We start from the raw sequence: 57671 nt of genomic DNA, 5'->3' as shown, positions 1-57671 counted from the left end.
CGGCAGCCACACCTCAACCATTGAGACTTACGGTAATAACAACACTAATTATGTGAGCCAAGGCCAATAATCGCAGCTATACACAAATAAGCGTACCTAGCGCTTGTATACCGCCCCCGTCGGGGCGGTTTTTTTATGTCTTAAATGCACCATCACCGTCAGTGTGCCGCCTTTGCCTTGAGTAGAAGAACGAGAACCGTTGCTACCCTTCACAATATCCACTTCCAGCCGCTCGTCATCGCTTAGTAACTTTACTGTGCCCTCTAAGGTATCGCCCTCAAAAGTGAATTCTGCGGGTACCGTGCCCTGGGTTTCAGGATGCTCAACGGTCTCGCCATTATGGGTAATGCGCCACTCGGCGGAAAACTCAGCGCCGGGGGAGCCGCTCATGGTGATGTGGATCTGGGTCATATCCTGCTCCTGTGCGGCTAGCCCTGTTAAGGGAAAGCCAAAGGTGAGTACGGCGGTAAACAGAGCGCCGTGTAAACGTAAAGCCTGCCAAGCCGTTGGTTGTTTCATGGTTAGCTACCTCATTAACCACAAGAGCCGCTCAACATGAGCGGCTCTTGCAGTGTAGCAGGCGTTCTAACTACCAGTTACCTAGTGTTACATAACTGCAAAGGCTTTCTCTGCGGCATCCAGAGTGAGCTGGATATCCTCAGGCGTATGGGCACTGGACATAAAGCCCGCTTCATAGGCAGAAGGCGCGAGATAAACGCCATGATCGAGCATAGCGCCGAAGAAACGGCGGAAGGCATCCGGGTTACAGGCAGTCGCCTGGGCAAAGTTATCGACCCGCGATTGAGAGGTAAAGAAAAGACCAAACATGCCGCCCGCTGATTGCGTCATCATCGGCACTCGCGCCGCATTGGCGCGCTCTTGCAGGCCGTTACACAGCGTTTGTACGCGCTGGCTCAAGGCATCGTGGAAGCCCGGTACCTGCAGCTTGGTGAGTAGCGCCACACCGGCGGCCATGGCCAGCGGGTTACCCGAAAGGGTGCCCGCCTGATATACCGGCCCCAGCGGAGAGATGTTTTGCATAATGTCGCGCTTGCCACCAAACGCGCCGACCGGCATACCACCACCGACGATCTTACCCAAACAGGTCAAATCCGGCGTGACACCGTAGTAAGCCTGGGCACCGCCCAACGCTACGCGGAAACCCGTCATCACCTCATCAAAAATCAGGATGCTGCCGTACTCGTTACAAACGTGGCGCAGGGTTTCCAAAAAGCCCGGCTGAGGTGGAATACAGTTCATATTGCCCGCCACCGGCTCCACGATAATGCAGGCAATTTGCTCACCGATCTCTGCAAAACACGCCTCTACGCCTTCCGGGTCGTTGTAGGAGAGCGTGATGGTGTGCTCGGCCAGCGAGGCCGGTACGCCCGGAGAGCTGGGCTCGCCGTGGGTCAAGGCACCGGAGCCCGCTTTTACCAGCAGGGAGTCCGAGTGGCCGTGGTAGTTACCTTCAAATTTTAACGATCTTATCGCGACCCGTGGTGCCCCGCGCCAGCCGAATCGCTGACATGGTGGCCTCGGTGCCCGAGCTGGTCATCCGCACCATTTCCATAGAAGGAATCATGTCGCAGATCAGGTCTGCCATGGTGGTTTCCACGGCGGTGGGGGTACCAAACGAGAGCCCGTTATCCAACCGCGCACGCACGGCTGCCAGTACGTCTTGATCGGCGTGACCGGTGATCATCGGCCCCCAGGAACCAATGTAATCAACGTAGCGGTTGCCCTCCACATCAAAGAGGTAGGCACCCTGCGCACGCTCCATGAAGACCGGCGGGCGGTGCAACCCTTTGAAGGCACGCACAGGAGAGTTTACGCCCCCAGGAATATGGCGACTCGCGAGGTCAAACAGTTCAGCAGATGTGGTCATGGCATCCTCAATGTAAATGGCTTACTACCAATGAGATCAAAAACGCACGGAGCGTGGCAAGCGATTCGGCAAGCACTGCCCACTCGGGGGTTGGTAGCCGTGAGACAAGCTCTCCCAGGTAAAGTGCTGCGCCTGTTCACACGCCGTTGGTAAGCGCTCACCTACCGCTAGGCGCGCTGCCAAGGCCGACGCGAGCGTACAGCCGGAACCATGAAACACTTCCGGCAGCCGCGGCCATTGCCACTGGCGAGTGGTGTCGGGCGAATGCAGTGTATGCACCACTTGCTGTGCCGTACCGGGTAATGGGTCATCCGTTGCCGTTACTAACACTGCTTGGCAACCCTGAGACAGTAGTGACACCGCACGGGCGGTATCATCATAAGGCTCATGGATCTCAGGCGTCAGTGCCGCTAACTCAAAGCGGTTCGGGGTTAAGATATCCACAAGCGGTAGCAGCCGATCACGATAAAGTGCTTGCAAAGCAGCTGTGGATAACATAGTGCCTCCCCCTGCTTTGAGAACCGGGTCAGCAACCACGGGTACCCCAGGAAAACGGCGAATAATTTGCTCCGCAGCGCGTAGCGTAGCTTCATCCGCCAGCAGGCCGAGCTTAATCGCAGCAATCTGCATATCACCGACGGCTTCGGCCATTTGCCGCATGGCGCCAGGGTCGGCGGGCATCCCCCTAGAGACGTTGTGGCAGTTCTGCACAGTCATCGCCGTGGGGATCGTCACCGCCCAACCGCCGCAGGCAGCAATGGCTTCGCTATCAGCGACCAGCCCGGCACCGCCCGTGGGGTCATGGCCCGCTAACACTAAAACGACGGGGGGAAGGGGTTGGCGCATCAAAAGGGCTTCACAACCGCCAGGAGAATAATCGCGACCAGCGCAATCACAGGGGCTTCATTGAACCAGCGAAAGAATACGTGGCTCTTGGTGCAGCGCGACTGGTCAAACTGCTTCAGGTAGATCAGGCAAACGTGGTGGTAGGCAATCAACAGCGCAACCAGCGTGAGCTTAACGTGCATCCAGCCCTGGCTAAACCACGCAGGCACCAAATAGAGCATCCAACCACCAAAAATCAGCACCAGGATCATCGATGGTGTCATGATGCCGCGATAGAGCTTACGCTCCATAGTTTTGAAGTAAGTGATCGCTTGCTCATCGCCTTTGTCGCGTGCCATGGCGTGGTACACATAAAGTCTTGGCAGGTAGAACAGTGCGGCAAACCAAGTAACAACGGCCATCAAGTGAATAGCCTTTACCCATTCGTACATGGTCTCTCCTTAGGCGGTGACGTATGGCTAGGAATCGGTCTCGCGGGCATCTGTTTGCCGAGCGTCAGTGTAGTGGTAATAACGCTCGATCGCGCCCCGGGTAATGATACCTGAAATTCGCTGCTGCTTTGGTCGATAGCCATGCACCACATAAAGCGCCCCAAGCGCGCTGTCTTGAAGCTTTAAAAACGCTTCCGATAGCGTGGCCTGCAAACCAATCGGGGCCATTTCCAGCCGCTGGCCGGGAATCTCCAACAGATCAATCAACTCATCCTCCGGCGGCGCTTCTCCATCAAGCGCCTCATCGTGCTCCAACAGCCAGCGGGCAAGCTCCGCCGCCTTCAGCGCCAGCACGGGCTTCTCTTCACTAGAGCGCTCGATCACTAGCCACATAGGGTTGGTTTCCAGCAAGCGGCGGGCTTGGTCTGGCTTAATCATCCGTTCGGTGCGCACCAATTGGCGCTCCATCACCGCCGGTACCGATACTCGGGAGAGCGCCTGCATCAGCGGCTGCTGCAGCGGATGTAACCCGTAGCGTACTGAGCTAATGAAGAAACCTTCACATCCCGTTAGCTGGCGCGACGTCAAGCAGGCCACCACCACGACCAGCATCCCCGGCAGCATGATATTGGGTGTATGCGTCAGTTCTAATAGCGCCATCAGCGCTGCAAGAGGCGCCTGAAGGACGGCCCCCATCATCGCCGCCATACCCAGCATGGCATAAATGCCCGGGTCCGCGGCTTTATCGGGCCATAGCCAGCCACCAAGCATCCCGCCTAGCGCCCCAGTGGCCGCCCCCGCCACCAGCACTGGGCCGATAATACCGATGGGCACCCCGCCAGCGACGGTAATCGCCGTCATCAGCACCTTGGCCACCATCAGCGCCAACAGCACCGTGATCGTCAGCTGATTATTCAGCGCCGCGGCGACGCTGTCGTAGCCGATCCCCTGAATCTCGGGAAACCGCCACGCCAACGCCCCAGTGGCCACACCCACCACTCCTAATCTCAACCACAACGGCAATTTTTGTAAGCGCTGGCTGCGAGAGATATGGATAAATACGCCTGCCATTAACCCAATCACCAAGCCAACAATGACGATCCAGGGCAGGTTCATCAGCGAGCCTAGCGCCACCTCAGGAATCCGAAAGGCAGGCTCGTTGCCATACATCACCTGAGCCACCAGTGCGCCCATGGTGGAGGCTAAAATCACCGGCATAAAGCTCATCAGGGTGTACTCCATCATCACCACTTCCATGGCGAAGATCACCCCAGCAATGGGCGTGTTTGAACGAGGCCGAAATGCCTGCTGCCGTCCCGCAGGCCACCAGCACCCGCAAACTGTTATTGGGCAGCCGCAGCTTTAGCCCTAACCCGCTGGAAGCCGCCGCGCCTAAATGAATCGCAGGGCCTTCGCGCCCGGCGGATAAGCCACCCAACACGGAGGCGAACCCCACCCACCATTGGTTCAGCCAGTTACGCAGCGGAAAGCGCCCCTGGTGATAGGTAAGACGCTCAATCACATGGCTGACCCCGAGCTTGCGCGCAGCGGAGCGCGCCGATATAGCAACAGGCCAATCAACGTGACGGCGACGATCGGCAGAAGTGCTCTCAGCCACGGTGATAATCCTTCGAAGGCTTCCGGATCCCCCTCCGGCATATAGAGCACCGCCCCGGCTTCAAGCAGCAGGCGAAACGCCACCATCACTGCCCCAGTAATCACCCCAGACACCAACCCCAGCACACACAGCTGCGGTAAGGCATCCACGTTCGCCAACTGGCGGCGAAAGCTCTCTAGGGTGAAATCTGACCGAGATAAACGTGCCACAACGTCCGTCCTTGCGTTTGTTGTTCGTTTCATTGTCTCGCGTTGCACAGCGCTCTTAAGCGCTGGCTCTCTTGTGTATCATAGCTGGATACACTTCAACAGCCTGGCCACACTGATTAGGCTGTTAATTATTCAAGCGTTGGCTGTGCGAAGCACACAAGGAGTGGTTTGTGATTAACGTTGGCATTGTAGGCGGCACCGGTTACACCGGCGTCGAACTTCTCAGGTTGCTGGCCCAGCATCCCCAGGTAAGCGTGAAAGCCATCACCTCTCGCTCAGAAACGGGCGTGAAAGTGTGCGACATGTACCCCAATTTACGCGGCCACTACGACACGCTGGCGTTCAGCGAACCCGACGCCAAAGCGCTGGGCGCGATGGATGCGGTCTTTTTCGCCACGCCCCACGGCGTTGCCCACGCGCTTGCAGGCGAGCTGCTGGCTAACGGAACCCGGGTGATCGACCTCTCCGCTGACTTCCGCCTGCGGGATGCCGACGAGTGGAGCCGCTGGTACGACCAGCCCCACGGCGCGCCGGAACTGCTGGAAGAAGCCGTCTACGGCCTGCCTGAAATGCATCGCGAAAAGATCAAAACAGCGCGTTTGATTGCCGTTCCTGGCTGCTACCCCACCGCCGTTCAACCCGGCTACCTGCCGCTGTTAGAAGCGGGCTTAGTTGATCCGAGCCAGCTGATTGCCGACTGTAAATCCGGTGTGACCGGTGCTGGCCGCGGCGCTAAGGTCGCCTCGCTGCTCGCCGAGGCCAGCGAATCGATGAAAGCCTACGGCGCGGGCGGCCACCGCCATCTGCCGGAAATTCGTCAAGGCTTGAGCGACATGCAGCCCAACCCGGTGGGGTTGACCTTTGTGCCCCATCTAACGCCCATGATCCGTGGCATTCACGCCACGCTCTCAGCACGCTGACCGCCGAGCCAGGCGACCTCCAGGCACTGTTCGAGCAGCGCTACGCGAACGAGCCGTTCGTGGATGTGATGCCCGCCGGCAGCCACCCGGAAACCCGCAGCGTCAAAGGCAACAATACCTGCCGGATCGCGGTCCACCGCCCGAGTAACGGCAATACGGTCGTAGTGCTCTCGGTCATTGACAACCTGGTGAAGGGCGCCTCTGGTCAAGCCATTCAAAACCTTAATTTAATGTTTGGCTTTGACGAGCACATGGGGCTCAATGCCCCCGCGCTGATGCCCTAACGTTTGAGGAATTCCCAGCAATAGTTGACCAATTTGCTGGGAATTACCCATAATCACCCCCCAATGCGGATTATTCGTTCTTAAAGCTCGCGGGAGGTACCCATGAGCGGTGCAGAAGCTTTTGTTCCAACCCCTCTGTTACTGTCAGACAGCGCACGCAAGCGCATCAAAGCGTTAATGGCTGAAGAGAGTAACCCGGCGCTGAAACTGCGCGTGTATGTTACCGGTGGCGGCTGCTCAGGTTTTCAATACGGTTTTGACTTCGCGGATAACGTTGCCGAAGACGACACGCTGATTGAGTTTGGCGATGCCACGCTGGTCGTCGACCCGCTCTCGTATCAGTACTTGGTCGGCTCCACGGTCGATTATGAAGAGGGCTTAGCGGGCGCACGTTTTCGTGTCCAAAACCCAAATGCCACCACCACTTGCGGGTGCGGTGCCTCCTTTATGGTGTGACCAACGTTGGTGGCAACCCCTTCCCCATGACTTGACGCCTTGGCGGTTTCTCGCCAAGGTTGAAAGGTCAATAACGTTTGCTTGCCCGATTTATAAGAAAAAAAATTCTATAAACAGCGCAGCAAACCACATAAAACATGGGGAAACTAATGAAACACTTACTCACTACCTCTGCCATTGCGACCGCCATCACACTGGGCTTGGGCAGTACCACCGCGTTTGCACAAACGCCGTCTGTTAACGTGGCCACTGACCCAAGCTTTGTGCCTTTCGAGATGCTCGACCCCGAGACCGGTGAAATGATCGGTTTCGACATGGACATCATCAACGAAGTTGCTGAGCGCGCTGGCTTTGTGAAGTCAACCTCACCACCATGGATTTCTCTGGCATTATTCCCGCCGTACAAACCGGCAGCCAGGAGATCGCCATCGCGGGCACCACCATTACCGACGAGCGTTCCGAGGTCGTCGACTTCTCTGACCCCTACTACGATTCCGGTCTACAAATCATCGTGCGTGCCGATAACGAAGAGGTTTCTTCCATTGAAGACCTTGAAGGCCTGACGATTGCCACCAAAATCGGCTCCACCAGCTACGATTTTCTCCAGCAAGAGCTAGGTGAAGACGCCGATATCACGCCCTACCCCGGCACCGCTGATATGTACATGGGCACTGCTGGGGCGCAACGTTGACGCCGTTCTTTACGATGCGCCGAACGTTGCCTACTTCTCGCAAACCCGTGGCGAAGGCCGCACCAAAGTGGTCGGCCCGCTGTATGAGGGTCAGCAGTACGGCATCGTGTTCCACAAAGGCAGCGAGTGGGTAGAGCCGACCAACGAAGCGCTGGCCGCTATGCGTGAAGATGGCACCTACGATGAGATCTATACTAAGTGGTTCGGTGAAGCACCCAGCGCTGAGTAAGTAGCGCATAGACCATAACCAACGCTTAAAGCGACTCTCACCACAGGGCCGGGCGGCCATTTCCCCCGGCCCTGTGTCGTTGTTCCTCTTGCCTGGAGATAACGCGTGGACGTTAACTTTCAGTTTGATTGGTCGGCTGCCTTTAGCTCGATCCCCTACTTGTTACCCGGTATTCCCTGGACCCTACTGATTTCGTTCGGTGGTCTGGCGATTGGTTTTTTCATCGGCATTTTCTTTGGTCTTTTGCGCATTAGCCCAGTGCGCTGGTTACGCTGGCCAGCCATTGTGTACATCGAAGTGTTCCGTGGTACGCCCATTCTGGTGCAGGTACTGTTTATTTTTTATGGCTTGCCACAGCTCCTGGGCGGGCCTATCAACGCGTTGGTCGCCGGTATTGCCGCCATTGCCGTCAACTCCGGTGCCTATATCTCTGAGATCGTGCGCGGCGGTGTGCAGTCCATCGAGCGCGGCCAGCGGGAAGCATCGCTATCGCTTGGCCTCTCCCGAGTACAGGCCTTCCGCTATGTTATTTGGCCCCAGGCACTGCGCCGTATGATTCCACCGCTGGGCAACCAGGGCATTATCAGTATCAAAGATACCTCGCTTTTCTCGTCATCGGGGTCAGTGAGCTGGTACGTCAAGGGCAGATCTATATCGCCACCACCTTCACCGCGCTAGAGGTCTACTTCATGGTGGCGCTGATGTATCTCGCCATTACCTGGACCCTCTCACTGGTGCTGCGTCAACTCGAAAGCCGCGGCCTCGCCGGACAATAAGGAGCGCACAATGACCTCTACTCAAACGCCTATTGTGCGTATGCAAAAGCTCCACAAGCACTTTGGCAGCCTACACGTACTCAATGATATCGACATGGAGATCGTTCCGGGTGAAGTCGTCGTGGTCATCGGGGCCAGTGGTTCCGGTAAATCCACGCTCATCCGCTGTATCAACGGCTTGGAAGAGGTTCAGTCAGGCAGCCTGGATGTGGACGGCAATACGCTGCTACCCAACGGTAAAAGCAGTCAGGCGCTGCAAACCATCCGCACCGAAGTGGGCATGGTGTTTCAGCAGTTCAATCTGTTTCCCCACTTGATCGTGCTCGATATTGTCACTCTCGCACCGATGAAGGTCCGTGGCTGGAGCCGCCAGGACGCCGAAGAGACTGCCAAGCGGCTGCTGGAGCGTGTCGGCATTGCGGCTCAGGCCGGCAGGTACCCCAGCCAGCTCTCTGGCGGCCAGCAGCAGCGGGTGGCGCTGGCGCGTGCGTTGGCGATGGAGCCGCGCCTCATGCTGTTCGATGATCCAACCTCAGCCCTCGACCCCGAGATGATTGGTGAAGTGCTGGATGCCATGCGGGAGCTTGCTAAAGAGGGTATGACCATGGTGATCGTTACCCACGAAATGGGCTTTGCCCGTGAGGTGGCCGACCGCATCATCTTTATTCATAAAGGCGAAATTGCTGAACAAGGCTCCCCCGAGCAGCTGTTTGATGCCCCTCAACACGAGCGCACGCAGTCGTTCCTGGCACGGGTACTGAATCACTAATGTCGTGCTAACCATGCGCTCTTAAATAGCCAATATTGCGCTTAAAACCGTCCTATCTAATGGCTTGTCTTCATGACAGGCCATTTTTTTTGCCTGTGGATACTATTTTTTACACGCCCCTCGCTACTTCGCCCCGAATCGCACCATGAGCGCTTATCCGCATGACTTGAGTATGAGAAGCACGTTGTTCACAGTCGGGGGCCGGTCTCACGGATTCAGGTATATTTCAGAGTTCGTGCATAAAGATTATGACTTGGCTACGCTAGTGCGGCATGGAGTCGCTTACCATACAGGCAAAATTCCACTTCATATCCGCTCTGCAATTGAAGATTCATTTTCAAACGGCATCATAAATAATATTGTTTGTACGACAACTTTGATGCAAGGTGTTAATTTTCCGGCTTCAAACATAATTGTAAGGAATCCATATCTTTTTACTAGAAGAATGAAAGACAGAGAGAATGTTAAACTATCAAACTATGAGTTTTCAAACTTACGAGGTCGAGCAGGAAGGCTTCTTAAAGAGTTTATTGGGAGGACAATCGTACTCGATGAATCTTCATTTGAAATAGAGCAAGAGAGCGAAACTCTTTTTGAACACACTGAAAAAGAATTAATTACGGGCTATGGTGAGTACTACGAGAAATTTAGAGAAAATATAGATAATTCAATTGAAAATGACACTCTTGTAGAAGATGGCAAAGAGAAGTATCTCATTACATATATAAGGCAAACGATATATAGGCACAGGGAAGGAAGTCATGCTCGCCTGCAAGAGGTGGGGATAAATATAAGTAAAGATTACATACAAAAAAGTTTAGCTAATCTAGATTCTATGAGTGTTCCATCGAGTGTTATATTTAAGAATAGGTATTGGGATCCATATGATCTTGAAATCATATATCTGGGCCTCAGAAGGAACGTGTTTTGTAAGTTGCCGTCCAATATTTGGGATAGAAATACTCTTGAATCTTTGAAAAGCGCATCTATTACTTTCCCAAAAATCATGCCTTATTACTTTGATAAATATATTTCTAATCCAACGAATGATAATGATCAATTAGAGAGACATATCTGGAGTATCTGTAAGTATGCTACTGGCTGGGGGAGGGAAACTCTCCTACGAGATATATTAAGGGAACGTAACTTTACTGATGACGCTAGTAATCAAATAGATCAGGCAGTTAAAACAATTTCTTCTAAAGTTTGCTTTGGATTGCCTATGCTGCTTAAGCCATTGGCGGATATGTCTGAAGACGAGAATTCCATACTAAGCATTATTGAAAATGGAGCTTACAGTAAGATTACTAAATACCTTATCGCAAAAGGGGTTCCAAGAGACACTGCTATATATATAAAACAAACTGCTTTGGCTGATGTCGATCAAGAAGAGCTTGACTATCGTCAAATACAGGAAAAAATATCAGATTTAAGAGGGCATGTTTCGCTTTGGATATTTAGCCAAATTGAAAGTGCTGGCATGTAACGAGTACATCCAAATGACGCCTACTGCTCACCTGATTTAGGCACTATAGAAAAGACTGCCAAAAGGCAGTCTCTGGCCAAATGCTAACATCACTAAAACCAATGGTTTTAACCCGCAACCACACTACCCCTACCAACCTCCCTCACCACCGCCTCATTCAACCCCCCGCGCTTGGCTTACACTGCCGTGAGCCATTCGCGGGCGCGGGTGATGCCGGTGTACACCAGCTCGCGGGTCAGGATGGGGTTCAGCGTGGACGGGAGCAGTAGCGCGGTGTGTAAGAACTCCGAGCCTTGGGATTTGCGCACCGTCATCGCAAACACGGTTTCTACCGCGTGCAGGCGGGAAGGCAGCACCCAACGGATGGGTTTGTCGGGGTCGCCAGTGGGGAAGGCGACTCTTTATAGCTTCTGCTGTGGGTTGCGCGGGTCGGGCACGGCCAGGGTGATGCCGATATCGCCGTTCATCCGTTTCAGGCCGTAGTCGTTTTGGGTCACCAGTACCGGGCGGCCTTCATACCAGCCTTTCTCCAAGGTGTAGTCGCTGCCGAACAGCAGCTTTTCACTGCGTAATGTGCTGGCGATGCGCTGGTTCAAGCCTTCTACCCCCCAGGGGCCTTTGCGCAGCGCGCACAGCAGTTGGAAGTGGCTGTAGGCGCTGAGCACCTCGCTGGCCCAGGCGTCAAAAGCGGTTTGGTTTTTCTCGAACGACTCGTCCCGTGGGCGCTGAGCTTGCAGCACGTTTAAATAGTGGCGGTAGCCGGTGGGCGGGGCGATGGGCTGGCCTTGGTGGTCGGTGCGGCCTTCGCCGTTGCCTGCAAAGCCGCTGGGGCTGCCGTGAATCACCAGCTTATCCAGCGCGGCGTCGTCACTCATCACCAAATGGTGCACATCTGGGTAGCCGTGGCGCAGCACGGCGCTTACCGACTGCTGCTTTTCCCGTTCGCTTTGCGCATGGCCCGGCTGGTTAATGGCTTTGGCCAGCTGGCCGATGCCGCTGTGTTCATTAAAGCGGTGGCTAACCCGCAGCATGGTAATGGCTTGGTCGAGCGGTTGGCCTGCGGGGTCGATGAACTCGGCTGGCAGCGGCTGGCCGGTGGCCCGGGCTAGCCAGTCGGCGGTGGCCGGGGTGTAGTGGGCGGCATCGGCGCGGCGGCATAGGTCGCCGAGTACCGAGCCTGCCTCTACCGAGGCGAGCTGGTCTTTATCCCCCAGCAGAATGCACTGGGCGTGGGCGGGCAGGGCGCTGAGGGTCGCGGCCATCATTTCGATATCCACCATCGAGGCTTCGTCGATCACCAGCACATCCAGCGCCAGCGGGTTGGCGGCGCTGTGCCGGAAGTGGCGGGTGTCGGGGCGTGCGCCGAGCAGGCGGTGGAGGGTGGTGACTTCCGTGGGGATGGTGGCTTTTAGCTGTTTTGTGGCTGAATCATCGCCCGCTAAAGCGGCCTCCCACAAAGCTTTCTCCTTCAGAGCACCTTCTGACAAAGCTTCATCCTGCATGGCTTTATCACCTTCAGCGTCTTCCCTCTTGGCTCCTTGCAACAAAGTGGTTAGGTCAGTGAAGGGGAGTTTTGCGACCTGCCCGGCGATGGAGTCGTTCAAGCGGGCGGCGGCTTTGCCGGTGGGGGCGGCTAGGCGAATGCGCAGCGGCTGGCTAGGGTGCTGGGCCAGTTGCAGGGTTTGCAGCAGGGCTAGCAGGCGCACCACGGTGGTGGTTTTACCGGTGCCGGGGCCGCCGGTAATGATGCCGAAGCGGCTGCGGGCGGCCAGCGCGCAGGCGGTTTTTTGCCAGTCTAGGCCGTTGCTTTGTTTGAACAGTATGTTCAGGGCTTGGGGGAGTAACCCAGGGTGACTGGCGTCACCCGTCGCCCAATGAATTGGCCTCCCACCTTTGCTTTCTGAGCCTGTGCTTGCTGTGTGGCTAGTGGTTGGCTCGGTTGTCTGATGATTTAGCCTCCCACCTTGGCTTTCTGTGCCGGTGGCTTCTAGGCGTGCGGCGATGTGTTGGTGCAGGCTTTGCTCGTACTGCCAATAGCGGCGCAGGTAGAGCCGCGTGCTGGGGGTGCCGCTGGCTGAGTGAGTGGTCACTACGACCAGCGGTGTGTTGCCGGGGCCTTCGCTGGTGAGCAGCGGGTGGTGCAGGGCGGCTGGCCATTCGCTGAGCGTGAGCGTGGCCAGCACGTCGCTGGGTAGCGGCGGCGGGTCGGTGAGGTCGTCCCCTTCGGGCGGTAGCGAAAGGGCGAAATCCGGCGCGTTGAGCGTGGCGTTAATATCCAGGCATACGTGGCCGCGGCCTAGCTGGTGGCTGGCAAGTGCTGCTGCCAGTAGCAGCAGTGTGGGGGCGTCTGGGGCTTCACTGGCTAAAAAGCGCACCAGGGCGCGGTCTAGATCTCGCAGCCAGCCTCGCGCTACCCAGCGTTCGCAAAGGGCCAGCAGTTCCGGGGTGCTGCTGAGTGCCGGGTGGGCGCTGTCGGCATCGCCGAACATATCGAAGGTGTGGGTGTCGTGCTGGCGGCTCATGCCGTGGCCTCCTGCTGGGTGGCGTGTGGCTCGCCTGCAAACAGGCTATCCAAGGCTTCGATGAGTTCAACCGGGGCGGGTTCGCCCACCACGCCGCGCCCAGGGCTGCGGCTGCCGCGTAGAAATACCGTCATCGAACCGCCCAAATGCTGGTGCGGGTCGTAATCCGGCAGGCGTGCTTTTAAGAGCCGGTGCATGGCGAGTAAGTAGAGCGCGGCCTGTAGGTCGTAGCGTTTGGCGAGCAGCGCGTGGCGCAGGGCCTCGGGTTCGTAGGCGCTGTCGTTGGGGCCTAGGTAGTTCGATTTCCAGTCCAGCACGTAAAAGCGCCCCTGGTGCTCGAAGGCTAAGTCGATAAAGCCTTTCAGCATGCCGTTTAGGGTGTCGGCATCCAACGCGGGACGCTCTACCCCTTGCAGTAAGTGCTTGCTCACCAGCGCATCGATGGCTTGGGTATTCACCCGTTTGGCGGCGAACCAGAACTCTAGCTCTACTTGTAGCTTTCTAGCTCATTCAGCGCCACGCTTTGCGGGGTGGGCGCGGCCAGCGGTAACGGCGTGGTGAGCAGGGCGCTTAGCCAGCCCGCCAGCGGTTCTTGCCATGCCTGCCAACCGCGTAGCTGCACCCGCCGCCAAAGCATATCGTTGAGGGCGTCCATATCGTTCGCGGCGGTATCGAAGCCTTGCTTGCCCGCCCACTCCAGCAGCCCGTGCAGAAAGGTGCCGGGGCCGGGGCCACGTGGAAATTTATGTAAGTGAAACGCTTCTAGTTGAGATCGTTCTTGAGACAGTTCTTGCGGTTCATCCAGCACTTCAAAGGCGGTGGCTTCCTGGGCGGTGGTGGGTTCCAGCGGTGGCAGCACCGGGGCGGTGAGCGTGCCGGAAAGCCGCAGCGCGGAGTAGCTGGCAATCCACCAGTGCTCTTTGGCGGGGCGCGTGGGCGTGCGGGCGTGGCCTAGCGCGCTGCTTTGCTCCACGGTGGCAACGCGCTCTGCGGTGGGCGCGGGTGGCTGGTGAATCTGTATCTCGCTGCCTTCTACCAGTTCGTCGAGCGCTTTATTGAGCGCCTCCGGTGAAAGGGCATTGCCGCCTTTTAGCAGGTAACCCAGCGCGCTGTTCTCCAGGCCTTTCAGCGGGGCTAGACCCAGCCAAGTGGCGTGGCGGGCGCGGGTAAGCGCGACGTAGAGTTTGCGCAGGTCTTCCCCCAGCCGTTCGCGGTCGGCGGTGGCGAGTATCGCGTCATCGGCTTCTAGGCTGAGCTGTAGGTTGCCCTCGCTGTCGTGCCAGCGCAGCGGTACGTCCTCGGCTTTGACCGGGCGGTGGTTGGCGATGAAGGGCAGGAATACCAGCGGGTACTCCAGCCCTTTGGATTTGTGGATGGTGACCACTTTGACCAAATCCGCGTCGCTCTCCAGGCGCAGTTTGTGGCTGTCGCCGTGGCTTTCCGGGTCGGCAATGGCGTCAAACAGAAAGCGAATCAGCGCGTGTTCGCCGTCCAGTTCGGCGCTGGCCTGCTGCAGCAGTTCACCCAGGTGCAGCAGGTCGGTGAGCAAGCGCTCACCCTCTTCAAACTCCGCTAGCAGTCGGGCGGGAATATCAAAATCCACCATCATGCGGCGCACCAGCGGCAGCACGCCCTGGCGTTGCCACAGGCGGTGGTAGTGGCTGAACTGCTCTACCCGCTCTTCCCAGGCCAGCTCGTTTTGCTGCAGGTGGTCCAGCTCCGCCAAGCTTAGCCCCAGCACCGGGGTGGCCAGCGCGGCGCGCAGGTGCGCTTCGGCCTGGCGGGAGCTAGCCAGCGGCTCGGCGCAGGCGCGCAGCCAGCGCTCTACCTGGGCGGCCATAGGCGAGCTAAACACCTTATCGTGATCCGAAAGATACACGCTCTTCACCCCACGGCCGGCCAGCGCTAGGCGAATAGCGCGGGCTTCCTGCAGGCCGTTCACCAGCACCGCCATATCGGAAGGCTTGAGTGGGGTGAGCGCGTCGTCGGTTTGAAAGCCGCTCTCGCCTTTCTGCCCTGCGCTGAGCAGTTCTGCCATGAAAGAGGCGCAGCGTTCGGCCATCTCGGTTTGGTAGGCGGTTTTAGAGAGCGGCTCGTCTGCTGCCAGCGGCCAGAGCGTCATGGCGGGCAGCGGTTGGCCCTGGTGAACGAGCTGTTCATTTCGGCCTTTGGCGTCTACCGGCAGAAACGGCAGCGGGTTGTCGCCGCCTTCTTCGCGGAACAGAAACGCTCCGGCCGGGTGTTCATCGGCGTAGCGGAAGCAGTGGTTCACCGCTTCTACCATGGCGCGGCCGGAGCGGTAGTTGGTGCCCAGTGTGACGTGGCGGCCTGTGGTGTCTTCGCGGGCTTTTAAGTAGGTGAAGATATCCGCGCCGCGAAAGGCGTAAATGGCCTGCTTGGGGTCGCCGATCAGCAGCATGGCGGCGTCTCGGCGGGGCTTGGCGACCTCATACACCGCGTTGAAAATGCGGTACTGGATGGGGTCGGTGTCCTGAAACTCGTCGATCAGCGCCACGGGGAACTGGCGCAGTATCTGCGCGGCCAGCGCCTCTTTGTTGGGGCCTTGCAGGGCGCGGTCCAAGTGGGTGAGCAGGTCGTTGGGACCCATTTCGGCGCGGCGCTCTTGCTCCCGCTCCAGGCGCACTTTGCACCACTGCACGGCGTGAATCAGCAGGTCGTTGCGCGGCTCGGGCAGGGCGTTTAGCGCGGCGGGCAGCTCGGCCAGCGCTTCCCAGGCGGCGGGGCAAGGGGGCGCGCCCTCTTTCCATATCTCGGCCATGCCGTCTGGGGTGAGGCGTCTCCAGGCGGCATCGGTGAGTGCGGGGCGGGTGGCGTCGCTGTCGCACCACTCCCGCAGTGCGCCTAGCCAGTTGGCGCGGCTTTTGGCGTTGAAGCTTTGGCCTGTGAAGGCTTTGCGTTTGGCGACGTCTTCAAGTGCGGGCACTAGTTCATCCAGCCAGGCGGGCCAGGGGGCTTTTAGCTCGGTTAGGCGAGCGCTGCGCTCGGCTTGGGCGGCGCTTAGGGTTTGCTCGGGGGCGGGGCGGGGGCTGCCTAGGGCCTCCCTTTCGGCCAGCAGTTTGCGCACCTGCCCGTGGAGCTGGTCCGGCGACTGCCAGTAACCGGTAATGCTGCCCAGCGCCTCGGCGTCCAGCGGGTAGTAGAAGGTGCGCCAGTAGTCGCGCACTACCTCTTGCTCCAGCTCTTGCTGGTCGTTTTCCAAATTGAGCGAGAACAGGCTGCCGCTATCGAAGGCGTGCTCGCGCAGCATGCGGTAGCACCAGCTATGGATGGTAGAAACGGCGGCTTCGTCCATCCACTCGGCGGCCAGCTCTAAGCGGCGGGCGCAGGCGGGCCACGTGGCCTCGGGGTATTGGCTGCGCAGCGCTAGAAGCAGTGAGCCTTCACCCTGATGACGAAACACCGCCGCCGCTTCCACCAGCCGGTGGCGGATACGTTCACGCAGCTCTTGGGTGGCGGCGTTGGTAAACGTGACCACCAGAATTTCCGGCGGGGTGAGCGGGTGTACGAAGGCGGTGTTGTCTTCACTGTGTTGCCCGCCCAGCACCAAGCGTACATACAGCAGCGCAATGGTGAAGGTTTTCCCCGTGCCCGCGCTGGCTTCAATCAAACGGCTGCCGTGAAGCGGTAGCGTCAGCGGGTTCAGCGGGGTGGGCTGGCTCATTCTCATTCTCCGAACATCACGGCAGGCGGAAAGCAAAGCGCCTTTGGCGGGTAGCCAAAGGCACCGGCACTATATCGCGTTGCCAAGAGCTGGGCAAAAGAGCAAAGCAGCGTTAGAGGCTGGTTTGAAAGACGGGGTCGAATGCGTTGTAAACAGGGAGGGGCGCTCGGCTTCCATGGGCGTAAGCCATAGTAAAAAGGGGTTAGGCTGTGAGGTATCGACGCCAACTGGTAAACTAGCGGGCTAGCCGCTCTTGGCGATCTGTTGATGCTGGTGAAGGGATCTCATGCTGACCTCGCTTCTGGATAACGATTTTTACAAGATCACGATGCAGAATGCCGTGATTAAACGCTTCCCCTATGCCCATGCCCGCTGCGCGTTTATCGATCGCGGCGAGCATGCGTTTCCTGAGGGCTTTGGTGAGGCGCTGCGCGGTGAAGTGGATCGCATGGCGACGCTGCGCTTGTCCGATGAAGAGAAGCGCTACCTGCAAACCACCTGCCCTTACCTAGACCCCACCTATCTCGATTTTCTGGCGGGCTTTCGTTACGACCCCAGCGAAGTGACGATCGAGCAGCAGGGCAGCGAGCTCTCGGTGGTGATGGAAGGCCCCTGGTACCGCACCATTTTGTGGGAAGTGCCGCTGATGGCGCTGATTAGCGAGCTTTGGTACCAACTGCGCGGCGTGAGCGTGTCGGAAGATGACGAAGCGCTCATCGAGCAGCGCACGCGAGAGAAAATCGAACTGTACCGCCAGCACGGGCTGAAGATTGCCGAGTTCGGCACCCGTCGGCGTTTCTCGTTTGCGGTGCACGACCGAGTCGTCAAAGCGCTGCGCCACTACGGCGGCGAGGCGTTTAGCGGCACCAGCAACGTGCTGCTGGCCATGCGCCACGGGGTGAAGCCCATCGGCACCCACGCCCATGAGTGGTTTATGTTCCACGGCGCTCGCTTTGGTTTCAAAATGGCCAACAGTTTGGCGCTGGAGCACTGGGTGGACGTGTACCGGGGGGATTTGGGTATCGCGCTGACCGATACCTTTACTACCCGCGCCTTTTTCGAGAGCTTCGATAAGAAGTTCGCCAAGCTCTTCGACGGCGTGCGCCACGATAGCGGCGACCCGATTGAATTTGCCGATGCCACCATTGCCCACTACCAGCGCCTGGGCATTAACCCGCTGAGCAAAACCATCATCTTCTCCGATGCCCTCACGCCTGAAAAAGTGGAGCGCATCCGCGCCTTCTGCCAAGGACGGATTGGCATGGCCTTTGGCATTGGCACCAACTTCACCAACGATATTGGCGTAGCGCCCATGAACATGGTGATCAAAATGGTTGAGGCCCGCCCCGAAGGGCAGGGCTGGCTGCCAGTGGTGAAGCTGTCCGATGTGCCCACTAAGAATACCGGCGACCCGGAGATGATTGCGTTGGCCAAGCGCATTTTATCGCTGGGTGGAAAGGGGGATGAAAGCCCGCTGATCTGACGCTGCAGGCATCAGCCGCATGCTAAACTGCTTTTCATATCGCTGTTTTTTGTTCTGGAGGCCGCCGTGCAGGATGTCCATCGCCGTAAGCTACCCATCGGGATTCAGACGTTCTCGGATATCCGTGAGGGCGACTATTACTACGTCGATAAAACCCCGCATATCGAGCGCTTGGTTAACCAGAACAAATACTACTTTCTCTCGCGGCCGCGCCGCTTTGGTAAAAGCCTGTTGCTGGATACGCTGCGCTGCTTGTTCGAGGGCCGCCAGGCGCTGTTTGAAGGGCTCTATATTCACGATCAGTGGGACTGGCAACAGCGTTACCCGGTCATTCGTATCAGCTTTGCCGATGGCGTCATGCAGAGCCGTGAAGGGCTGGATGAACGTATCCGTGAGCAGCTTCGGGTTCAGCGTGAGCGGCTGGGCATTACTCAATACCATGAAGCCGATATTCCCGGCGAGTTTTCCGCCCTTATTCGCATTGCCCACCAGCAATACGGCCAACGGGTGGTTGTGCTGATCGATGAGTACGATAAGCCGATTCTGGATAATATTTTGGTGCCCGAACGCGCTCGGGAACTGCGCGAGGGGTTGAAGAACCTGTATAGCGTGCTGAAAGATGCCGACCCTCATTTGCACTTTGTGCTGCTCACAGGCGTATCAAAGTTCAGCAAGGTCAGCCTATTTTCGGGCTTGCACAATCTCAACGATATCACCTTAGACGCTCCTTTCAGCACGATTTGCGGCTATACCGACGAAGACATCGATAAGGTGTTCGCGCCTGAGCTACCCGGTTTGGATCGTGAGGCCATTCGTCAGTGGTACAACGGCTACCGGTGGGGTGGGCGCGAGGTGGTGTCTGTCTACAATCCCTTTGATGTGCTGCTACTGTTTCAAAAGCGCGAGTTTGCGCCGTACTGGTTTGAGTCTGCCACGCCGACGTTTCTGGTTGATATTCTCAAACAGCGGGGGGTATTTACGCCTTCGTTAGATCACTGGGAAACAGAGTATGAACTGCTCAGCCAGTTCGATGTGGATCAGATCAGTACCGAAGGTCTGCTGTTTCAAACCGGCTACCTGACCATCCAGCAGGTAGAGGAGCCGCTGCTGGGATACCGCCAGTACACGCTGGGCTTTCCTAACCGTGAAGTCGAAACCAGTCTCAACCACGCCTTGTTGCCATCGCTGGGGGTCGAAAATGCCCCGCGTGAACGCAGAACACTGTTTCGCCATTTAAGACAGCATGATCTTGTCGGGCTAGAAGCGCACCTAAAGGCGCTTTATGCCGGACTCCCTCACGACTGGTATCGCAACAACCCGATTGCTCGCTACGAAGGCCATTACGCCAGCGTGTTCTACAGCCACTTTGCGGCCCTGGGCCTGGATGTGACGGTGGAAGATGCCAGCCACCACGGCAAGGTGGATATGAGCGTGGATTTTGGTGGGCATATCTACCTGTTCGAGTTCAAAGTGGTGGAGCAACTGCCGGAAGGTCAGGCGCTGGCGCAAATCAAACACAAAGGGTATGCGGACAAGTACCGCGCCTCTGGCAAGCCCATACACCTGATCGGCGTCGAGTTCTCCAGTGCCAAACGCCAGATTGTGGCGTTCGATGTGGAAACGCTCGACGCTATGTAACACCCACGCTGGTTTACCCTTTGACCGCCTGGTGAAGCGGCGCGTAGAGCGCTTCTGTGAGCGTGGCAAAGGTGTGCCCGTTGGCTTGCTCGAAGAACAACCGCTCGAAGCGGGGCCACTGGTGGCTTAAATACGCGCTTTGGGCCACTTCACCGGTTTGGTAGCGGCCGCCTTCATAGGCGGTTTCGGCGGCGGCGTAGGCGCGGCTTTCTCGGCCTTTTTCTTGCGCCATATCTGGCGTGCCTTTGTTTCTTAGCCAAGCAAACGCGGCTTGCGGTGCGAGCGGTAGCGGGGTTTCTAGGCCCGCTTGCCACGCGGCTAGCTGGGTTTCCAAGTGCTGGCGGGCGGTCTCGGCATCCACCGGCGCTAACGTGACATGACCCGCTTTGGAGAGTAGTTGCGTCGTCATCGGGCCATCCAGGTTGCCCGCTAGGTGCGCGACCCAGGGGCGCAGCAGGTGGCTCCAGCGGTACTGGCCGCGCCCGCTGCCTTGGCTAATCAGGCTGCTACTCAGCAGCAGCAGACGGCAGCGGTGGCCTGCTTCATCCTGACGCAGTTCGCCCAGGGGCTCTTCCAATGTGAGGCCGTGGGCTTCGAAGTGAATCATGGTGTCGGGCAGGGTATGCGGCCACGCGTCTAACGCGTCTTCGTAGGCGTTGAAAAGCGCCTCCATGGGTTCGGCGAGTGCTGCGCGCATGCGTTCGCCGAACGCGCCCATGGCTAGCACGCCTTGGCCTTGAAAGCGCTCCAATGCTTCGTGCAATGCTTCCATACGCGGCTGGCCGTTATCCACCGCGTGGCGCTGGACGGCAATTAGCTGATCTTGGAGCTGCCAGTTTTGCAGGCCATCCAGGGCGAAGGGCTCGGCGTCCAGCTCGGCGATGGCTTCCTGCTCGAAATAGACCCCCAAGCGAGTATTAAAGAAGCTGCGCACCGGCTCGCGCAGAAAGCTGCCTAGCTGCCCAAGCGAGAGGCTGGTGGGGGCGTTTTCCGGGGCGGGCAGCGTGCGGCTAGTGGCGGGTGGCGTGCGCGGGGCGTGCACCTCGCGCCATTCGTGGGCGTAGGTGAACAGTCGGCTTGCTGGGCTGTTGAAGTAATCGCGGCTGAAAGGCTGCAGCGGATGCTCGGTGGTGAGTGTTTCCAGCAGCGGCGCGCCGTTTTCCGTTTGCCAGCCGGCTTCTAAGTGGTCGCGCAGTTGGCCCACCAGCACCGAGGGCGGCAGCGGCGTATTGTCGATCTGGCTGCGGCCAACCCAACTCACGTAGAGCTGGTCGCGGGCAGAGAGCAGCGCTTCCAGAAACAGGTATCGGTCGTCTTCCCGGCGGGAGCGGTCGCCGGGGCGGTAGTCGCTGCCCATCAGGTCGAAATCCAGCGGCGGCTGGGAGCGGGGGTACTCGCCGTCGTTCATGCCCAGCAGGCATACCCGCTTGAAGGGAATGGCGCGCATGGGCATCAGCGTGGCGAAGTTGACCGCCCCGGCCAAGAAGCGTTGGGAAAGGCTGTGCTCATCGATCTGCGCCAGCCAGTGCTCCCGCACCATGGAGAGCGGCAGCGGGTCGTTGAGTTCGGCTTCCCGGCTGCTTTCCAGCATCTGCTGCAAGCCGCTTTCTAGCTTGGTGAGCATGATGCTCTCTTGGGCATCGTCGGTAAGAAAGAAAGTTTCCAGCAGCCCCCGTAGCCGCGCAACCCAAGTAGCGGCATCGGTGGGTTGGCAGAAGCTCTCCCAGGTGGCTTCGAGCTTCTCCAGCAGCGTCGCCAGCGGCCCAGCTAAGCCCGCCTCCAGCCCGCCGATATCATCAAACGGCTCGATGCCTTGCCACGCGTGGCCGTCGCCCACGGTGTAGCCCAACAGCAACCGGCGCAGGCCGAATGCCCAGGTGTTTTGGCTCAGCCCGCCGGGCAGTTCCAGCCTTTGGCGCTGCTTGGCGTTTAGCCCCCAGCGGATGCCCGCGCCTTCCATCCAGCGCTCTAGCACCGGTAGGTCACGCTCTTCTAGGCCGAAGCGCTGGCGCAGGGCGGGGACATCCAGCAGGTCGAGTAAATCGCTCACCGACAGGCGCAGCTCCGGCAGCCGTAGCAGCTTTTCCAGGGCAATCATCAGCGGCAGGCGGTGACGGCTGGCTTGGTCGGCGAGCGTGTAGGGAATGTGCCGCGGGTCGTCGGTGGGCAGCTGGCCAAACACCGCTTCGATGTGCGGCGCGTAGCGGTCGATATCCGGAACCATGACGATGATGTCCCGTGGGCGCAAGTGCGGGTCGGCGCTGAAGGCGGCCAGCAGCTGGTCGTGGAGAATCTCCACTTCCCGCTGGGGGCCGTGGGCGATATGGAACACGATGGAGTCATCGGCAGCGGGCAGTGCGGGCCAGTGGCCTTGCGTTTCCGCCACGGGGCGCAGCTCGCGGATGTCGTCTTGCAGCTGGCTGAGTAGGCAGTGGCGATCCTCGCCACTGAACGGCTCGAACATATCGATGCGCAGTGCCTGCTGCTCGAATAGGGTTTGGTAGTTGCCTGCGTCGTCGTGCTCATCGAGCAGGCGCAGGTAGTCGCGGCCCTGCTTGCCCCAGGCGGCTAGCAGCGGCTGGGCGTGCAGGTGCAGAGCGTCATCGGCATCGCCGGTGCCCAGTACATCCAGCGCTTCGGGCATGCCGGTTTTACGCCGCTGGCGGTAGCGCTGGGCGCGTAGCAGGTCTTTGTGCTCGATGATATCCGCCCAGTAGAACTGGCAGGGGTTGTGAACGCACAGCACGATTTGGCAGCAGCGAGAGAGCGCCGCCAGCGCTTCCAGGGTTTGCTGGGGCAGCGATGAAATACCAAAGATAATCAGCCGCCGAGGCAGCCCCGGTGGGCAGTCTTGGCCCTCTAGGTGCTCGGTGGCCTTCAAAAAGCGCTGGTGAACCTGGGCGCGGCTGCTGTTCAATCCGGCATTGCCTTGGGTGGCGGCCACATCGTCACGCAGGATGCGCCAGAGCGCGGGCTGCCAGCGCTGGTGCTCTTCCAGCGGGCGGTGCTCGCCTCTGGCGGTAATTAGCACATCGTGGCCGTTGGCCCAGGCGTATAACCAGTCGGCGCGGTAGACCTGGTACTGGTCAAACAGATCCGCCAGCCGCTCGGCCAGTTGGTAGTGCTTGCGCTGGTCACGTTCGATTTCTAGAAACTGCGCCAGCGGCTCAAACACCGGCTGCCCGGCTAGGGTAGGAAGAAGGCGAAGCCGCCGCCATACCAAGCGCGACTTATCAAACGGCGAGGTTTCCGGCACGGCATCGGCGTTTTGCGAAACGTGAGTGAGCACCGTGCGGTAGGCCTGCCATAGAAACCGCGCGGGCAGCATCACCTCTAGCGCCGCCGCAATGCCCGCGCCGCCGTTCTTAGGGTCTTCCGCCAACGCCAGTTTCAGCCACTGCCCAATACCGTTGCTCTGCACCAGAATGGTTTCGTTCTCCAACGGCCCCAACGGCTGGCGGCGCATCCACTCCACCGCCAAACCGCGTAAATCTTCCAAGCGGTTAGCATGTACCACCATAAAACCGGGGGGGAGCGGAGTGGGGGAGAACAAAGCATTGGCAGGCATACGGCGGCGTTCCTTCACGGCAATCAGCGTCACGGGTAGCGGTGACGCTATGGTTCCATAGGTTAAGTACCTTGCGGGATGTAAGATATATCGCCAAGCTGTGGCCTTTGCCATGAATGGAGAGGAGTCCGTGATGACCGAGCCGACAAAAAATAATACCCGCCGCCACTCTGCCCCGGTGGTGGATGGCCCCGGTAAAGCGGCTAGCCGCGCCATGCTGCGCGCCGTGGGCTTCAACGATGACGATTTTCAAAAGCCTCAGGTAGGTATCGCGTCTACCTGGAGTATGGTGACGCCGTGTAATAGCCATATTGGTGAGCTGGCGGAGCTTGCCCGGGATGGGGCGATGCCGCCGGAGGCAAAGGCGTGGTGTTCAATACCATTACCATTTCTGATGGCATTGCCAACGGCACCGAAGGAATGAAGTACTCGCTGGTCTCGCGGGAAGTGATTGCCGACTCCATCGAAACCGTGGCGGGCTGCGAAGGCTTTGATGGCTTGGTGGCGATTGGCGGCTGCGATAAGAACATGCCGGGCTGCGTGATGGGGCTGGCACGGCTTGCCCCAGCGTGTTCGTTTACGGCGGCACCATCATGCCCGGCAAGGGCCACACCGATATTGTCTCGGTGTTCGAAGCGATGGGCGCCCACTCCCGTGGCGACATCGACCTGATCGAGCTGAAAAACATCGAAGAGACCGCCATTCCTGGCCCTGGCTCCTGTGGGGGCATGTACACCGCCAACACCATGGCTTCGGCCATTGAAGCACTGGGTATGAGCCTGCCGGGAAGCTCGGCGCAGAATGCCATCTCCCAAGAGAAACGCGATGACTGCAAAGCCGCTGGCGAAGCCGTGCTGGCGCTGCTGGCGCAAGACATCAAGCCCTCCGATATCATGACCCGCGAGGCGTTCGAGAACGCCGTGACCGTGGTGATTGCCCTGGGTGGCTCCACCAATGCGGTGCTGCACCTGATTGGCATGGCGCGCACCATCGGTGTCGAGCTGACCCTGGCAGACTTCACCGAGATCGGTAAGCGCGTGCCGGTGCTGGCCGACCTGCGCCCCAGCGGCCACTACATGATGAGCGAGCTGGTGGCGATTGGCGGCATTCAGCCGCTGATGAGAATCCTGCTGGATGCTGGGCTGCTTAACGGCAACTGCTTAACCGTGACCGGTAAAACGCTGGCGGAAAACCTCGCTAACGTCGAGCCGTACCCGATGGATCAGCAAATCATCGCGCCGCTGGGTAACCCGATCAAAGCCGAAAGCCACCTGCGTATTCTGTTTGGCAACTTAGCGCCGGAAGGGGCGGTGGCGAAAATCACCGGTAAAGAGGGCACGCGCTTTAGCGGCTCGGCGCGGGTGTTTGGCTCGGAAGAGGAAGCCCAGGCACGCATCAACGATGGTACCGTAGTGGCGGGCGATGTGGTGGTGATTCGCTACGAAGGCCCAAAAGGCGGCCCCGGCATGCGCGAAATGCTCACGCCTACCTCGGCCATTATGGGCCGTGGCTTGGGCAACGATGTGGCGCTGATTACCGATGGCCGCTTCTCCGGCGGCAGCCACGGGTTCGTGGTGGGGCATGTGTCGCCGGAAGCCTTCGACGGCGGCCCGCTGGCGCTGGTTGAAGATGGCGACCCCATCACCATTGATGCCGAAGCCGATACCATTGATGTGCATATCAGCGATGAAGAGATGATGCGCCGCCGTGCGGCTTGGCAACAGCCTGAGCCGCGCTATCGTAAAGGCGTGTTGGCGAAGTATGCCAAATTGGTCAGCTCGGCCAGTACCGGTGCGGTGACCGACCAAGAATAACCTGTGAAGAGTCACCGGCACGGTTAGGCTGTCACTAAGTCGTCAAGCGCAAGGCGTACCCTTAACGCCTTGCGCTTTTTAATGAGTAAACGGTGGGCACGATGGCGGTAGAGAATAAGATACGAGGACGAGCCAGCGAGGTGTTTTGGGCATTTTTAGCGCTGGGGCTGACCTCCTTTGGCGGTCCGGTGGCGCACCTGGGCTACTTTCGCACGGCGTTTGTCGAACGCCGCCAGTGGCTCAGCGAGCAGGCCTACGCGGATTTGGTCGCGCTGTGCCAGTTCTTGCCGGGGCCAGCCAGTAGCCAGGTAGGCTTTGCCTTGGGTTTGATGCGCGCTGGCCCCTGGGGGGCGGCAATGGCGTGGCTGGCGTTTACGCTACCCTCTGCCATCGTGCTGGTGCTGTTTGCATTGGGCGCGGCGGTGCTGGATGGCCCGGTGGCCAGCGGCATCATTCACGGCTTAAAAGTGGTGGCGGTGGCCATTGTGGCCCACGCGGTGTGGGGCATGGCGCGCAACCTCTGCCCGGATAAAACCCGCACGGGCATTGCCCTGGCAGCAGTGTTGGCGGTGGTGCTGGTCAGCGGGCCGTTGGGGCAGGTGGCGGCGATTGTGCTGGGCGGCGTGGCGGGGCTGCTGCTTTGTCGCCAAAGCGCTGCAGCATCATCTAGCGAATCGCTGCACTTCCCGGTGACACGCCGAGCGGGCACGCTAGCATTAGGTTTATTCGCCGCTTTGTTGGTGCTCTTACCGCTGTTAGCGGCGAGTGCCGGTTGGTTGAACGTCGTCGATGCGTTCTACCGTTCAGGCGCGCTGGTGTTTGGCGGTGGCCATGTGGTGCTGCCGCTGCTAGAAGCGGAAGTAGTGCAATCGGGTTGGGTCACGGCAGATGAATTCTTAGCGGGTTACGGCGCGGCACAAGCGGTGCCGGGGCCGCTGTTTACGTTTGCTGCATATTTAGGGGCGCTGCTGCCAGGGATACCCAGCGTGATTGGCGCGCTTTTGGCGCTGCTGGCGATTTTTGTGCCGGGGTTTTTGCTACTGGTCGGCGTGCTGCCGTTTTGGAATCAGTTCCGCCAGTGGAGCAGTGCACAAGCGCTGATGCGCGGTGCCAATGCGGCGGTGGTGGGTATTTTAGGCGCGGCGCTTTATCAGCCGGTGTGGACCAGTGCCATTCTTGGGCCTTACGAGTTCGTGCTGGCGTTGACGGGCTTTTTGCTGCTCACCGTGTGGAAACTGCCTGCATGGCTGGTGGTCATCGTGGTGGCGTTAGGCGGCGTAATGATTCCGCCCCAGTAACCGGGGCGGGGAAATACTCAAGCGGTGAGAGTTAGCGGGGAGGTGGCGTGGCTGCTATGGCGCCTCCAGCTCTAACGTGCGACGCAGGACATTAAGCTCGTTGATGTCCAGATGCTCTAGCCTTCCGGCGAGCAGGTCGCTGATCTTTTGAACGGGTAAGCCAGCCTGGCGGGCTATTTCGCGGCTTCCCAGATCTGATACGGCGATCAGGCGGGTAATAATACGCATGAGGCGCGTACGTTTTTCTAATTCCCTGACATCGAGGTCAGGGCTGCTTCGCGGAGGATCTAATGATTCTGCGTGAGCAGTTGAGTATGCCGTACTCATGTGACTCCATCAGTCGGAAATGACAAATACACAATGCCGCCAACTCACGCGGTTTTCAATGCCTAATTTGATGAAAATTTCACGCAGCGAGTAACACCCGCAAATGCCCGTGGCTCTGGTAAACTATGCGCCTTCCTATTTCTGAGTGAGCTGCGCACTGTGCGCGGCTTATGGACTGCTTTCTAGCTTAAATAGGCCGTTGGCCGAGGAGTTTTGCATGTCGAACAGCGCACCCAAGGTGGGCGTGATCATGGGGTCGAAGTCTGATTGGCCGGTCATGGAGCACGCGGTGGCGATGTTAGAGCGGTTGGGCGTTCCCTACGAAACCCGTGTGGTATCGGCGCATCGCACACCCGACCTGCTGTTCGAATATGCAAAAAGTGCCGCTGAGCGTGGCCTGCAGGTGATTGTGGCAGGCGCAGGCGGTGCCGCTCATTTGCCGGGGATGGTCGCGTCACCAACGGCGCTGCCGGTGCTGGGTGTGCCGGTGGAGTCTAAAGCGCTGAAGGGCTTGGATTCACTGCCTTCTATTGCCCAAATGCCGGGTGGCATTGCGGTAGGCACCCTGGCTATTGGCAAAGCCGGTGCCACCAACGCAGGCCTGCTGGCCGCACAAATTGTGGGCCTTCAGGACAGCACCGTGCGCGAAGCTGTTGAGGCGTTCCGCGCCGAGCAGACCCAGTTGGTGTTGGATAACCCCGACCCGCGCCCTGACGTAGACTCCTCGGCCCAATAGGTAGCCATCATGAGCGCACAGAGTGCAAAACATATGATTGCAAAAAACATTGGCGTCCTCGGTGCAGGCCAGCTCGGGCGTATGCTGGCGCTGGCAGGTTATCCGCTGGGCAACACGTTTACGTTTTTAGATACCACTGGTAATCCCAGCGCGGGTATTGGCGAGGTGATTGTCGACCCGGATAACCAGCATTTGGCGGCGTTTCTCGATAAGGTCGATGTAGTGACCTACGAATTCGAGCACCTCCCCGTTGAGCTGGTAAAGCAGATTGAGCAGCATAAGCCGGTTTACCCCGGCAGCCGCGCTATTGCGGTGTGCCAGAATCGGGTAGAAGAGAAGGCGCTGTTTGACCGCCTGAGCATTCCGACACCAGCCTACCGCGTGGTGGAAAGCGCCGAACAGCTCGCTGCCGCTGCCGCCGAACTAGGCTGCCCAGTGGTAGCAAAATCGGTTACCGAAGGCTATGACGGCAAGGGCCAGGCGGTACTGAAAGCGCCGGAGCAGGCGCAAGAGGCGTGGGATGCCATTGGCCATTCGCAGCTGATCGTTGAGGCGTTTGTCGATTTTGTACGCGAAGTCTCGATGATTGCCGTACGCGGCCGCGATGGGGACGTGGTGTTCTACCCCATGGCGGAAAACCAGCACGTGGGTGGCATTCTGCGCTACTCCGCGGGGCTCCGCTACCGGATTTGGACGCCAGCGTTCAACAAGCCGCCGATAACTACATTCGTGTGTTGCTGGACGAGCTGGATTACGTGGGCGTGTTGGCGCTGGAGCTGTTCCAAACCCGCGACGGCAGCCTGCTGGCCAACGAAATGGCCCCGCGGGTGCATAACTCCGGCCACTGGACGATGGACGGCGCAGTGACCAGCCAGTTCGAGAACCATCTGCGGGCTATTCAAGGCTTGCCGTTAGGCGCGACGAATCCCGTTGCACCTACCTGCATGGTGAATGTGATTGGCCTGGAAGGTGATAACGCCGCGCTGCTAGCCATTGCCGACACCCACTTGCATCGCTACGACAAAGCCGAGCGCCCAGGGCGTAAGCTGGCTCACGTTAACGTCGTGGCGTCGAGTCACGCCGAGCTGCTTGAAAAAGTGCGTGCTTGTCAGGCGTTGATACCCGATGCGCCCCCCGTTGAGTGGAGTTTTGAATCTACGTTATGAACAACGAAGCCGCCTGAAAAGGCGGCTTTTTAATTTCTGATGGTCACTACTTTTGTGACTTAAACGTGCTAAAACAGATGTATTAAAAAAAGCCTAACCAATAAGATTGGCGTTAAGCCGACTGAAGAACAGGGAGTTTGTATGTCGCCCCCCACACCCCTCGCCGCCACGGCGATGGCCTCCGGGCTGCGTAGTGGCTATCAACGTGACCACCATATAACCATGCAGCGTTTGCGTGGCGAAAAAGTGCGCCTACGTTGCGACAACCTATGGCAGCCGGTGCTGAGCAGCGTACTGGCGGGCGGGCTGTTGGGGGCGGCCCTGTGGCCAGTGGTGGATGCGACGCTACTGCTGGGTTGGTTTACGGTGCTGGTGGTGATTTCAGGGTTGAGGTTACTGCTGGCCCAGCGGTTTAAGCGCCTGCCTGCTCTACAGCCAGCAGCGCCAGCGCTGGCTGCGTTGGTTTGCTGTGGGGGCGATTGCTTCTGGCTGCGTGTGGGGCGCCTCCGGCGTGCTGCTGTTTAGCCACAATCACCCCGCCCAAATTGCCGCGCTCTCGATTGTGCTGGCCGGGATTGCGGCAGGGGGCGTGACCACGCTCTCTTCCGTGTGGTGGATCGCCATTGGCTTTGTGCTTCCCATTTTGCTGCCGCTTAAGCTCAGTTTCTGTTTCAGGGCTCGCCGCTTTCTATTTTAATCGGCCTGATGCTGGTGCTTTTTTTGGGTTTGATCATCGCCACTAGCCGCCGCTTTAGCCGTACTATTCACGACAATATTGCCCTGCGAGTGAACATGGCCGCCCGGGAGGCGCAACTGCGCGAAAGCGAAAACCGCTATCGCTCTATTTTTCAGCACTCGCCGCTAGGCGTACTGCACTTTGATGAGCAGGGGCAGATTACCGACTGCAATAGCAAACTGCTGGATATCCTGAGCGTGGAGCGCTCGAAGTTACTCGGCTACCGCATGCTGGACCGTTCCGCCGACCGAGGGGTTGCCCAGGCGGTGAGGGATGCGCTGGAGAAAGGCACGGGCTACTACGAAGGCACTTATCAACTGCCCAAATCCAGTGTGGGCACGCCCTTGCGGGCGTTCTTCAATGGGGTGCATAGCGCCAGCAACCAGATGGTGGGCGGTGTGGCGATTATTGAAGACTTCACCGAGCGAAAGCGCAGCGAGGCGATTATTTACCGCCAAGCTTATTACGATGCATTGACCGATTTACCCAACCGCAGGCTGTTTATCGAGCGATTAGAGGCGCTATGTAACGAGCAGGACAACGACCAGCGCGGTGGCTTGGTGATGTTTATGGATATGGACCGCTTTAAGCTGATTAACGACACCCTGGGCCACGCAGCAGGGGATGACTTATTAGTACAGGTAGCGCGCCGATTGGAGTCGTGTCTGCAAAACGATGATATGGCCGCCCGTCTGAGCGGCGATGAATTTGTGCTGCTCGCACTGTTTGATGTGACGGAGAGTGAGGCGTTAAACGCAGCGGCCGCCCGCTATATGGAAACAGTGCAGCAGGCGCTGGCAGGTGAATACCGCTTAGAGAGCCGCTGGGTAGAAGTAACGCCCAGTATGGGCTACACCTGTTTTGACGCGGCAGCCTTTGACCATACCGATGTGCTAAAACAGGCAGATATGGCGATGTATCAGGCCAAAACCGAGGGCCGGGCGCGGCTGCGCCGCTACCAGCCCTGGATGCGCGATGAAGTGAATAAACGGGTCGCTGAGCAGGCGCCTAACCTGCCAGTTGACCGCTAAGCAGTAACCACAGGGCGATCAACGCAAAGTGCCCCGGGTACCAGGCAAGCCATAGGCGGCGCGGCATCTCAAGCGCCACGGGGGGCACGCGCTGAGCGGCACCGGCGGCCAGCATTAGCACAATGACGCAGGTGGCGACGGTAAATGATTTAGCCATATCAGAAGCGTTCATTTGCCCGGCAATCCACAGCACGGGAAACGCCGCCAGCCCCGCCCAGAGGCGAGATTTCAGCACGTTACGAGTTTCGCTGAGCGCCTGCATGGCAAACATAAACAGCGGGATCAGCAGCAGGCCGTTATGGCCATACTCCACCCAGAAGCCAAGCAGGTACCACACGGTCACACCCACCGCGGCTCCCAGCATCAGCCAGCCCAAACCTAAGGTTTGTTGCTGGTAGTGCTGCCAGCCCTGGCGCACCAAAGCACCCAGTGCCAAGCCGCTGGCCAAGGTGAAGCAGACGTTTAAGATAAACGCATCAGAGGCACGGGGCATCAGCATATAGGGCAACTGTGCGGCGAGTCCGATAATCAAAATCCGCCGCGAGTAGCGCAGCGGATTACGCGTATTAAACAAGCCATGCCACGCCACCATGGCGGCAAATAGCGGAAACGCAATGCGTCCAATCGAAGAGCCTGCCCAACCTAAATCCCAATCCCCCGGCAGCACGTAGCGGGTCAGGTGGTCCACTGTCATGGTAAACAGCGCCAGCCACTGTCCCCAGGCGGTCCAGTGGGAAGAGGGGCGGAACACTTCTGCGGTGCTTGCCTGTGGCGTTGCGTGAGCCGCCGTCGATTCAGCCATGCTACCTCCTTGTATGTGGTTCAGTGATAGTAAAGACCCGGTTTGGCTAAGCAAGTTCGCTGGGAGGATGGGGGATTAGCCTGCGCTGAAAATCGGTTTACCCAGCGCCCAGACATGATCAATGGCCCAGCGTTCTTCGCTTAGCACGATAAAATCCGCATCCGAACCGGTCGTAAGGCGGCCTTTTTGTGGCAGCTTTAAGGCATTGGCGGCGGTGGTGGAGGCGCAATGCAGCGCGTGCTCCATGCTGATCTGGTGCTCATGGATACACTCACCTAGCACCTCGAACAGGCTGCTGAGTTTACCGGGTTTTAGGCCGATAAACCGATGCTGGTCATCAAATTCTGGCAGCGAAGCGTTGGCATCTGATGAGAGGCTGAGCTGGCTCGGCTCGATCCGCGCTTTCAGCGCCCGCGCTACTGCTTCAGAGGCGGGTACTTCGCCACCAGCCAGCAGCTCCGGCGTGGTGCTGGTGGTGAAATCGATGCGCCCACCTTCACGGGCAAAGCGCAGGCCATCTTCGAACAGCGCAGCGGTACGGTTGATATGGGTAGGGTAGAACTGGGCCAGCGGGATGGCGCTGTTTTTGGCGACCTGGCGCAGCGGCTCCAGGTGGGAGTCGGCGTCGCCAGTGTGAATGAACACGATGCCTGATTTGCCCGCCAGTAGCCCGGCGGTGCGGGCGTCGGAGGCTAGCCGAGTAAGCTCTTGGGTAGTGGGCTGGGAGCCGCGATGGTCGCTAATCGCCACTTCGCCCACGCCGAGAAATTCCGGAATATAGAGAATGTCGCTGGCCACCGAACCGGTCAGCGTCACCGGCGGTAGCTGATAAGAGCCAGTGTAGGCATAGGTGCTTAGCCCGCCTGCGGCTAGCTCCCGTGCCTTGCCAATCAGGTTGGCGGGGGTGCGGGTGAGGGCATCAGTGCCCAGTGCACCAATCAGCGTGGTCACACCCGAAGCGCAGGCATCGTCTAGGCTGAGTTCGGCGGTGCGGTTGCCAAAGCCGCCTTCACCGCCGCCGCCAATGTAGTGCACCAACGGGTCGACCAGGCCGGGAATCACGCGTCGGCCTTCCAGGTCTACGGTGTGTTTGATAAGCGTACCCAACTGGTACGTCTCGCTGGCATCCAGCACCGCCGCAATGCGCTGGTCGGCAATCAGCAGGTGGCACAACCCGCGAGGTTCAGGGGCAAAGAGCTGGGCGTTTTTTACAAGTGTCAGCATGGGCTTCCCAGGAGAGTAATGGGCAAACGATAAGCGCCGACCTGGGGTCGGCGCTGGTGTTGATATCGTTACGCTATTTAAACAGATCGCTTATAAGCGTACATCGTAGTTGAAGTAACGGTTCATGATTTCATCATAAGTGCCGTTCTCTTTGAGCGCACGCAGAGCCTCGTTAAAGCGCTCGGCGAGCGCTTCATCACGGGGACGAAACGCCATGCCCACGCCTTGGCCAAAGATCTCTTCGGGCTGCTTGATGAAGTCGCTGATGCGTTGGAAATCGCTTTCCGGGGTGTCGATCTCAATGGTGGCTTCGGCGATGGGGTAGTCCATGAAGGTGAGGTCTAGGCGGCCTCCCATCAGGTCGGTGACCACATCGTCCGCGCCGGTATAGCGGCGGATCTCCAACACATCGCCATAAAGCTGAGTGACGTAGTTGTCCTGCAACGTCGCCCGCTGCACGCCGACGGTTAAACCTTCCAGGCTGGCGCGGTCTTCGATATCGATCTCTTTATCGCGGGTGGTGATCCAGGCGCTGGGGGTGGTGTAGTAGGCCTCGGAGAACAGCACGCGCTGGGCGCGCTCGTCGGTGATCGCCATGGAAGACATGATGGCGTCGTAGTTGCGTGCCAATAGGCCTGGAATGATGCCGTCCCAGTCTTGCTCAACCCAGGTGCAGCTGACTTCTAAGTAGTCGCAGGCGGCGTTGCCCAGCTCGATTTCAAAACCGGTGAGCGTGCCGTCGGCCTCGCGGTACATAAACGGTTCGTAGGGAACATCGACCCCCAGACGGACCTCGTCGGTAATCCCGCGCCAGTGCGGCAGTGGATACCAATGAGAGTGAAACACCTGCCGCAAGAATAGCGGCCACGGACAGCGTTGCATAACGCATAGTCAGTCTCCTGAAGCGATTATTAGTAGGTATGTGGGTGTTGCGTAATGCCAAGCGCCTGAAAGGGCGGCTACAGCATGGGGTGCGCTAAGCGCAGGAGTGCCGTGCGTCTTTCACGCATGGCAACGTTCACGCGCAGGGGCGTGAGTTGGCATGGGCATGCCAAAAGGAGGGTAGGGCTATTCGTCGAACCATTCGCTCAGGTAGAAACGGGCAATGGTGCCTCGGGTACCTGGGCAGAGCGCATGAAGCGCGGGAGGTAAGATGCGGAGTGAGGGCATGATGGCGTCTCGCTTGCGTGCCTCCCCAGGTGGGGAGGCACACGTAAGCAGCTAGCGCTTACTCTTCCCCGAAGTAACGGGCGTAGATTTCATCGTAAGTGCCGTCTTCCTGAAGCTCAGCAAGGGCTTCATTGAACTGTTCGGCCAGCGCTTCGTCACGCTGACGGAAGGCGATACCGAAACCGTCGCCGAAGTACTCTTTAGGTTCGCTGATGCGCTCGCCTACAACCACGTACTCAGCTTCTTCGCTCTCTAGCAGCGTGGACTGGCCGATCGGGAAGTCGAGGAAGACGATATCCAGACGCTGTGCTTCCATATCCAGCACCATGTCGTCGGCGGTGGAGTAGCGGCTGATTTCAGCGACGCTGCTGAAGTTATCGGTAACGTAGTTATCCTGCAGAGTGCCACGCTGAACGCCGATGGTTTTGCCCGCCAGGGTCTCTTCATTGGCTTCGCTGATACCTAGGCTGCTGGGTGCGAACCAGGCAGACGGCATGGTGATGTAGGGGTCAGAAAACAGCACCTGCTGGCGGCGTTCGTCGTTGATGGTCATGGAGGACATGATCGCATCGTAGTTGCGTGACATCAGGCCAGGAATAATGCCGTCCCACTCCTGCTCGACCCACTCACAGGTAACACCGATGCGCTCGCACAGGGCGTTGCCCAGGTCGATATCGAAACCGGTCAGCTCACCTTCAGCGGTGCGGTACTCCATTGGCTCGTAGGGAACGTCAACGCCAATGCGCACGTTGTCGTAGTCGCGTGCTTGTGCAGAAGATGCTGCGGCAACGGCCAAACCCAGCAGGGAAACAGTCAGCAGTTTTTTCATTTTATACTCCAATAGAAACAGGTTCACCGAAGGTGATCCCCTTTAAGCTACCCCAGGTTGAGGTTGGCGAAAAGGGGGGACCTGCATATAAACCAACGTTTGTTTTACGCTGGACGTGTTGGATTTATTGTAGCTAGGAATTTTGTGGCCGCAGGTGGTCCAGCAATTTTTTCTCCAGGAAGCGGAAAAAATACAAAATCGCAAAGGTTAAGCAGAGATAGATGGCCGCGACAAACAGGAAGGCATCAAACGGCGCATAAAAGCGGGCATACACAAAGCGTGCCGCGCCGGTGAGATCCATTAGCGTGACCACGCTAGCAATCGCGCTGGCGTGCAGCATGAAGATGACTTCATTGCCGTAAGCGGGCAGCGCACGACGAAAGGCGCTGGGCAGAATAGTCCGCCGCATCATTAGGTTTTGCGACATGCCGTAGGCTCGCGCTGCTTCGATCTCGCCTTTAGACGTGGCTTTGATCGCCCCACGGAAGATCTCGGTGGTGTAGGCCGCCGTATTGAGCGTAAAGGCGATAAGCGCCGGGTAGAAGGCTTCTCTTAGCACTGGCCACAGGAAGGTTTCCTGGATACCGTCGATGAACGCAACGCCGTAGTAGATGATGTAGAGCTGGATCAGCAGCGGCGTGCCGCGAAACACGTAGGTATAGAGGTAGACCGGCAGGCTGATCCACTTATGCTTGGAGCTGCGCATAATGGCCAGCGGAACCGCAAGAATTAACCCGGCCACCAGCGATAGAAACACCAGCTGTGTGGTGGTCACCAAGCCTTCCCAGTAGTAGCCCCGGGTGGTGGGGGTGAAAATCAGGTTGTCTGCCAGCAGATCGTTAAACCATGCAGAGATATCTAACATGTCACTGCCCCCCAAAGCCGGTGTCGTAACGTTTTTGTAGCCGTGCAAAAATCAACTCAGAGACGCTGGCAATTAGAAGAAAAGCCACCGCCACAGGGATTAAAAACACAAAAGGCTCATGGGTAGCGCGGGAGGCTTCAGCGGCAACTCGCACCATATCGGTCAAGCCAATTACTGACACTAGCGCGGTGGTTTTGAGCAGTACCATCCAGTTGTTAGAGAGGCCAGGCAGCGCGTGGCGCATCATCTGGGGAAAGCGGATGCGTCGAAACACTAGCCCATCGCTCATACCATAAGCTTTGCCGGCTTCAATCTGACCGTTGTCCACTGCCATAAACGCGCCGCGGAAGGTTTCGCCCATATAGGCACCAAAGATAAAGCCAATGGTGAGTACACCGGCGGCAAAGGCGTTGAAATTAATATAAATATCAATTTCATAATTGTAATACAGCATGTCGCTGATGGCGTTGACGCCGATCTGGCCGCCAAAGAACAGCAGCATCATCAGGACTAAATCTGGCACTCCACGAATCACCGTGGTGTAAACAGTCGCAGTGCGGCGTAAAAACCAGTTACGCGACATCTTGGCGCTGGCGGTGAGTAGACCAAGAATAACCGCCAGTATCAGCGACAGAACGGCCAGTTGAATGGTAACGCCCGCCCCTTCGATCAGGCGGGGGCCGTAACCTTGCAAATCGAGCATGGTGTGGGTGCCTCGCGGATCAGTATTTGGGAGCCAGGAACTGCTTAGGCGCGGCGACTGTGGGTTACCGAGTACATCGTCGGGAGCCCCTTGCTCTTCTACCAAGCCCTGATGCAAGTAGATGACTTTACTGGAAACGTCGCGGGCAAAGCTCATTTCGTGGGTGACCACGACCATGGTGCGTCCCTCATCGGCCAGGTCACGCATGACCTTCAGCACGTCGCCCACCAGTTCCGGGTCGAGCGCTGAGGTCGGCTCGTCAAACAGCATCACTTCAGGGTTCATGGCCAGCGCCCGGGCAATCGCGCCGCGCTGCTGCTGGCCGCCGGACATTTGTGCCGGGTAGGCGTTGGCGCGAGCGCTAAGCCCTACGCGGTCCAGCAGTGCGTGGGCGTGCTCAATGGCCTCTTTTTTCGGCTTGCCGAGCACGTGAATCGGTGCTTCGATGATGTTTTCCAAAAGCGTCATGTGCGCCCATAGGTTGAAGCTCTGGAACACCATGGAGAGCTTGGCGCGCACTTGAACCACCTGTTTCCAGTCCGCTGGCTCGCGGCCGTGCTTGGTGGTTTTAAAGCGGATTTGCTCGCCGTGAACGTACAGTTCGCCGTCGTCCGGCTGTTCCAGCAGGTTCATGCAGCGCAAGAAGGTGCTTTTGCCTGACCCTGAGGCACCAATGAGGGTGATGACGTCACCTTTTTGGGCTTCCAGAGAGAGGCCTTTGAGGACTTCTGTATCGCCAAAGCGCTTTTTAATATTGCGCACTTCAAGGGGAGTAGGCGTAGCGGCCATAACTTAGGCTCCAGTACAGGGTTGCCGCAGCAGCAACAAATGAATTCGTCGTGCGTGTGTGCGGCTGGCGCGAAAAAAGGGGCGATTCTATCAGGACTGTGCCAAATGCGCGTACTTTATCAGGGCGACATTGGTCTTGGTATGTTGCTGTATGTCCCGATAGCCCCTTTACGTTGTTGTTATAAAAGCGTCTTTATGGATGCTAGTCGGTGCCGCTCATGGGCGGCAGGTCACGCGATGGCGTGACTGGGTACCACTAGCAGAGCTGCTCGTGCCCCGATTTCGACTTGGGCATTGGGAAATACCACGTGCAGCGGCGTCTCTTCCACCACGAAGTCGCCTGCTACCTCATCTTTAGCCAGGCAGGTGCCGGGTTCAAAGCGGCTGAAATTAGGCACATCGTCGGCAAAGCAGAGGCTAAAGTTTTCTGCTTGGCGCATGAGCTCGTGCTTCACTCGGAAAAATACCATCGACTCGACTGGCTGTTGGGGCGGCTCGTAGCCGGCGCCTAGCTTATTAAGCAGGGTTAACATTGGCGCCAGGGCGGCCATGTCGTTCTCGCCAAACGGGGCAACGCGGCCAAGCTCAAACGTAAACGCCTGGGCGTGGAGGTAGTGTTTGCTGTAGTGAGAGAAGGTCCAGCTGTGTTGATGCTGATGCAGCACCGCCTGCATATCGGCGGCCGCTAACCATGCCCACTGCTGCGCATTGGTGGCCGTTTCTGCATAGGGCTCTACCACAAAGCGCGTGTACAAACTGCCGCGTATGGCGGTGTGCAGGTCGTAGTGTAGTTTGGGTAACGCGTGGTGGCGGGCGTAAAACGCATCGACCGCTTCCATCAATTCCCGCGCCCGGTCCGGTTCCCTGCCCTGTTCGTCCAGCCCGCGTTTGAACAGCCTATTTAAATTAGGCGTGATGAAGCGCTGCTGAGCTTTCAACGCGGGTATGTTGCCCAAGATGACCAGAACCGGCGCGCCGAGCTGTTCGGTGCTTGCTTCGAGGGCGCTTAGCCATTCGCCAACAAGCTCCACAGGCGCTGTTTCATTACCGTGGATGGCGGCAGAAAAAATACATGCCTGCGCGCCAGGACGCAGAATGTTGGGCGTCAGTTCTAAAATACCCGGCCCGTGAAGGTGGTAAGTGCCGCTGGGAAAGCGGCCGATGCGCGGGGAAGGGCGTTCGCCGTCAAGCGTCCAGTCGAGCCATTGGCCTAGCATGAAAGTGTCCTTAAGCATGGGCATTCGCTTTTTTTATGCTTCTACCTTTAACCACGCTCGCGGCTGTTCACAAGGGGAAGCGTCGTTCGCGTGAAAATGGCCGGTAGGATGATGAAAGTTGCCGGTAAAAAAAAGCGCTCATGGCTCATCGCCACAAGCGCTTTGATCACTGGTGCTCTTTTTTCCATAGCGCTGTGAGGTTCATTTAGCCTGCCCGCTGTCGCTGCATCTCCTCCTGGTACTCTTTTGCCAGCGATGATTTCTGATTCTCCTGTAAGCCACGGCCCGCTAGCTGAAATACCTCTTGCTCCTCCTCATCAAGGTGGTGCGTTACCAAATGCTGAAGCTGTTTGGCATGGGTGATGGAGTAGCTGGCGCCGTAATCGGTGTCGTCTAGCAGTTCGATCAGCTCATCGATCTCGTGGTGCTCGGCCACGCTGTGGCGCGCTTTTTCTTGGGTAAGGTCGATATCCATCATGGGGACATACAGCGCGCGCTCTTCGGCGTTGGCGTGGTACTTCAGCTCGGCACGCACCTGCTGGTACAGGGTGTCGCGCTCTTCACTGTCACCATGGGTTTCTACCAAGCGTGCCAGCAGGTCTCGCTGAATATCGTGGTCTTTGCGCAGTGCTTCGAACATCGTCATGCCGGACTCCTTGGCGTTATACGTGAATGAAACTTATCGTAAAAACGATACAAGAAAATTAGTGCCGAAGTGGCAAAAGTGCAAGATCGGCACATCGATGAAATCGAAGCGCGGCGTCGAAACATTCGCTTTTATCTACGCTTAACTGCGCTATGTTTTAATGAGTTTTCACTGCCCGCCGTGGGCAACCTGTCTGATGCTTGAATGCATGTGCAAAGGAGTGAGTAATGACGAAGGTACTGGTTCTTTATTATTCCATGTATGGACATATCGATACCTTAGCAGCCGCTGTGGCGGAAGGTGCAAAGGGAGTTGATGGCGTAGAGGTGACGGTAAAACGCGTGCCCGAAACTATGCCGGAAGAAGCGTTCAAAAACGCGGGCGGCAAGCAGGATTTCACACGCCGGAAGCCACGCCCCAAGAGCTGGCGGATTACGATGCCATCATCTTCGGCACGCCCCCTCGCTTTGGCAACATGGCCGGCCAGATGCGTACTTTCCTCGACCAAACCGGTGGCTTATGGGCCAACGGCGCGCTGCGTGGCAAGGTGGCGAGCGTATTTACATCAACCGGTACCGGCGGCGGTGAGGAGATGGCCATTACGTCTACCTGGACCACGCTGGCCCACCACGGCATGGTCATCGTGCCGATTGGCTACGGCATTGAAGAGCAGTTTGATATTTGGAAAGTAAGCGGCGGTACGCCCTATGGTGCCGCGACGCTGGCCGGTGGCGATGGCTCCCGCCAGCCGGATGACCGCGAGCTGAAAATCGCCCGCTTCCAGGGTAAACACGTGGCTGAGATTGCCGCTAAGTTGGCGAGTTAATCGTTAGCTGCAAATTCTGGCTGAAAAAGAACAACGCCTCGCTGTTAATGCAGCGAGGCGTTGCTCGTTATGGGGCGTTGTTTTTATAGGGAGATTAGCCGCCAATCCGCTCGGCAATGGCTTTGCCCAAGCTTTCCGTGGTGCCCTCGCCGCCTACATCGCGGGTAAGCACTTGGCTATCGCCTTCGCTCAGCACCGCTTCAATGGCATCGACCATCGCATCGCCCTCTTCTTTATAGCCCAAGTGCTCCAGCATCATCGCCCCAGACCAGATTTGGCCGATGGGGTTGGCGATGCCTTTACCGGCGATATCCGGCGCGCTGCCGTGTACCGGCTCAAACAGGCTGGGGAATTTGCCTTCCGGGTTGATGTTGGCGGAGGGCGCAATGACGATGGTGCCGGTGCAGGCCGGGCCTAAGTCGGAAAGAATATCGCCAAACAGGTTGCTGCCTACCACCACGTCGAACCAGTCCGGGTGCAGCACAAAGTTGGCGGTCAAAATATCAATGTGGAACTTATCCACGGCGATCTCTGGGTACTGCTTGGCCATCTCGGCCACGCGTTCATCCCAGTAGGGCATGGTGATGGAGATGCCGTTGGACTTCGTGGCCGAGGTAAGCTGTTTACGCGGGCGGGTTTGCGCTAGATCTCAGGCGTACTTCAGCACGCGGTCAACGCCGGTACGGCTCATCACCGTTTCCTGAATGACGATTTCACGCTCGGTGCCTTCATACATTTTGCCACCGACGCTGGAGTACTCGCCCTCGGTGTTCTCACGCACTACGTAAAAGTCGATATCGCCGGGCTTGCGGCCCGCCAGCGGGCTTTTAATGCCAGGCATTAACCGGCAGGGGCGCAGGTTGATGTACTGGTCGAATTGACGACGGAATTGCAGCAGCGAACCCCATAGCGAAATATGGTCCGGTACTTTTTCTGGCCAGCCCACCGCTCCATAGAACAGCGCGTCAAAGCCTTTGAGCTGCTCAAACCAGTCGTCGGGCAGCATCTTGCCGTGTTCCAGGTAGTAGTCGCAGCTACCAAACTCAAACGTGGTGAATTCCAGGTCGATATTGAAGCGCTTGGCGTTGGCTTCTAGTGCGCGGATGCCTTCGGGCATCACTTCGGTACCGATACCGTCGCCAGCGATGACTGCAATACGATGGGCCATGGGGGCTCCTTGTTTTATTAGACGTCACAAAATAGCAGGGCGTGTTTCCGTAGTATGAGTGTAGCGCCTGTTGGCGACGTGATAATCAGGCTACTATGCAAGCTATTGTTGCCTTAAAGTGAAGAATCCCATGATGCTGGATGACCTCGCCTTTTTTCAGCAGTTGGCCCGGGCAGGGAGCTTAACCGCTACCGCCCGAGAGCTGGGGCTGTCACTCTCGGCCGTCAGCAAGCGCTTGAAGCAGCTAGAAGCCCGGCTTGGCGTGACGCTGGCGGCGCGTACTACTCGCCGCTTGACGCTGACCGCTGAGGGGGAGCGCTTCTCACTCAAGGTGGGCTGATTTTAGAAGAGCTGCAAACGCTGGAAAGCGCACTCAGCGATACCGCGAGCCAAGGGCTCACCGGACGGCTGCGGGTCAACGCGACCTTTGGCTTTGGCAGGCGGCATATTGCGCCGCTGCTCTCACACTTTTGCGCAGAACACCCGGCCATAGAGAGCTGGCTGGAACTGACGAATTTCCCGCTCAATTTAAGCGATCACGGTTTTGATGTGGGGATTCGCATTGGCGAGCCGCCGGATTCGCGCCTAGTCGCCAAGCGTATTTTGCCCAACCGGCGGGTGCTGTGCGCCCCGCCAAGCTATATGGCTAAGATGCCCGCCCTGAACCGTGCCGAGCGATCTTGCCCAACACAACTGCCTGGTGATTCGTGAAAATGATAGCGACTTCCCGCTTTGGCGGTTTGAGCATCGCCACTCGTCGCAGCGCCAAGCGGTGAAAGTTAGCGGGCAACTGGCCAGTAACGACGGCGAGGTGATTACTCGCTTAGCGCTGGATGGCCATGGCGTGATGCTGCGCTCCTGGTGGGATGTGAACGAGCATCTCGCCAGCGGCGCGCTGCACACGCTGCTGCCGGATTGGCAGGGCGTGCGCGCTGACTTTTACGCGGTGTTTGAGCACCGCCGCCATATACCGACGCGCATTAGTGCCTTCATTGATTTTTTACAGCGGGAAATGGCGGGCTGGGTGCCGCCTTGCCCAATGGCTGACGTGCGGGGTGCGCTAGCGGCCTGGGCAGGTTTGGTACTGCACCACGTCAATCAGTTCATCGGTGGGGAAGTCCAGCTCGGCGGCGCGCTGGCGCAGGCGCTGCTCCACGTCGCCTTCAAGGGTTGGCGTGCGGGCTAGAATCCATAGGTAGTCGCGGTTGGGGCCTGCCACCAGAGCCCATTGGTAGTCATCATCTAATTCAAGGACGTTATAGCCGCCGTAAAACGGGCCAAAGAAGCTGACCTTCAGCCGCCCAACGCTCTCATCATCAATAAAGTAGGCGCGCCCCTCGGCTTCATCCCAGGCTTGCTCTTCCAGGTTGTAGCCTCGGTTGATTACCTTAACGCCGCCATCGTCGCGCAGGCTGTAGGTAGCCGTGACGCAGTCCAACCCCTCTTCAAAGGAGTGATCCAAGCGGGCAATTTCGTACCACTCGCCCAAATAGCGCTCTAGCTCAAAACCAGTGACAGGTTCGGTGCCATCGGGAATACCGGTGCAGCCGATCAGCAGTGTGCCGGTAGCGGCAACCGCTGCCAGCGTGGCCATGCTCCTTGGCCGCCATGCGGATTTCATCATCTCGCTCCTTGGTGAACACTTGAACAATAAACGTTAAATCTATCAGTGTGGGGCACTGCGTGCCATGGTTCCCTGTTGGGTGCTACACGGCAAGCAGAGGAAATAGGCTATGGTATGTCTGTTACCGTATCCTCTTACAATGCTGATAACAAAGGAGTGACTATGTGGCATCAACAAGAGATTCACTTACCGGAAATGCCCAGGGGCTTTCACCTCATTACCGACGAGATCGCCAGAGCGCTGCCCTGCTTGGCGGATTGCCATCAGGGGCTGCTGCACTTGCAGCTCATGCACACTTCTGCCTCGTTAACGCTTAATGAGAATACCGACCCAGACGTTCGCCACGACATGGATGCTTTTATTCGCCGTTTGGTGCCGGAAGGGCTGAACTATTTTCGCCATACTTTGGAAGGCCCCGACGATATGCCAGGGCACGTTGCTTCTAGCCTGCTGGGAACTCAGCTTAGCCTAGCGGTGCGCGATGGCCGCTTAGCCCTTGGCACCTGGCAAGGGGTATGGTTAGGTGAGCATCGCGAGCATGGCGGTTCACGTCGCCTGCTGGCCACGCTGAATGGCTGTGCTGAATCTTAGCAATCGCCTTTTTCTGATGTCTTTTTGAAGGAAGTGCCCCACCATGCCCCAACGTTTTTTTCGCCTCTCCCGACAACGCTGGTTGAGGCTGTTTTTTGCTCTCAACCTTACGCTGGTGGCTGGGTTAATTGCTCATCAGGTATGGCTCTATGTCGCTGAGCCTGAGTTTGAGTCACTGCACACGGTGGAGGTTGCGGATATACGCGAGCGGCTAGAGGGGCGTGACGCCTATCGGTTTGCGGTGGTAGGCAATATCAATAACTCGGTGAACGTGTTTCAAGACGAGATTATTCCGCTGCTAAACCAAGGTGATATCGACTTTATGGTATCGGCAGGCAACGCGGTGAGCGGAGGCCAGCAGGAGAGCTATCAGGCGATCTACCATAGCCTGGAGCTGCTCAACATGCCGTACCTGCTGACCTACGGTGAAAAAGAGGATAGCGATTTCGGCAGCTATCTGTTTTACGACTACTTCGGCCGCACTTTTACTCGTTTGTGGCGGGCAATAGCCACTTTATCTTTCTAGATGGTACGGGCAAATCTCGACCTCTTGGCAGCTAGATTGGCTGGAGCGTGAGCTTGCCGCTTCGGAAGCGCCGCACCGCTTTTTGTTTGTGGGCTTGGCGCCGCACAACGTGATTCAGGATGCCCCGCTGTTTGAAGAAGATAACTATCTTAACGACCCACGGCTTGGCGATGGCATTATGCGCCTAGCCGAGCGCTACCGGGTTGATACGGTGTTCTCCGCAAACCTCTCTTTGTACGCCCAGCAAACCGTTAACGGTGTGAACTATGTCACCACGGGGGGCGCAGGTGGCCTGCTGCTGGATGCTGATGAGAGCTTTCATCACTATGTGGTGGTGGAAGTCGCGGGCGGCAGCGTGGGCATTTCGCCCGGGCGGCTAAACGTCGACCGTCCCGGCTGGTGGCGCATGCTGAGCAGCGTGGGATCGACAATTTATGCCTTCTTTTACGTCAGCTATCCGCGGTTTTTGCTAATTGTCGGGCTGTTAACCCTGCTTGCCATGCGCCTATACCGGCTGATTTTTGAAGAGCGCCACTACTATCCCGACTTCGATATCGACCCAACACCCTATCTGGAAAAAAGCCTACGGGTGGCGATGGTATCGAATAACTACTTTCCATTTGTCTCTGGGGTGTCGGTCTCTGTGGAGCGACTTCGCCAGGGGCTTAGCGACCTTAACCACCGTATTCAGCTGCTGGTGCCTCGCTACCGGGAGCCGTGGCAGGATGATGACACCATTCTACGGGTTCCTACGCTAATGGCGTTTGGTGAGAAACGTGAGTTTCGCTTAACAAATCCGTTTAGCGCGCGTTTTCGCCGCTGCCTGCGTGAGTTCAAACCCGACGTGATCCATGTTCATCACCCGTTCTGGCTGGGGTCGATGGGGCTATGGATGGGGCGCAGGCTTAAGGTGCCGGTCATCTATACCTACCACACCCGGTTGGAGCACTACGCTCATTTTGTGCCGCTACCGGGTGCGCTGTTTCGCAATCTGATTTCTCACTACCTGATCAAACACTTTTCTAATCGCTGCCAAGGGGTGATTGTGCCGACCTACTCGGCAGAGGAGTACCTGCGTATGATCGGTGTAAAAACCCCCTCGCTGGTACAGCCCACTGGGATTGATACGGCGCGCTTTGCCTATGCCAATGAGGAAGCGCTTACGTCGTTACGCGAGCAGTTGGCTATCGACCCCGCAGACACAGTGCTGGTGAGCGTATCCCGCATCAGCAAAGAGAAGAACATTGGCTTTATGTTGGAAGCGCTGGCGGAGCTAAAGCGCCAGGAGCAAACATCGCTGCGCCTGTTGCTGGTAGGCGATGGGCCGGACCGGCAGGCGATTCAGCAGCAGATTGAAACGTTGGGCTTGGAAGCGCAGGTGACGTTAGTAGGCGCCGTGCCACCAGAGGAGATGGCGCTCTACTATCACTTGGGGGATATGTTTGTGTTTGCTTCCACTTCGGAAACCCAGGGCATGGTGATTTTAGAGGCCATGGCCGCTGGGCTGCCGGTGGTCGCTGTTCGCTCCAGTGGAATTGATGATGTCGTACGAGACGGCTACAACGGTTTTAAAACGCCGCAGAACCGCCAGAAGTGGGGGCAGCGTGTGGTGGAACTGGCAGAGGATGAGGCACTACGCGATACTCTAGGCAGCCAAGCAAAAACCTTCTCCGCTGACTACGATATTGCCAAGTTTGCCGGTGCCGTAGCGCATTTTTATGCGGAGGTGCTGGCCAAGTATTACTCTAATCAGGACTACTCTAGTAAAACTCAAACAAGCGTGGAGCAAACGAACTAACGCCGATATTAGGCGTGATCGCGCTTGCCCTTGGCGGCGGTACGCGCGGTGGCCACGCGTTTGAGCAGCCAAAGCAGGCCCATTCCCGCCAATAAGCCTGCTACCGCGAGTGCCAGTTCTTGCCTTGATGCGGCAGTAAACAGCGCACCCAACTGGCTGCCTAGCAGGATGACCGCTGCCAGCCCTGGCACAATGCCGAGGGTGGAGCCAATCATGTAGTCGCGGAAATTAAGATGAAACGCCCCCGCAAGCATATTGGTCAGTGTGAACGGGGCGAGCGGCAGCAGGTTAATCACCGTCATGGTGCGGATGCCGCGTTTAGAAAGGTAGCCGGAGAGGCCGCGCAGGTGGCGGCCCCCGTAGCGCATCAGCGCGTCTCGCCCTAGCCAGTGGCCCACCCAGTAAGAGACCACCGAGGAACTCAGCGTACCCAAGGTGGCGTAGGCTAAGCCCCACACCGGCCCAAATAGCAGGCCAGTCAGCACCACTAACAGGCTAAGTGGGAACATCACTAACAGCGAGCTGATATAAACAGCAATAACCGCTGCGAACATCCAGGGTGCTTGCTGCCACTGGCTAATGGTGGTGGTGAGTTCTTTAAGATGCGCCTGGGTCAGCAGCCCTTGCTGCTGCAGGTAGCGCCACATCACACCTAGTATCACCAGCGCGATCAGTAAGCCTAGCCCTTTTAGCAACGTCCGTGACATTCCATCCCCACCGCCTGTTTGGCAAAAGAGCAATAGCATACGCCACTGCGGCGGTGGGGTGAACGAACGCGTTATTGTAGGCGCGCTTCAATGACAGGCCAGGCAGCGTCACCCTCGGTGGTCGTCACATCGGCCAGCATGGCTTCCACGCGCTCGGGGTGGTCGTTGATCCACTGCTGGGCCACCTCGGCAAGGTCACGCTCCTCTTGGCCAAAGGCTTGGATCATCCAGCTCTGCTCGTCGGCGGTTAAGCTTAAATGCTCAAAGAAGGTAACCAGCGCCGGGTGGGCATCGGCGTAGTCGCTGCGCAGTAGGGTGCGTACGTCGCTTTCGCCGTTGTTCTCACCGAACAGGTTTTCTGGGTCTTCCAGGTAGCGCATGGGCAGCTTAAGGTTCATCCAGTGGGGCGTCCAACCGACCCACACAATGGCCTCTTCTCTGGAAATCGCATCTTGAGCGGCGGAGAGCATGCCCACTTCGCTGGTATCCACTAAGCTCCAGTCGCCCAGTCCCCAAGTGTCGTTATCAATCGCGTTATGGAGAATCTCACTCGCCGCCGACCCTGCGCCAAAGCCATGAATTTGGCCGTTGAACTCATCACGGTGTTCATCTAAATCCGCGAAGCTTTGAATGCCGCGCTCATGCAGGTACGCCGGTACGGCCAGCGTCATCTGAGCGCCATCGACGTTGTTGGCGACATCGGTGAGCACGCCAGAGGCTTTGCGCGGTTCGAACATCTCTTTTTGTGCGGGTAGCCAAGCGCCTAAAAAGGCGTCGACGTCGCCACTTTCCATGCCTTGGTAGATCACCTGCAGGCCGATTTCGTGGGTTTGAGTGTCGGAGCCCAACGGGTTAAGGAGCTGCTCGGCAATTTCGGTTTTTACCGTAATACCGGGCCAAGCCGGGACGCCGAAATCGAGCGTGGCGTCATCGGCAAGGGCGGCTTGGGTGGTAACGCCTGCCAAACTTAGGGCAATCGTAGAAACGAGTGGACGGGTTAAACGCGTCATGGAAGGGGATCTCCTTGCTTAGGTTATTGTGATTACGCGGTGGTACGAGCGAGAACACGCAGGCGCGAAGCCAGCATATCGCGGTCTAGATAGGTGCCCTGAAGATGGCGAGCACCGCTATTGGGATCGAACTCCCGGCGGCCGTGAAGCACGCGACGATTATCGAACGCCACCATCTGGCCCGGTTTTAAGGTGAACTCCAACTGATGGGCGTCGCTGTGGAAGAGTTGCCACAGCGCTTTATAAGCGCTGTACCAAGCGGCCATTTTTTCAGCGGGCAGGTGGAGTGTGTCGCGTATCCAGTTATTAAGGCGTATCTCCACCAGCTCACCTTGGCTATCTAGGGTGATCACTGGGGCTTTGATGGCGATATCGTGGGTGTCGTCCTGAAAGCGAAAATCGATGGGCGTTTCGCTGAGAATAACGAGCGCTTCCGGGTCCTGTTCGCGCAGGGCATTGATCACTCGGGCACCATCAGCAAACAGCGACTCGCCACCGCTGGCGTCGTTTTGCAGGCAGTAGAGCAGTTGAATATCCGGCGGCTGCTGCCAGTTGGGCAAGTCGATATGCAGCGGTAGCCCGACAGCGGTATAGGCCGCGTTGTTGGGGGTGGGCTTGGAGCGAACATTAAAGCGCCCGCCGAAGTTGGTGGCGCGTTGCGGGCCACGCTCGGCAAGGCGGCTGACTTCCTCTTCCACCAGCGGCGCGTCGGTGACCAGCGCCAAGCCGTCGCGTAGCATGGCGGTCAGCCAAGTTTTCTCGCCTTCTGGGGTCAGAAAGTCGGCGTGGCGAACGCCTTCGGGGAAGAAGTCGTCGCGCCACGGCTGCGGGGCGGGCAGTGCAGAAAAGCGCGTCGCCTCAGGGCGGCGCTGGTAAAGCCAGCCGCTATGAAAGGCGCTCACATGACCATCCTGCCACTGTAAATAGAGGTGGCCATCTGCCAGGGTAACGCTGGGTGCCTGTTCGATATCGTCTAGCGGTAGGTAGAGGCGCTCGCGGGTTTGCGGATGGCGACACTGGGCGCAGGCGCAGTGGTCGCGCAGCCATAGCAGTGGCAGCGTTGTGTGAGTGCCGTCTTCCCAGGTCAGCGCAAGGCTGCTATCGGTGAGCGTGGCATCGCTGAGTGCCGGGCCGTGTTCATAAGGCGTGAGTTCACTCATTTGAGGGGGTGAACGCTTTTCCGTCGCTGCTAGTGCGCTGGTCATAAAGGCCTCGCTGTAGGTTGATGACATGTTGTTGAATGTTTCTATTAGGATGCGGAGTCCTCTGTGCAGTGACAAACGATTAATCTGGCCCCAAAGACCTTGTTTAATTTATAGGTAGCTTTTTCATGAGCCAATTACCCCCACTGTTATGGCTACAGGCCTTTGAATCAGCCGCCCGGACGTTGAGCTTTACCGCGGCGGGCCATGAGTTAGGTGTGACCCAAGCCGCCATCAGCCAGCGTATTCGGCTGCTGGAGGATCGCTTGGGCCAAAAACTGTTCGTTCGCCACGCGCGGAGCCTGACCCTGACGCCTGCCGGGCAGGCGTGGCTGCCCAGCATTCACGATGCGTTTTCACGGATTAGTGAAGGCACTTCAGAGGTGTTTGGTGTGACCAGCGAACAGCCGGTGACGCTACGGGCCACGCCGGTGATTCAGCAATCCTGGCTTGCGCCAAGGCTGGTGACGCTGCATCGGCAAAAGCCGCATATTCTGCTGCGCTTGGTGAGCGCTATTTGGCCTGACGACTTTGGCCCGGAAGGAGCAGATATTGAAATTCGCTATGGCCGCGGCGAGTGGGGAGGGGTAGAGATGCTGCCTCTGGGCGACGAGCAGCTGCTGCCAGTATGCTCACCGGCTCTGGCCCGTACCTTAACCACACCTGAGGATCTAGCAGGGCACACGCTGCTGCACGCGGTGGGCTTTGGCGTCGGTTGGCCCGGCTGGCTGCAGGCGGCGGGGATTGCCCATTTGGAGGCGGAGTGCCTGTCGCTGACCTGCGATAATCAGGTAATGACGTTGGCGCTCGCCAGCCAGAGCGGCGGGGTAGCGCTCACGCACCGTCGACTGTTGGAGCAGCGTGAGGATTTGGTGGCCCCCTTCGATATTGTTGTACCCAGCGACGAGCGCTTTTGGTTGGTGCGGCCCAGCAAGCGCCAAGTTAGCGATGAAGCCGCAGACGTGTGGGAATGGCTGGCGGGAGCACGCTAAGCGTTATTCGATTAGCTTTGGGTATCAATACAGTGTTTATGACTGTAAAGCATGAAATTTGCCCTTTTTCTTGCCATTTTGGTGCAACCGTGAAGAATGATGCGCCTTCTTTGTTTTAAAAAAGGCGTGTTTGGTATGGATTTTACTCTTCCTCCCCTGTTGACCGCGATGGTGGATCGCGGCAATGGGCTGTTATGGGGCAGCGCGCTGATTTACCTGCTCATCGGTGCTGGCCTCTATTTCACGGTCATGACCCGTGCTATTCAAATTCGTTATTTCGGACATATGTTCAAGCTGCTGCGCAGCTCTCGGGAATCCAGCGGCGGTATCTCGACGTTTCAGGCGCTTTCGACCAGCTTAGCGGCACGGGTTGGCACGGGGAATCTGGCGGGTGTTGCGGTAGCGATCTATTTCGGCGGCCCAGGCGCGATTTTTTGGATGTGGATGACTGCCATGGTGGGTATGGCCACCAGCTTTGTAGAATCCACGCTGGCCCAGGCGTACAAAACCGACCATGGCGATAACACCTTTCGCGGTGGCCCGGCGCGCTACATCGAACGCGGCCTGGGGCTGCGCTGGCTAGCGGTGCTGTTTTCGATCTGCCTGATTATTGCGTTTGGGCTGGCGTTCAACAGCGTACAGGCCAACTCCATCGCCCAGGCCATGGAGCAGGCATTTGCCATTCCCACCTGGGCCATGGGGTTTGTCTTGATGGCCATCGTCGCGCCGATTATTTTCGGCGGCTTAAAGTCGATTGCGAAAGTCGCTGAGCTAGTGGTGCCGCTGATGGCGCTGCTGTACCTGATCTTGGCGCTGGTCGTTGTCGCGCTTAATATCAGCGACCTGCCTGCTGCCATTATGACGATCGTGCAGAGCGCTTTTGGTATCGAGCAGGCGGCCGGCGGTGCGATGGGCTATGCCATTTCCCAAGCAATCATGAACGGTATTCAGCGCGGCTTGTTCTCTAACGGAGGCGGGCATGGGCTCTGCGCCTAAGGCCGCCGCTACCGCTAGCACCCGCCCGGATCACCCGGCGGCCCAGGGCTTCATTCAAATGCTGGGTGTTTTTCTGGATACCCTGGTGATCTGTACCGCGACGGCAGCAATCATCATTATGGCTGGGCCGGAGCTGCTGGCAGGTGAGAACAGCAACGGTATCCAGCTAACGCAGATGGCGCTCTCCAGCCACGTAGGAGACTGGGGCGGCATGTTTGTTGCCATCGCTATTTTGCTATTTGCCTTCACCTCGGTGATTGCTAACTACTCCTACGGCGAATCCAACATTGAGTATCTGGCGGGCCGCCGTGCGCCGGTGGCGGTGATGATTTACCGCTTTGCCGTGCTGGGCATGATCATGGTGGGTTCCTTAGCCAGCCTTGGCGCGATTTGGAATTTTGCGGATCTCTCCATGGGCATGATGGCGATCATCAATCTGGTGGCGATTCTGCTGCTATCGCCCATTGCCTTTGCGCTGTTCAAAGATTACGACACGCAGCTCAAGGCGGGTAAAGAGCCGGTCTTCGACCCTAGCCAGTTCCCGAAACTGGCCAAAAAGGTCGACCCCAAGGCGTGGCCCAAGCAGAAGTAACAGGCACGAGTTAAACGCGCTAAATGCCCCGCTCGACGATGCCAAAGTGCAGCGTGGAGCGGGGCTTTTGCGTGGCGCAGGATAATTCGATTTTGTCGAATGAAACTCGGAAAACGCTGCGCTTTTGCTTCGCCAAAAGCGCCGTAGAATAGCGCCTAACCTTCTCTCTGATTTTTAAGGAATTTTCATGACCACTCGTGCCCTGTTAGTGACCTCTTCTATCCTCGGCGACAATGGCCAGTCCAATGCGCTGGCGAGCCATTTTCAACAGCAAACCGCTGCACGTGATGGCGTTGCTGTTACCCACCGCGATGTCGTTGCCAACGCGCTGCCGCACCTTGCTATTGAAGAGCTGGGCGCTTGGCAGACCCCGGCTGAAGAGCGCACCGCTGAGCAACAGGCATTGGCTGCTCACTCTGATGAGCTGTTGGCGGAGCTGCGCGCTAACGACGTGCTGGTACTTGCGGTCCCAATGTACAACCTGGGCATTCCCTCCCAGCTGAAAGCGTTGTTTGACCGCGTGCTGCGCGCCGGTGAAACTTTCCGCTACACTGAAAACGGCCCGCAGGGGCTGATCGAAGGCAAACGAGCGATTATTCTGGCTGCTCGTGGCGGTCAATATGCGGGCACCGAGTTTGATAGCCAAACGCCGCACCTGAAAACCATGTTGGGCCTGATGGGCATTAGCGATGTGGAAGTGGTGTTTGCTGAAGGTTTGAACATGGGCGACGCTCACCGCGATGCCGCGATGAAAGAAGCCTTCCAAGCCATTGATCAGCTAGTCGAAGCGCTCTAAACCAACGCCATAAGCCAAACGAGGTTGTCATGCCACGCCCGGAACTGCTCGAACAGATTTACACCATTGTCGATCAAATTCCGGCGGGCCGGGTGACGACCTACGGGCGCATTGCCAAGATGACCGAGGGAGCCACCGCGCGCATGGTGGGTTCGGCCATGCGTCACCTGCCCGATGGCCACCAGTTGCCCTGGCACCGCGTTATCGCGGCGTCGCTAAAGCTGGCTGACCATGGTGGCGCGGCACGCCAGCACGAAAAGCTGCGCGCCGAGGGCGTAGCGTTCGATGCCAAAGGCAGAGTGCCGCGTCATCTTGTGTGGCCGGATGAGTAGCTTTGTGATGAATGGCGATTTGTAAGCGGTTAATAGTGAGTTGTAAATGGTAAAACGCCGCCCGGTTTTTGGGCGGCGTTTTTTATGCGCAGTCGTGTCGGGTGACTGGCCCTTAGTCTTCCTGCTTACCGCCGGACTTCCACGACCAGTCGCGCCAGCGCAGATTGAACAGATCTTTACGGCGGTCTTTGAGGTTGGTGACCGAGCCTTCGGCACGCACCACGGTCAGGCGCGTTAGGTCCAAATCAGAGAAGAAGATCATCTCCGTGTTGGGCGTCGTTTCGGCTAGCACTGCATCGTGGGGGAACGCGAAGTCGGATGGCGTGAACACCGCCGACTGCGCGTACTGAATGTCCAGGTTCTCGATGGACGGCAGGTTGCCGACACTACCGCATAGCACCACGTAGCACTCATTTTCGATGGCGCGTGCCTGGGCGCAGTGGCGCACCCGTAGGTAGCCGTTTTTGGTATCGGTCCAGAACGGTACGAAGAGAATATCCATATCCTGGTCAGCCAGCAGGCGGCCCAGCTCTGGGAACTCCACGTCATAACAGATCAGAATACCTACACGGCCTGCGTCGGTATCAAAGACCTGCAGATTATCGCCACCTTCGATTACCCAGTCACGACGCTCTTGTGGTGTGATATGCAGCTTTGACTGCTTCTCTACCTCACCATCCCGGTGGAACAGATAGGCCACATTGTAGAGGCGGTCATCTTCGCCCACCTCGATCATCGAGCCGCCGACGATATTGATGTTATAAGAGACCGCCATCCGCGACAGCTCGCTCGTGAAGCGATCAGTAAAGCCCGCCAGGAATCGAATAGCACCCAGTTGATCTTGCTGGGCGGCGCGATCCTGCAGACCCATCAGTGGCGCATTGAATAGCTCTGGGAAGACGGCGAAGTCGCTTTGGTAATCCGACAGCGCATCCACGAAGTACTCAATCTGTTGAAGTGCTGCTTCAACAGAAGCGAACTCACGCATTTGCCACTGCACCGCACCGACTCGCACCTGCGTTGGGCGAGTGTCCAGCACGTTCTCTGCTGGCTCGAACAGGATGTTGTTCCACTCCAGCAGCGTGGCATAGCCACGGGACTGCTCATCTTCCGGCAGGTACTTGCGCAGTAGGCGCTTGACCTGGAAATCATTCGCCAGTTGGAACGATAGAATCGGGTCGTAAATCTCTTTACGGGAGACTTTGTCGATGTACTGGGCCGGGGTTAGCTCGCTGGCGTGCTGGTGGTACTCGGGAATCCTCCCGCCCGCGAGAATGGCGCGCAGGTTAAGCGAGCGGCACAGCTCTTTGCGTGCTTCGTAAAGGCGGCGGCCCAGGCGGTAGCCACGGTAGTCCGGGTGGATCAGCACATCCAGCCCGTACATGGCATCGCCTTCCTGATCGTTCAGGATAATTTCACGATGGCCAATCAGGTCGTCGTACTTGTGCGGGTTGGAGAATTCGTCGTAATCCACCTGCACGGTGAGGGCGACGCCCACCAGTACGCCGTCGTCTTCAATGGCAATCTGGCCGTCGGGAAACTCCTGGATCAGCTTATCGATGGTGTGCTTAGGCCAAGCGCCACCAATATCGTGATACACCGCGTCCATCAGCGATTTCAGCTGCTCGTAGTCGTCGCTGGTAAGGTTACGCAGATTAAGGTGCAGTTCTTCTAGGGACATAGGTCAGGGGTTCCCATTCATTAAATGAAGTTGGCCTATTGTATCACTGCTGTACGCTTTGCGTTTTACGGGCGGCTGCCGCGCGTACCAACGGACGTGTCAGCGTTTGCGCCATGATCACCCCGGCAAGGATTAACAGCCCACCCATAAAGTGGAACCCCGATACCTGTTCACCCAGTAACGCCATGGCAATCAGCGCGCTAAATAGCGGCATCAGGTTGATAAAGATACTCGCCTGGTTAGCGCCGATTTGACGGACCGCTCGCATCCACAAGAACGTGGTAATAACGGAAGCAGGAATGCCTGCGTACAAGATCAGCCAGATGTTTTGTCCATCTACCGGCGTCATGGGGCCCATCAAGTAGGGTGGCAGCAGGAACAGCACGGCAAAGCAGACCTGGGCATAGAGCATCACCCATGGCGGCAGGTTCATCGACCAGCGCTTGAGCATCACGCCATAAAGCGCGTAGCAGGTAGCAGCAACGACCATCAGCGCATCGCCCTGGGCCACCTGTAATTGCAGCAGGGAAAGCGGGTTGCCGCGGCCAAGCAGCACAGTGACGCCAATAAAGGCGAGCACGCCGCCTACGACACCGCCTAATGTAGGTGGTTCCTTCAAAATTAGCGCGCTCAATAGCACCGTGAGCAGCGGCACCATTGCTGCAAGAATGCCCATATTGGTGGCGGTGGTAGTTTCAGCGGCGACATAAGCCAGCCCCTGCCATAGCCCCATCCCTAAAAGCCCTAGCAGAGCTAGCTTTGGCCAGTTACGCACGATCTCATCTTTGTGACGCAGTACGGCCGGCAGCACAAAGGGCGTCATGACTGCGAGGGCGAGCAGCCAGCGCAAAAACGCGATACTGCTGGGAGCGATGGCGCCTACCGAGAGCTGATTGATGGTCATATTGCCGGACCAAATCAGCACGGTGGCCAGCGGCGGTAAAAAGTAAATCAATGGCATAGCACATTCCCTTATCGTTAGCCGGTTAATGTGACGCGCTTTGCCTCTAGGGGCAAGGGGGAAAGTGGTCGATATAGCGACCATCGTCTGGATAAAAAGGCGATACAGTTGCGTGGTAAAAGTCTGTACGTAGCCAGTGCTATGTCATACGCTTGTTTGAATATGAGTGGCAAGCCATTGAACGCCCGCCGTACTAATAACAGTGAAGGAGCGCCGTGATGCACCAAGCGCCAGCTTATCCGCACCTATTTCGTCCATTAACCGTGGGGCATTTAACGCTGCCTAACCGCGTATTGATGGGGTCCATGCACACCAATTTAGAAGAAGCGCCGAATGGCTTTGAGCGCTTGGCAGCGTTCTATGCAGAGCGCGCGCGTGCAGGGGTCAGCTTGATTGTGACGGGTGGCATTGCGCCCAATGCCGAAGGGGCGGTATTTCAAGGTGCCAATGCGCTGACAGAGGAGTCTCAAGTGGCGGAGCACCGCCACGTTGTCGACGCGGTACATGCAGCCGGTGGGCACCTGTGCATGCAAATTTTGCACGCCGGACGCTACGCTTACTCACCAGAGCTGGTGGGCCCCTCGGCGCTGCAAGCCCCCATCAACCCGTTCACCCCCCGAGCGCTCTCCAGTGAAGAGGTAGAGCAGCAGATTGCCGACTATGTTCGCTGCGCTACGCTCGCCCAGCAGGCGGGCTACGACGGCGTTGAGGTGATGGGCTCGGAAGGCTATTTGATCAACCAGTTTATTTGCCGCCGCACCAACCAGCGTGACGACGACTGGGGCGGCGATTTTGAGCGGCGTATGCGTTTCCCTGTCGAGATCGTCAAGCGTATTCGCCAAGCCGTTGGCGAGCGCTTCCTGCTGATCTTCCGCCTCTCGATGATCGATCTGGTGGAAGAGGGCAGTTCTTGGGAAGAGGTAGTTCAACTGGGCCAGGCCATTGAAGCCGCTGGCGCGAACGTCATCAATACCGGCATTGGCTGGCACGAGGCGCGGGTGCCCACCATTGTCACCAGCGTGCCACGGGCGGCGTTTACTGAAGTCACCCGCCGCATTCGCGCGGCGCTGTCGATTCCGCTGATTACCACCAACCGCATCAATATGCCGGAGGTGGCCGAGCGGGTACTGGCAGACGGCCATGCGGATATGGTGTCGATGGCGCGTCCGTTTTTGGCTGACCCCGAGTGGGTGCGTAAAGCCGAGGCGGGCTTGGCGAAGGAGATCAATACCTGCATCGCCTGTAACCAGGCCTGCTTGGATCACACCTTTATGGGCAAGCTGACTTCCTGCTTGGTCAACCCCCGTGCCTGCCACGAAACCGAGATCACCCTGGCGCCTGCGCAAACACCTAAGCGGGTAGCGGTGGTAGGCGGCGGCCCAGCGGGGCTTGCCACAGCAGTAGCGGCGGGCCAGTCGTGGGCATGCCGTGGTGCTCTTTGAGCGGCGCAGCGAGCTGGGCGGGCAGTTCAATTACGCCCGTAAAATCCCCGGTAAAGAAGAGTTTAACGAAACACTACGCTACTTCCGCGTCATGCTCGAAAAGCATGCGGTGGACGTGCGCTTAAACACCGAAGCCACTGTAGATGCCCTGGCGAATTTTGAGGAGATCGTGATTGCCACGGGGGTGGTGCCCCGTGAACTGGCGCTACCCGGGGCAGACCACCCCAGCGTGCTGAGCTATGCAGACGCCATTGAACAGCCTGAACAAGTAGGCAAGCGTGTAGCGGTGATTGGGGCAGGCGGCATTGGTTTTGATGTTTCGGAGCTGCTTTCCCACGGGGGGCGCCCCGCCATGGAGGTGGCCGCATGGTGCGATGAGTGGGGTGTGGATTTAGCAGTGGGCGAACGGGGCGGCTTAAAAGCGCCGCAGCCGCCACGTTCACCGCGCAGCATTGTGATGCTGCAGCGAAAAAGCTCTAAGCCAGGCAAAAACCTGGGTAAAACCACGGGGTGGGTGCATCGCGCCTCGTTAAAGCAGCGTGGCGTAGAAACACTGACCGGCTGCGAGTATGTGCGCATCGACGATGCAGGCTTACACATCCGCCGCGAAGGGCAAGAGCAGGTGGTCGAGGTGGACACCATTGTGGTGTGCGCAGGCCAAGAGTCGGTACGCGACTTGATTTCGCCGCTGGCCCAAGCGGGTAGCCGTGTGCATGTGATTGGCGGCGCAGATGAAGCGGCCGAATTGGATGCCAAGCGCGCTATTGATCAAGGGACTCGGCTGGCGGCCTCGCTGTAACGCGTATAGGGGGCGTGACGTTAACGCTAAAATGGCGATAGACTGATGGATCACCCTAACTACTAAGCCACGTTAGGGATTTAAGGCGCGGGTGGCACCCAGCCTGCGCCGCACGACCGTCAGACAAAAGGATTATCGTCATGCCCTCGGAGTGTACCCCACGATTTTTAGCCAGTGACAACACCTCCGGTATCTGCCCGGAGGCGATGCAGTACTTACTCGAAGCCAATCAGGCCGATGATTTAGCCTACGGCAACGACCGCTGGACCGCCCGTGCCGCCGACCGTTTTCGTGAAATGTTCGACTACGATTGCGACGTATTTTTCGTGTTCAACGGCACTGCAGCCAACTCACTGGCGCTCTCCGCGATGGGGCGCAGCTACCATAGCGTGATTTGCCATGAGCTGGCGCATATTGAAACCGATGAGTGTGGTGGGCCGGAGTTTTGCTCCAACGGTGCCAAGCTGCTGACCTCGCCGGGAGCGAACGGCAAACTCACGCCGCAAGGGATTGAAGCGCTAGTGACCAAGCGCAGCGATATCCACTACCCGAAACCGAAGGTGGTATCGCTCACTCAAGCCACCGAAGTGGGCACTGTTTACTCCCGCGAAGAGCTGCTGGCCATTCGCGCCACGGCGGATAAACACGACCTGCGCTTACACATGGACGGAGCACGGTTTGCCAACGCTTGTGCCAGCTTGAACGCCTCGCCCGCAGAGTTGACCTGGCAGGTCGGTGTCGATGCGCTGTGTTTCTCAGGCACCAAAAATGGCTTGGCA

At 58.1% G+C, this 57671-nt stretch carries 38 protein-coding genes and 15 pseudogenes (2 of these 53 cut by a window edge); 27 read left to right on the top strand and 26 right to left on the bottom strand.

Annotated features, from left to right (window positions below):
• Nucleotides 1-70, top strand: partial view of a curlin subunit CsgB gene (locus B4967_RS13770; protein ID WP_243470594.1) — the final stretch only. Its footprint begins 569 nt before the window's first position; only the last 70 of its 639 coding nucleotides appear in the window; the start codon falls outside the window, past its left edge; its stop codon occupies nt 68-70.
• 26 nt (nt 71-96) lie between these two features.
• Here the strand turns inward: B4967_RS13770 and B4967_RS13765 are convergent, their stop codons facing one another.
• The 5 genes and pseudogenes from B4967_RS13765 to B4967_RS13745 form a co-directional block, all read right to left on the bottom strand.
• On the bottom strand, nt 97-519 hold the full coding sequence (locus B4967_RS13765) for a hypothetical protein (protein ID WP_083025787.1): 423 nt from the start codon (nt 517-519) through the stop codon (nt 97-99).
• A gap of 87 nt (nt 520-606) precedes the next feature.
• A pseudogene (gene hemL / locus B4967_RS13760) lies at nt 607-1888 on the bottom strand (glutamate-1-semialdehyde 2,1-aminomutase).
• A gap of 36 nt (nt 1889-1924) precedes the next feature.
• Nucleotides 1925-2734 carry a bifunctional hydroxymethylpyrimidine kinase/phosphomethylpyrimidine kinase gene (gene thiD, locus B4967_RS13755; protein ID WP_083025785.1) on the bottom strand — a complete coding sequence of 270 codons (810 nt, stop codon included), beginning with the start codon at nt 2732-2734 and terminating at the stop codon, nt 1925-1927.
• Nucleotides 2734-3165, bottom strand: coding sequence for a protoporphyrinogen oxidase HemJ (hemJ, locus tag B4967_RS13750; protein WP_083025783.1), 432 nt, complete (start codon nt 3163-3165; stop codon nt 2734-2736). Before hemJ ends, thiD begins: the two co-directional genes overlap by 1 nt.
• A gap of 27 nt (nt 3166-3192) precedes the next feature.
• A pseudogene (locus tag B4967_RS13745) lies at nt 3193-4992 on the bottom strand (chloride channel protein).
• Between the two features lie 170 nt (nt 4993-5162).
• On the opposite strand from B4967_RS13745, the pseudogene argC reads away from it, so the two are divergent.
• The 6 genes and pseudogenes from argC to B4967_RS13715 all read left to right on the top strand — a co-directional run bounded on the left by argC (nt 5163) and on the right by B4967_RS13715 (nt 10603).
• Nucleotides 5163-6196 (top strand): annotated as a pseudogene (gene argC, locus B4967_RS13740) (N-acetyl-gamma-glutamyl-phosphate reductase).
• A gap of 102 nt (nt 6197-6298) precedes the next feature.
• Nucleotides 6299-6652 carry an iron-sulfur cluster insertion protein ErpA gene (erpA, locus tag B4967_RS13735; protein WP_083025782.1) on the top strand — a complete coding sequence of 118 codons (354 nt, stop codon included), beginning with the start codon at nt 6299-6301 and terminating at the stop codon, nt 6650-6652.
• 149 nt (nt 6653-6801) lie between these two features.
• Nucleotides 6802-7572 (top strand): annotated as a pseudogene (locus B4967_RS13730) (transporter substrate-binding domain-containing protein).
• A gap of 105 nt (nt 7573-7677) precedes the next feature.
• A pseudogene (locus tag B4967_RS13725) lies at nt 7678-8348 on the top strand (amino acid ABC transporter permease).
• A gap of 10 nt (nt 8349-8358) precedes the next feature.
• A complete protein-coding gene (locus B4967_RS13720; RefSeq protein ID WP_083025780.1) occupies nt 8359-9117 on the top strand; it encodes an ATP-binding cassette domain-containing protein in 759 nt (252 codons plus the stop codon).
• A gap of 253 nt (nt 9118-9370) precedes the next feature.
• Nucleotides 9371-10603 carry a hypothetical protein gene (locus B4967_RS13715; RefSeq protein WP_139794511.1) on the top strand — a complete coding sequence of 411 codons (1233 nt, stop codon included), beginning with the start codon at nt 9371-9373 and terminating at the stop codon, nt 10601-10603.
• Between the two features lie 176 nt (nt 10604-10779).
• Here the strand turns inward: B4967_RS13715 and B4967_RS19710 are convergent, their stop codons facing one another.
• The 3 genes and pseudogenes from B4967_RS19710 to recB all read right to left on the bottom strand — a co-directional run bounded on the left by B4967_RS19710 (nt 10780) and on the right by recB (nt 16807).
• Nucleotides 10780-10959 carry an ATP-binding domain-containing protein gene (locus B4967_RS19710; protein ID WP_243470593.1) on the bottom strand — a complete coding sequence of 60 codons (180 nt, stop codon included), beginning with the start codon at nt 10957-10959 and terminating at the stop codon, nt 10780-10782.
• A 45-nt stretch (nt 10960-11004) separates the two neighbouring features.
• Entirely contained in the window at nt 11005-13125 is a 2121-nt protein-coding gene (locus B4967_RS13710; protein WP_243470592.1) for an AAA family ATPase, read from the bottom strand.
• Nucleotides 13122-16807, bottom strand: a pseudogene (gene recB, locus B4967_RS13705) (exodeoxyribonuclease V subunit beta). The gene B4967_RS13710 and the pseudogene recB overlap by 4 nt, the downstream one beginning before the upstream one ends.
• A 286-nt stretch (nt 16808-17093) precedes the next feature.
• On the opposite strand from recB, the gene pncB reads away from it, so the two are divergent.
• Together pncB and B4967_RS13695 are read left to right on the top strand one after the other, a co-directional pair.
• Nucleotides 17094-18290 (top strand): nicotinate phosphoribosyltransferase, encoded by a 1197-nt coding sequence (gene pncB, locus B4967_RS13700; RefSeq protein ID WP_083025777.1) that lies wholly within the window; start codon nt 17094-17096, stop codon nt 18288-18290.
• A 66-nt stretch (nt 18291-18356) separates the two neighbouring features.
• The gene (locus tag B4967_RS13695) at nt 18357-19928 is read left to right on the top strand and encodes an ATP-binding protein (RefSeq protein ID WP_083025774.1); all 1572 of its coding nucleotides are present in this window, start codon (nt 18357-18359) and stop codon (nt 19926-19928) included.
• Nucleotides 19929-19941: 13 nt separating this feature from the next.
• On the opposite strand, the gene recC is transcribed toward B4967_RS13695, so the two are convergent.
• Nucleotides 19942-23496 carry an exodeoxyribonuclease V subunit gamma gene (gene recC, locus B4967_RS13690; RefSeq protein ID WP_083025796.1) on the bottom strand — a complete coding sequence of 1185 codons (3555 nt, stop codon included), beginning with the start codon at nt 23494-23496 and terminating at the stop codon, nt 19942-19944.
• A 133-nt stretch (nt 23497-23629) separates the two neighbouring features.
• On the opposite strand from recC, the pseudogene ilvD reads away from it, so the two are divergent.
• A pseudogene (gene ilvD / locus B4967_RS13685) lies at nt 23630-25310 on the top strand (dihydroxy-acid dehydratase).
• Between the two features lie 101 nt (nt 25311-25411).
• Nucleotides 25412-26608 (top strand): chromate efflux transporter, encoded by a 1197-nt coding sequence (gene chrA, locus B4967_RS13680; protein WP_083025795.1) that lies wholly within the window; start codon nt 25412-25414, stop codon nt 26606-26608.
• 54 nt (nt 26609-26662) lie between these two features.
• Here chrA and B4967_RS20485 read toward each other — a convergent pair whose 3' ends face one another.
• Nucleotides 26663-26935: an XRE family transcriptional regulator gene (locus B4967_RS20485; RefSeq protein WP_062362957.1), complete on the bottom strand. Its 273-nt coding sequence runs from the start codon at nt 26933-26935 to the stop codon at nt 26663-26665.
• A gap of 217 nt (nt 26936-27152) precedes the next feature.
• Between B4967_RS20485 and purE the strand changes: the two genes are divergently transcribed.
• The 5 genes and pseudogenes from purE (at nt 27153) to B4967_RS21065 (ending at nt 30604) form a co-directional block, all read left to right on the top strand.
• Nucleotides 27153-27671 carry a 5-(carboxyamino)imidazole ribonucleotide mutase gene (gene purE / locus B4967_RS13670; RefSeq protein WP_083025772.1) on the top strand — a complete coding sequence of 173 codons (519 nt, stop codon included), beginning with the start codon at nt 27153-27155 and terminating at the stop codon, nt 27669-27671.
• Between the two features lie 33 nt (nt 27672-27704).
• Nucleotides 27705-28837 (top strand): annotated as a pseudogene (locus B4967_RS13665) (5-(carboxyamino)imidazole ribonucleotide synthase).
• Between the two features lie 141 nt (nt 28838-28978).
• Nucleotides 28979-29362: a hypothetical protein gene (locus B4967_RS21075; RefSeq protein ID WP_340638779.1), complete on the top strand. Its 384-nt coding sequence runs from the start codon at nt 28979-28981 to the stop codon at nt 29360-29362.
• Complete coding sequence (locus tag B4967_RS21070; RefSeq protein WP_340638778.1) at nt 29349-29534, top strand: hypothetical protein; 186 nt, start codon at nt 29349-29351, stop codon at nt 29532-29534. Before B4967_RS21075 ends, B4967_RS21070 begins: the two co-directional genes overlap by 14 nt.
• A 23-nt stretch (nt 29535-29557) precedes the next feature.
• Complete coding sequence (locus B4967_RS21065; RefSeq protein ID WP_340638777.1) at nt 29558-30604, top strand: diguanylate cyclase domain-containing protein; 1047 nt, start codon at nt 29558-29560, stop codon at nt 30602-30604.
• Here B4967_RS21065 and B4967_RS13655 read toward each other — a convergent pair.
• The 9 genes and pseudogenes from B4967_RS13655 to B4967_RS13615 form a co-directional block, all read right to left on the bottom strand.
• Nucleotides 30582-31406 (bottom strand): TraX family protein, encoded by an 825-nt coding sequence (locus B4967_RS13655; protein ID WP_083025771.1) that lies wholly within the window; start codon nt 31404-31406, stop codon nt 30582-30584. The two genes, B4967_RS21065 and B4967_RS13655, sit on opposite strands and share 23 nt — an antisense overlap.
• A gap of 75 nt (nt 31407-31481) precedes the next feature.
• Nucleotides 31482-32630, bottom strand: a complete 1149-nt coding sequence (gene iadA, locus B4967_RS13650; protein ID WP_083025769.1) for a beta-aspartyl-peptidase — start codon at nt 32628-32630, stop codon at nt 31482-31484.
• Nucleotides 32631-32720: 90 nt separating this feature from the next.
• Nucleotides 32721-33512: a transporter substrate-binding domain-containing protein gene (locus tag B4967_RS13645; protein WP_243470591.1), complete on the bottom strand. Its 792-nt coding sequence runs from the start codon at nt 33510-33512 to the stop codon at nt 32721-32723.
• Between the two features lie 346 nt (nt 33513-33858).
• Nucleotides 33859-34629 carry a transporter substrate-binding domain-containing protein gene (locus B4967_RS13640; RefSeq protein WP_083025767.1) on the bottom strand — a complete coding sequence of 257 codons (771 nt, stop codon included), beginning with the start codon at nt 34627-34629 and terminating at the stop codon, nt 33859-33861.
• Between the two features lie 133 nt (nt 34630-34762).
• The gene (locus tag B4967_RS13635; RefSeq protein ID WP_083025766.1) at nt 34763-35494 is read right to left on the bottom strand and encodes an ABC transporter permease; all 732 of its coding nucleotides are present in this window, start codon (nt 35492-35494) and stop codon (nt 34763-34765) included.
• 1 nt (nt 35495) lies between these two features.
• Nucleotides 35496-36197, bottom strand: a complete 702-nt coding sequence (locus B4967_RS13630) for an ABC transporter permease (protein WP_083025764.1) — start codon at nt 36195-36197, stop codon at nt 35496-35498.
• Between the two features lie 19 nt (nt 36198-36216).
• Nucleotides 36217-36986 (bottom strand): annotated as a pseudogene (locus B4967_RS13625) (ABC transporter ATP-binding protein).
• Between the two features lie 230 nt (nt 36987-37216).
• Complete coding sequence (locus B4967_RS13620; RefSeq protein WP_083025793.1) at nt 37217-38203, bottom strand: succinylglutamate desuccinylase; 987 nt, start codon at nt 38201-38203, stop codon at nt 37217-37219.
• Nucleotides 38204-38408: 205 nt separating this feature from the next.
• Nucleotides 38409-38849, bottom strand: a complete 441-nt coding sequence (locus B4967_RS13615) for a hemerythrin domain-containing protein (RefSeq protein ID WP_083025763.1) — start codon at nt 38847-38849, stop codon at nt 38409-38411.
• A gap of 227 nt (nt 38850-39076) precedes the next feature.
• On the opposite strand from B4967_RS13615, the pseudogene wrbA reads away from it, so the two are divergent.
• A pseudogene (gene wrbA, locus B4967_RS13610) lies at nt 39077-39675 on the top strand (NAD(P)H:quinone oxidoreductase).
• Nucleotides 39676-39769: 94 nt separating this feature from the next.
• Here wrbA and B4967_RS13605 read toward each other — a convergent pair.
• Nucleotides 39770-40843 (bottom strand): annotated as a pseudogene (locus B4967_RS13605) (tartrate dehydrogenase).
• 130 nt (nt 40844-40973) lie between these two features.
• Here B4967_RS13605 and B4967_RS13600 point away from each other — a divergent pair.
• Nucleotides 40974-41882: pseudogene (locus B4967_RS13600) on the top strand (LysR family transcriptional regulator); the annotation flags it as partial.
• 21 nt (nt 41883-41903) lie between these two features.
• Here B4967_RS13600 and B4967_RS13595 read toward each other — a convergent pair.
• On the bottom strand, nt 41904-42437 hold the full coding sequence (locus tag B4967_RS13595; protein ID WP_083025761.1) for a lipocalin family protein: 534 nt from the start codon (nt 42435-42437) through the stop codon (nt 41904-41906).
• A gap of 192 nt (nt 42438-42629) precedes the next feature.
• Between B4967_RS13595 and B4967_RS13590 the strand changes: the two genes are divergently transcribed.
• From B4967_RS13590 to B4967_RS13585, 3 genes are all read left to right on the top strand, one after another.
• Complete coding sequence (locus tag B4967_RS13590; RefSeq protein WP_083025759.1) at nt 42630-43058, top strand: secondary thiamine-phosphate synthase enzyme YjbQ; 429 nt, start codon at nt 42630-42632, stop codon at nt 43056-43058.
• Between the two features lie 43 nt (nt 43059-43101).
• The gene (locus B4967_RS19700; RefSeq protein ID WP_243470590.1) at nt 43102-43584 is read left to right on the top strand and encodes a hypothetical protein; all 483 of its coding nucleotides are present in this window, start codon (nt 43102-43104) and stop codon (nt 43582-43584) included.
• Nucleotides 43585-43693: 109 nt separating this feature from the next.
• Entirely contained in the window at nt 43694-45382 is a 1689-nt protein-coding gene (locus B4967_RS13585; protein WP_243470589.1) for a glycosyltransferase, read from the top strand.
• 8 nt (nt 45383-45390) lie between these two features.
• Here the strand turns inward: B4967_RS13585 and B4967_RS13580 are convergent, their stop codons facing one another.
• The 3 genes from B4967_RS13580 to B4967_RS13570 form a co-directional block, all read right to left on the bottom strand.
• On the bottom strand, nt 45391-46089 hold the full coding sequence (locus B4967_RS13580) for a TVP38/TMEM64 family protein (RefSeq protein ID WP_083025758.1): 699 nt from the start codon (nt 46087-46089) through the stop codon (nt 45391-45393).
• A 71-nt stretch (nt 46090-46160) separates the two neighbouring features.
• Complete coding sequence (locus tag B4967_RS13575; RefSeq protein ID WP_083025756.1) at nt 46161-47099, bottom strand: ABC transporter substrate-binding protein; 939 nt, start codon at nt 47097-47099, stop codon at nt 46161-46163.
• Nucleotides 47100-47131: 32 nt separating this feature from the next.
• Nucleotides 47132-48304: a TauD/TfdA family dioxygenase gene (locus B4967_RS13570; RefSeq protein WP_243470588.1), complete on the bottom strand. Its 1173-nt coding sequence runs from the start codon at nt 48302-48304 to the stop codon at nt 47132-47134.
• Between the two features lie 125 nt (nt 48305-48429).
• Here B4967_RS13570 and B4967_RS13565 point away from each other — a divergent pair, with 125 nt between their 5' ends.
• The 4 genes and pseudogenes from B4967_RS13565 to B4967_RS13550 all read left to right on the top strand — a co-directional run bounded on the left by B4967_RS13565 (nt 48430) and on the right by B4967_RS13550 (nt 52009).
• Nucleotides 48430-49293, top strand: a complete 864-nt coding sequence (locus B4967_RS13565; RefSeq protein WP_083025754.1) for a LysR substrate-binding domain-containing protein — start codon at nt 48430-48432, stop codon at nt 49291-49293.
• A 135-nt stretch (nt 49294-49428) separates the two neighbouring features.
• Nucleotides 49429-50881, top strand: a pseudogene (locus B4967_RS13560) (alanine/glycine:cation symporter family protein).
• A gap of 187 nt (nt 50882-51068) precedes the next feature.
• A complete protein-coding gene (locus B4967_RS13555; protein ID WP_083025752.1) occupies nt 51069-51677 on the top strand; it encodes an FMN-dependent NADH-azoreductase in 609 nt (202 codons plus the stop codon).
• A 29-nt stretch (nt 51678-51706) separates the two neighbouring features.
• The gene (locus tag B4967_RS13550; protein ID WP_083025750.1) at nt 51707-52009 is read left to right on the top strand and encodes an MGMT family protein; all 303 of its coding nucleotides are present in this window, start codon (nt 51707-51709) and stop codon (nt 52007-52009) included.
• Between the two features lie 112 nt (nt 52010-52121).
• Here the strand turns inward: B4967_RS13550 and B4967_RS13545 are convergent, their stop codons facing one another.
• A complete protein-coding gene (locus B4967_RS13545; RefSeq protein ID WP_083025748.1) occupies nt 52122-53690 on the bottom strand; it encodes a bifunctional GNAT family N-acetyltransferase/carbon-nitrogen hydrolase family protein in 1569 nt (522 codons plus the stop codon).
• A 43-nt stretch (nt 53691-53733) separates the two neighbouring features.
• On the bottom strand, nt 53734-54651 hold the full coding sequence (locus tag B4967_RS13540) for a DMT family transporter (RefSeq protein WP_083025747.1): 918 nt from the start codon (nt 54649-54651) through the stop codon (nt 53734-53736).
• 218 nt (nt 54652-54869) lie between these two features.
• On the opposite strand from B4967_RS13540, the pseudogene B4967_RS13535 reads away from it, so the two are divergent.
• Together B4967_RS13535 and B4967_RS13530 are read left to right on the top strand one after the other, a co-directional pair.
• Nucleotides 54870-56892 (top strand): annotated as a pseudogene (locus tag B4967_RS13535) (FAD-dependent oxidoreductase).
• Nucleotides 56893-57032: 140 nt separating this feature from the next.
• Nucleotides 57033-57671 (top strand): annotated as a pseudogene (locus tag B4967_RS13530) (threonine aldolase family protein); it runs 413 nt beyond the window's last position.

This window comes from Vreelandella lionensis (assembly GCF_002087295.1).
Lineage (GTDB): Bacteria > Pseudomonadota > Gammaproteobacteria > Pseudomonadales > Halomonadaceae > Vreelandella > Vreelandella lionensis.
This window is presented reverse-complemented; position numbering and strand designations above follow the sequence as displayed.

Bases quoted from the DNA above. Each gene is read 5' to 3' on its own strand.
- B4967_RS13765 (WP_083025787.1), bottom strand. From the start codon at position 519: ATGAAACAACCAACGGCTTGGCAGGCTTTACGTTTACACGGCGCTCTG.
- thiD (WP_083025785.1), bottom strand. From the start codon at position 2,734: ATGCGCCAACCCCTTCCCCCCGTCGTTTTAGTGTTAGCGGGCCATGAC.
- hemJ (WP_083025783.1), bottom strand. From the start codon at position 3,165: ATGTACGAATGGGTAAAGGCTATTCACTTGATGGCCGTTGTTACTTGG.
- erpA (WP_083025782.1), top strand. From the start codon at position 6,299: ATGAGCGGTGCAGAAGCTTTTGTTCCAACCCCTCTGTTACTGTCAGAC.
- B4967_RS13720 (WP_083025780.1), top strand. From the start codon at position 8,359: ATGACCTCTACTCAAACGCCTATTGTGCGTATGCAAAAGCTCCACAAG.
- B4967_RS13710 (WP_243470592.1), bottom strand. From the start codon at position 13,125: ATGAGCCGCCAGCACGACACCCACACCTTCGATATGTTCGGCGATGCC.
- pncB (WP_083025777.1), top strand. From the start codon at position 17,094: ATGCTGACCTCGCTTCTGGATAACGATTTTTACAAGATCACGATGCAG.
- recC (WP_083025796.1), bottom strand. From the start codon at position 23,496: ATGCCTGCCAATGCTTTGTTCTCCCCCACTCCGCTCCCCCCCGGTTTT.
- chrA (WP_083025795.1), top strand. From the start codon at position 25,412: ATGGCGGTAGAGAATAAGATACGAGGACGAGCCAGCGAGGTGTTTTGG.
- B4967_RS20485 (WP_062362957.1), bottom strand. From the start codon at position 26,935: ATGAGTACGGCATACTCAACTGCTCACGCAGAATCATTAGATCCTCCG.
- purE (WP_083025772.1), top strand. From the start codon at position 27,153: ATGTCGAACAGCGCACCCAAGGTGGGCGTGATCATGGGGTCGAAGTCT.
- B4967_RS21075 (WP_340638779.1), top strand. From the start codon at position 28,979: ATGTCGCCCCCCACACCCCTCGCCGCCACGGCGATGGCCTCCGGGCTG.
- B4967_RS13655 (WP_083025771.1), bottom strand. From the start codon at position 31,406: ATGGCTGAATCGACGGCGGCTCACGCAACGCCACAGGCAAGCACCGCA.
- iadA (WP_083025769.1), bottom strand. From the start codon at position 32,630: ATGCTGACACTTGTAAAAAACGCCCAGCTCTTTGCCCCTGAACCTCGC.
- B4967_RS13645 (WP_243470591.1), bottom strand. From the start codon at position 33,512: ATGCAACGCTGTCCGTGGCCGCTATTCTTGCGGCAGGTGTTTCACTCT.
- B4967_RS13640 (WP_083025767.1), bottom strand. From the start codon at position 34,629: ATGAAAAAACTGCTGACTGTTTCCCTGCTGGGTTTGGCCGTTGCCGCA.
- B4967_RS13635 (WP_083025766.1), bottom strand. From the start codon at position 35,494: ATGTTAGATATCTCTGCATGGTTTAACGATCTGCTGGCAGACAACCTG.
- B4967_RS13630 (WP_083025764.1), bottom strand. From the start codon at position 36,197: ATGCTCGATTTGCAAGGTTACGGCCCCCGCCTGATCGAAGGGGCGGGC.
- B4967_RS13620 (WP_083025793.1), bottom strand. From the start codon at position 38,203: ATGCTAGGCCAATGGCTCGACTGGACGCTTGACGGCGAACGCCCTTCC.
- B4967_RS13615 (WP_083025763.1), bottom strand. From the start codon at position 38,849: ATGACGATGTTCGAAGCACTGCGCAAAGACCACGATATTCAGCGAGAC.
- B4967_RS13595 (WP_083025761.1), bottom strand. From the start codon at position 42,437: ATGGCCACGCTGGCAGCGGTTGCCGCTACCGGCACACTGCTGATCGGC.
- B4967_RS13590 (WP_083025759.1), top strand. From the start codon at position 42,630: ATGTGGCATCAACAAGAGATTCACTTACCGGAAATGCCCAGGGGCTTT.
- B4967_RS19700 (WP_243470590.1), top strand. From the start codon at position 43,102: ATGCCCCAACGTTTTTTTCGCCTCTCCCGACAACGCTGGTTGAGGCTG.
- B4967_RS13580 (WP_083025758.1), bottom strand. From the start codon at position 46,089: ATGTCACGGACGTTGCTAAAAGGGCTAGGCTTACTGATCGCGCTGGTG.
- B4967_RS13575 (WP_083025756.1), bottom strand. From the start codon at position 47,099: ATGACGCGTTTAACCCGTCCACTCGTTTCTACGATTGCCCTAAGTTTG.
- B4967_RS13570 (WP_243470588.1), bottom strand. From the start codon at position 48,304: ATGACCAGCGCACTAGCAGCGACGGAAAAGCGTTCACCCCCTCAAATG.
- B4967_RS13565 (WP_083025754.1), top strand. From the start codon at position 48,430: ATGAGCCAATTACCCCCACTGTTATGGCTACAGGCCTTTGAATCAGCC.
- B4967_RS13555 (WP_083025752.1), top strand. From the start codon at position 51,069: ATGACCACTCGTGCCCTGTTAGTGACCTCTTCTATCCTCGGCGACAAT.
- B4967_RS13550 (WP_083025750.1), top strand. From the start codon at position 51,707: ATGCCACGCCCGGAACTGCTCGAACAGATTTACACCATTGTCGATCAA.
- B4967_RS13545 (WP_083025748.1), bottom strand. From the start codon at position 53,690: ATGTCCCTAGAAGAACTGCACCTTAATCTGCGTAACCTTACCAGCGAC.
- B4967_RS13540 (WP_083025747.1), bottom strand. From the start codon at position 54,651: ATGCCATTGATTTACTTTTTACCGCCGCTGGCCACCGTGCTGATTTGG.